This is a genomic window from Pseudomonas sp. GW823-FHT02C02, assembly GCF_058797635.1.
This window is the reverse complement of the sequence record NZ_JBXAJV010000016.1, coordinates 114,723-169,667: the sequence shown is the minus strand read 5'-3', so window position 1 is coordinate 169,667 and position 54,945 is coordinate 114,723. Positions and strand designations below refer to the sequence as shown.

Below are 54,945 nucleotides of genomic sequence, written 5' to 3'. Positions count from 1 at the left end.
ACTCCTTCACCTCAACCTTATCCAACGCCTGATTCACCGCCAATTCCCCCAACATCACCACCTGCGTAATCCCTAGCAGCGTCTTGCGGTGCGAGTTATCCAACAACGCCGCAAAATTGCTGAGCATAGTAGTCGCCGAGCCCAGTGATTCGCTGGCGTTGGCCAGCAGGGATTCGGTGTCGTATGCCGGGTTGGCGAGGAACATGGGTTCGGGTTCGTGGGTGCTGGCCATGATGTTGGCACCTGGATTGAGGTAGTGGTCGAGGGCGCGTTCGGCGGCTTCGTGGAGTTTTTTGGAATCGAGGGATTCGTAGGGGGATGCCGGATTGGTGTCCGGTGGGTTGGGAGTTGGTTTGATCATGAATAAAACTCCTGATACGAGTTTATTTAAAAGAGAGCCGTCACCCTCGCTACCAACGACAGGTGGCGGCCATACGCGGGTTGGTAGACCGGTCGTATCAGTTCCCGGCGCCCTCGAAAGGACCCCGCGCATGGCCACCATAAAAGGTGATGCTATGCGCCGTGATACGAAACCGGGCTACCAAACCCGATCACTGTTTTTCAGTGACCGGGAAACGATATAGCCCGCCCCACAGGCGCACAAGCCGGCGGATTCTGGCGTACGCGTAGGCAACGACGCAAGGCCTTGTAGCCGTTGGGACGTAACACTGAGTGTCTTTAAACGTGGGGGCTCAAACATGTTTAAAACAGTGAATATCGAAGTGGGAATCCATGGCTGAGATTGATGGCGTCTGGGATGACGCCATCGCGAGCAGGCTCGCTCCCACAGGGGGTTTGCGGTGAACTCGGGGTCTCGGGGTGGCTATGGATATGGCCGGTGCCTGGTTGGCACCGGGCTTGGGATTACCGCTGGCGCTGGTTGATGGGATTACTGGATCGGCCCGGCAGCATGCGGGTCAGGGTGTTGTCGCGGACCCAATAGTGGTGAAACAACCCCGCCGCCGCGTGCAAGCCGATCAGCCAGTAACCCGCGCTGCCGAGCAGTTCGTGCCAGTACTTGAATTGCTTGGCCAGGTCCGGGTCTACCGCGACCGGCGATGGCAGGTAGAACTCGAAATAAGGCATCGGTTTGCCACCGGCGGACAGCATCAGCCAGGCCAGCAGCGGCGTGGCGATCATTAATACGTACAAGGCCAGGTGCATCAGGTGCGAAACGCCGGTCTGCCATTTGGGCAGTGCCGGGGTGATCGGTGGCCGAGGTGTCAGGCGTCCGAGCAGTCGCACCCACACCAGGGCAAAAATGCTCAAGCCGAAGAGGCCGTGCAGCCCGAGAAACATGGCTCTCAACGGTTGGCCCTTGGGCAGCAGGCCTTTGATTTCGATGCAGGCGTACACGCCGACGAACAGTGCCAGCATCAGCCAGTGCAAGGTGATCGAGAGTTTTCCATACCGATGGGTCATTGATTCGCGGGTCATAACGGGCCTCATGAATGTCATTGCCGGCGGCCGAGTCATTCGTGCGGCCGGGGTGCGGTGTGTCAACGCACCGACGGGGCACACCCTGCCCGCGAAGTCTTAAGGCAATCTGAAGACAGCGGAAGATGATCTTTTTCTCACCTTCAGATTCCGTTAAGAAATGGCTTCGATACTTCTCCCACACTTACTCGGGAGGCGTCTTCCAATGCCTGACTTTGAATGGAATATTCCTCTACCCCTACGCTTCGGCCAGGCCGAAGCTCCGCCGATGAACCTGGCCAGGGCGTTACCGGACGACGTCGAGCGCCCGGTCTTTGAAGCCTTTATTCAGCAACGTTTTCGTAAGGCCCATGGCGCCGATATTCGTCATTTCATGCCGGAGCTGTTTGGCATGAGCGATGCCTCCGGCTCGCTGTGTGCGGTGGCCGGTGTGCGCATGGCCAATGCTGAATCGTTGTTTCTGGAACGTTATCTGGACGAGTCGATCGAGCCGCTGATCAGCGCTGCGGCGGACCGCCCGGTGGATCGTGCCGGTATCGTCGAGGTCGGCAATCTGGCCGCCAGTGACACCGGCAGTGCGCGGATGAGCATCATTGCCATCACTTACTTGCTGGCCATGGGCGGCCTGGAATGGGTGGCGTTCACCGGCAACATCGGCTTGGTCAACAGCTTTCATCGCCTGGGCTTGAAACCGGTGACGCTGTGCGCGGCCGACCCTGAGCGGCTGGGGGACGAACGCCAGCACTGGGGCAGTTATTACGAGAGCAAGCCTTGGGTGCACGTCGGCAACATCCGCGCCGGTTTTATTCATTTGCGCAACATCGGGATGTTCAATCGCCTGGGTTTGCCGACATCCCTTGAGGAATCCAGCCATGTCGCCTGAAACCGAGCGTTTCAAACAGACCTTGCGCAGCCATGCCGAGCGCAAGACCAGCGCCATCGCGTTGTGGGGTGATCATCAGAAGGTGGATTACGCCACGCTGTATGCCGAGGTGGTGTATCGCCAGCAACGGCTGCGCGATGAGCAGGTCAAGGTGATTGCGCTGGCGTTGGACAATGGCGTCGAAGCGATGCTCTGGGACTTGGCCGCGCTGTTCGAAGGCCTGACTTGCCTGACGTTGCCGCCTTTTTTCAGCCCCGCTCAGCGCGCCCATTGTCTGGAACAGAGCCAGGCCGAACGGGTGATTGCCGAACCCGCGCTGGACGACGAGTTGCAAGCGGCCGGCTACGAGAAGACCGGTGAGTTCTGGCGCCGCACGTTCAGCGGCCCGAACCGTATGCCGGAAGGGACCGCCAAACTGACCTTCACCTCGGGCACCACGGGCACGCCCAAAGGCGTGTGCCTCAGCGCCGAGAGCCTGTTGACGGTCGCTCGCGAACTGAATCAGGCGAGCAAACCCGCCGATCCGCAGCATCATCTGGCGTTGTTACCCCTGGCGATTTTGCTGGAAAACCTCGGTTGCTACGCCGCGCTGTATGCCGGGGCCACGTTGAGTTTGCCCAGTCAGAAAACCCTGGGGATTCAGGGCGCCAGCGGTGTTGATGTGCCGCGGCTGCTCGGTTGCCTGGCCACCCGGGCGCCCGAGAGCCTGATCCTGGTGCCGCAGTTGTTGCAGATGTTGGTCAGTGCCGCCGAGCAGAAAGCCTTCAGTCCCTATTCGTTGCGGTTTGCGGCGGTGGGGGGCGCGCGGGTGGCCGAGGAGTTGCTGCACCGCGCGCAACGCATCGGCATCCCTGTTTACGAAGGTTACGGCCTGTCGGAGTGCGCCTCGGTGGTGTGCCTCAATCGCCCCGAAGCGCGCCGTCTCGGCAGTGTCGGCCGGCCCCTGCCCCACGTCACGATTCGCCTGGCCGAGGACGGCGAGGTGCTGGTCAAGGGTTCGACCCTGCTCGGTTATCTGGGAGAGGCGCCGCACACCGATGAATGGTGGCCGACCGGCGATCTCGGCGAGTTTGACCCGGACGGTTTTCTCTACCTCAAGGGTCGCAAGAAGCATCAATTCGTCACCAGCTTTGGGCGCAACGTCAACCCGGAATGGGTCGAGGCTGAATTGACCCAGCGCCGCCATATCGCCCAGGCCTTCGTCTACGGCGAAGCCATGCCGCACAACCATGCGCTGCTCTGGCCCCATCGCCCGGACTGCACCGACGCCGAACTGGCTGCCGCCGTCGCCGAGGCCAACGAGGCCTTGCCCGGTTATGCGCAGGTCCATCAGTGGACCCGTCTCGATCAACCTTTCACCCCCGCCAATGGCCTGCTTACCGCCAATGGCCGCCCGCGCCGTGACGCCATCATCGAGCGTTACCGGGCGCAACTGACTGAATCTGTACTTTCCGAGGAATCCGCATCATGAGTTTTTTCGACACGCTGCAAGAAGCCACGCAACACGAACGTCATGAACTGTTCAACCTGCCGGTCATCCGCGATGCCCTTGAGGGCAAGGTCAGCCTGGAAAGCTACCGGGCCTTCCTGGCGCAAGCCTATTACCACGTGCGCCACACCGTGCCGTTGATGATGGCGTGCGGGGCGAAATTGCCGTCGCGCCTGGAATGGCTGCGCAAAGCGGTGTGCGAGTACATCGAGGATGAATACGGTCACGAACAGTGGGTGCTGGACGATATCGAAGCCTGCGGCGGCGACCGCATTGCCGTGCGCGACGGTCGTCCGAGCCTGCCGATTGAATTGATGGTGAGCTACCTCTACGACCTGATTGCCCGCGACAACCCGGTCGGCCTGTTCGGCATGGTCAACGTGCTGGAAGGCACCAGCATTGCCTTGGCTACCCACGCCGCCGGCAGCATCCGCGAGCGCCTGGCGTTGCCGGAAAGCGCCTTCAGTTACCTCAGTTCCCATGGCTCTTTGGACATCGAACACATGCAGACCTATCGTCGGTTGATGAATACCCTCGAAGATCCGGACGACCAGGCTGCGGTGATTCACGCCTCCAAAGTGGTGTACAAACTTTACACCGATATGTTCCGCGGCTTGCCGCGTGACGGGGAGGCCCTGCATGAAGTTGCATGATGCCCGCGTGGTGCTGACCGGCGCCAGCGGCGGTATCGGCCTGGCGATCGCCACCGCGTTGTGCGCCAGCGGCGCCCGGGTGCTGGCGGTGGCTCGGCACCAGGAACCGCTGCGGCCTTTGCTTGAACGCTATCCGCAAAACCTGTACTGGGTCGGCGCGGACCTGACCGTGCTGTCCGACCGACGCAAGGTGCTGACCGCAGCCGAATCGATTGGCGGGATCAACCTGCTGATCAACGCCGCCGGGATCAATCACTTCGCCATGCTTGAGCAGCTGGAGGACAGCGATATCCACGCCATGATGGCCCTTAACATCAGCGCGCCGATTTGCCTGACCAAAACCCTGCTGCCGCTGCTCAAACAAGCCGAGAGCGCGATGGTGGTGAACGTCGGCTCGACTTACGGCTCCATCGGTTACCCCGGTTACGCCAGTTATTGCGCCACCAAGTTTGCCTTGCGCGGGTTTTCCGAGGCCCTGCGCCGGGAGTTGGCGGACACCCGGGTCAGCGTGCTCTACGTCGCCCCGCGCGCTACCCGCACCAGCATGAACAGCCCGGCGGCGCAGGCGTTGAACGATGCGCTCAAGGCCAACGTCGACGATCCGCAAACCGTTGCCGCCGCGGTGATGCATGCGATTGCCGGTGACCGGCGCGACTTGTACCTCGGCTGGCCGGAGCGCTTTTTTGTGCGCCTCAACAGCCTGCTGCCCAATCTGGTGGACCGTGGCTTGCGCAAGCAATTGCCGCTGATCCGTCGCCTGAGTCAGAAGCCCGACAACGAGACCCTCAAACCATGAAGAAAATCATCGCTTGCCTGCTGCTGGGAGCCCTGAGCCAGAGCGTCTGGGCACTGGAACCCGCCGATCAGCAACGCCTCCAGGGCATCCAGCAAAGCTGGGCGCACATTCAATACGAAGTCCCGGAAGCGCAACGCACGGCTGCATTCGAGAAACTGGCAGGCCAGGCATCCGCGTTCACCCAGGAACGTCAATCGGTGGCGGAAGCCTGGATCTGGTCCGGCATCGTCAACAGCAGCTGGGCCGGTGCCCAAGGTGGCCTCGGTGCGCTGAGCAAGGTGAAGGCCGCGAAAGCCGATTTGGAGAAAGCCATGACGCTGGACCCCAAAGCTCTGCAAGGCTCGGCCTATACCAGCCTCGGCGCGTTGTATGATCGCGTCCCCGGCTGGCCCATCGGTTTCGGTGACTCGGACAAGGCCGAACAGTTACTCAAACAGGCCTTGCAACTGAACCCGGAGGGCATCGATAGTCTGTACTTCTGGGGCGATCACCTCTACCGTCAAAAGCGTTACAGCGAAGCCCGCAGCGCGTTGCAAAAAGCCCTGCAGGCCGCCCCGAGACCAGGCCGTGAACTCGCCGACGCCGGGCGACGCAAAGAGATCGAAACGTTGCTGGTGGACGTGAACAAGAAACTCAACTGACAGGAGTCCGTGTGCGCTTATTACTGATTGAGGACGACGTGGCCCTCGGCGAGGGCATCCATCAAGCCCTGGGCCGCGAAGGTTATACCGTCGATTGGCTAAAGGACGGCACCAGCGCCTTGCACGCGCTGCTCAGTGAAACCTTTGACCTGGCGGTGCTCGACCTCGGTCTGCCGCGCATGGACGGGCTGGAAGTGCTGCGCCGCTTGCGGGACAGCGGCTCCAACCTGCCGGTGCTGATCCTCACCGCCCGGGATGCGACCGAAGACCGCATTGCCGGGCTGGACGCCGGGGCCGACGATTACCTGGTCAAACCCTTTGATCTGGCGGAACTCAAGGCTCGCCTCCGGGCCTTGTTGCGGCGCAGTGCCGGCCGCGCCCAGGTGCTGATCGAACACGCCGGCATCAGCCTGAACCCCGGCACCCAGCAAGTCAGTTACCTGGGCGAGCCGGTGGCTCTGACGCCCAAGGAATATCAGCTGCTCCACGAATTGCTCTCACCGCCAGGCCGGGTCATGACCCGCGATCATCTGATGCAGTTGCTGTATGGCTGGAATGAAGAAGCCGAAAGCAACACCCTGGAAGTGCACATCCATCACCTGCGCAAAAAATTCTCCACCGACCTGATCCGCACCATTCGCGGTGTCGGTTACCTGGTGGAGGAGCGCCGATGACGTCGATCCGGCGCCGCACGCTCACGCTGATCATTGGCCTGATGCTGGTAGGGCTGGCGGTGATCAGCCTGTTGAACCTGCACGACAGCAATCACGAAATCGCCGAAGTCTACGATGCCCAACTCGCGCAAAACGCCCGGCTGTTGCAGGGGGTGATGCGCATGCCGATGGCGAGCAAGGAACACGCCGATCTGTATCAGGCCTTCAACAAGGCGCTGGGCGAGGCCGAGCCGAGGGTCGATGGCCATCCCTATGAAACCAAGATGGCTTTTCAGGTCTGGACCCTCAACGGCGAAGTGCTGGTGCACACGGCCAGTGCGCCCTCCTTCAGCGCGCCACCGTCGACACCCGGCTTCAGCGACGTCGTGGACCTCAACAACCGCCATTGGCGTGCGTTCCTGTTGGTAGACAAACAGAACGGTCTGAGAATCTGGGTGGGCGAACGGGACGACGTGCGTTCGGACCTGGTGGACCGGATCGTGCGCCATACCTTGGGGCCCAATGTGCTGGGCAGCCTGATTCTGGCGGCGATGATCTGGTTGGCCATCGGCTGGGGCCTCAAGCCGCTGGAAGACATGGCGGCGACCTTGCGCGCGCGGCACAGCGGTTCGCTGGAGCCTCTGCAACTGACGCCGTTGCCCAGTGAACTGGAGCCGATGCAAGCGGCGCTCAACCGCATGCTCGCGCAGATTCAGGAAGTGATGGGCCGCGAGCGGCGCTTCATCGCCGATGCCGCCCACGAAATGCGCACACCGCTGGCCGTGCTGCGTGTGCATGCGCAAAACCTGCTGGAAGCCGGCACGGAACAGGAGCGCCGTGAATCCCTGGAATTCCTGATCGCCGGCGTCGACCGCACCAGCCGCCTGGTCAATCAATTGCTGACCATGGCCCGCCTCGAACCCAAAGCCATCGCACCTGTACAGCAACGCATCGACCTGGCCGCCACCGTGCGCGACAGCCTCGTGCAGCTCACGCCGTGGTTGCTGAGCAAGAACCTTGAGCTGGCCTTCGACGTCACCGATCGCCCCTTTGAAGTGGTGGCCGACGCCGCCGCCATCGACATCGCCTTGAACAACCTGATCAGCAACGCGGCGAACTTTTCCCCGGAGCATGGGGTCATCACGGTGCAACTCAGTCAGGCGGACGGCTTCTATTCGCTGAGCGTCGAGGACCAGGGGCCCGGCATCGACGAGGCGGATCGCGGGCGGTTGTTCGAACGCTTCTACAGCCGTGGCAATGCCCATGGCGCGGGTTTGGGCCTGACCATCGTCAACACCATCGCCACCCGGCTGGGCGGCCGCATCACCCTGGCCAATCGCCCGGAAGGTGGCTTGCGCGCCACGCTGTCGATTCCCGACAGCCAACCCCGCGACCCACTACAGCGCACCACCCGCGAGTTGCCGCCGAATGTTTGAGTGATCCCGGCAGAATGCGGTGAGCCAGCTGGCACCATCGCGAGCTGGCTCACTCCCACAGGAGGCTATGCTGACCACAACACTCGCGAACGACGCAGAACCCATGTAGGAGTGAGCCTGCTCGCGATGGCGGTGGCGATGGCACATCCAGCCCCCTCTCACCGCCATTTCACATTGCAGCCTTTTACAGCAGCCTCACTTTTTAACACCCGCCAAATAATGCGCCACCAACGCATTCGCATGCCCATGCCCTATTCCATGCTCATCCTTCAACCAAGCCACCATTTCCATATGCTTCTTGCCGCTCACCGTCCCGAGCAGGTCCAGCCAATGGTTGATGGGCTGACCGTACTTTTTCTCGATGGACGGAAAATACGACGCCGGGCCTTTCACTTTTGTCTCTTCGGTCATGCTGCAAGCTCCCTGTTTCGCGACGGAGTGTCGGAGGACGCTCCTTGTCTTCATCCCGAATTGAAGACCAGGACAGCTGCGCAGTCCAGCGGGAGCAAGCTCCCTCGCCACAGGGGATGTGTTGGTCGCTTCGTTGCTTGGCTGATCAGAGTGTTGTGATGGGCTGCCTGGCTATCCCATCAACAACCCCTGCTCCGCCTCACACAACTCCACTACGTAATCCCACATCACCCGCAATCTCACCGACTTGTGCAATTCCCGCCGCGTGCTGATCCAGTAGCTGCGCTCAATGCTCTCGTCCGGAAACAGCGGCACCAGTTCCGGATCGGCGCTGGCCATGTAGCACGGCAGCACCGCAATCCCCAATCCTGAACGTGCCGCCTGTTGCTGGGCGATGACGCTGGTGCTGTGGAACACCACCTGCGGGTTGCGGCAAAAACTGTTGAGGAACATCAGTTCCTGGCTGAACAGCAAGTCGTCGACGTAGCCGATCCACGCGTGCCGGCCGAGGTCTTCGCGGCTGTGCAGCGGCGGTGCCTTGTCGAGGTAGGCCTGGCTGGCGTAGAGCGCCAGGCGATAGTCGGTGAGTTTGCGCGTGACCAGCATGTCGGCGGCCGGGCGTTCAAGGTGGATGCTGATTTCGGCTTCGCGGTTGAGGATGCTGACGAAGCGCGGCACGGCGACCAGCTCCACTTCCAGTCCGGGGTAGCGTTCGAACAGGCCGTTCATGCGGCTGGCGAGGAACATGATGCCCAGCCCTTCGGTCACGCCAACACGAATCTTGCCCAGTGGCGCCGTGGACTGGGTGATTTCCTCTTGCGCCAGCAACGCGACGTTTTCCATGGCTTCGGCGTGCTTGAGCAGCGCTTCGCCGGCCGGGGTCATTTCGTAGCCCTGGGCATGCTGGACAAACAGCGCGGTGCCAAGGCTCTTTTCGATGGCCTCGATGTGCCGGGCGACGGTGGCGTGGGTGGTGTTCAAACGGCGGGCGGCGGTGAGCAAACGCCCGCTGCGTTGCAATTCGAGAAAAAACCGCAGGTCATTCCAGTCGAACATGAGTCGTCCTTGGGGCTACGCTGTTTGAAGCGCTGTCTGAAAACGCACAGCGGCTGCGCAAAAACTAACATTCTTTTGACGAAAGCTAACAACTAGGATGACCGACAACAAGAACAACAATACGAGGTCAGGGATGCAGACTTCCCTTGATGAATTCGACTACATCGTGGTCGGTGCCGGGCCGGCCGGTTGTTTGCTGGCCAATCGGCTGTCAGCCGACCCGCAACACCGCGTATTGCTGCTCGAAGCCGGCGGCCGCGATAACTATGCTTGGATTCACATCCCCGTGGGTTACCTGTTCTGCATCGGCAACCCGCGCACCGACTGGTGCTTCAAGACCGAAGCGCAACCCGGCCTGCAAGGTCGCGCCCTGAGTTACCCGCGCGGCAAAGTGCTGGGCGGCTGTTCCTCGATCAACGGCATGATCTACATGCGCGGCCAGGCGGGCGACTATGACGGCTGGGCCGCTGACGGCAATCCGGGCTGGCGCTGGAACGACGTGCTGCCGCTGTTCAAGAAAAGCGAAAACCATTTTGCCGGCGACTCGCAATTTCACGGCGCCAGCGGCGACTGGCGGGTCGAGCGTCAGCGGCTGTCGTGGCCGATTCTGGATGCGTTCCGCAGCGCCGCCGAGCAAAGCGGCATTGCCAGCATCGATGACTTCAACCAGGGCGACAACGAAGGCTGCGGCTATTTTCAGGTCAACCAGAAGGCCGGGATTCGCTGGAACGCGGCCAAGGCGTTTCTCAAACCGATCCGCAATCGCGCCAATCTCACCGTGCTGACCGACGTCGAAGTGGACCGTGTGCTGCTGGAAAACGGCCGGGCGTCGGCGGTCAGTACGCGTTATCAAGGTCAGGCGAAAACCTTCAAGGCGCGCAAGGAAATCGTGCTGTGCGCAGGCTCCGTCGGTTCACCGAGCATTCTGCAACGCTCCGGCATCGGCCCTCGCCCGCTCCTGGAAAAACTGGGGATCGGTGTGGCCCATGAGCTGCCGGGCGTGGGCGGCAATCTGCAGGATCACCTGCAACTGCGGCTGATCTACAAACTGGAAAACGCCCGCACCCTGAACCAGATCGCTGGCAGCGTGTGGGGCAAGATGGGCATGGGCCTGCGTTATCTGTACGACCGCAGCGGCCCGCTGTCGATGGCGCCGAGTCAGCTGGGGGCGTTTGCCCGGTCGGGACCGGAACAGACCTCGGCCAATCTCGAATACCACGTGCAACCGCTGTCGCTGGAACGCTTCGGCGAACCGCTGCACGCCTTCCCTGCTTTCACGGCGTCGGTTTGCGACCTGAGGCCACAGAGTCGCGGACGGGTGGAGATTCGTTCCGCCGATCCGCAGGAAGCGCCGTTGATTCAGCCCAACTATTTAAGCCACCCAGAGGATTTGCGGGTCGCGGCCGATGCCATTCGCCTGACCCGGCGCATCGTCGCCGCCCCGGCCCTGCGAGCGTTCAAACCGGTCGAGTACTTGCCCGGCGATAGCTTGCAGACCGAAGAGGAACTGCACGAAGCCGCCGCACGAATTGGCACGACGATTTTCCATCCGGTGGGCACCTGTCGCATGGGCAACGATGTGCAGGCCGTGGTCGATGCCGAGTTGCGCGTTCACGGGATTCCCGGACTGCGCATCGCTGATGCCTCGATCATGCCGCGCATTACCTCGGGCAATACGTGCTCGCCTACGCTGATGATTGCCGAAAAGGCTGCGCTGATGATCCTCAACCCCAGCACAAGGAACCTCAACCCGCAGAAGGAACTGCTGAGCAACCCACTGTAGGAGCGAGGCTTGCCCGCGAAGAACGATGACGTGGTGTGTCAGGCCTGACGCCTTCGCGAGCAAGCTTCGCTCCTACAAAGATCGACGTACACCCGGCTTTATGGATAAACGCGGCGCCCGCCCACAAGGCTGGCGCCGACAGTGGAACAACAAAAACAATCACTGTGAGGGATACCGATATGTCAGAACATGTTCAGCCCCTGGATGCCACGCTCAGCGTCGACACCAGCCCCGACACCCGCAAAGTCATCTTCGCGTCGTCACTCGGGACGGTGTTCGAGTGGTACGACTTTTTCCTCTACGGCGCCCTCGCGGCGGTGATCAGCAAGCAGTTTTTCGCCGGGGTCAACGACACCACGGCGTTTATCTTTGCGCTAATGGCCTTCGCCGCCGGTTTCATCGTGCGGCCCTTCGGCGCGTTGGTGTTCGGACGGCTGGGGGACATGATCGGGCGTAAATACACGTTCCTCGCGACCATCGTCCTCATGGGCCTGGCGACCTTCTGTGTCGGGCTGTTGCCGACTTATGCGAGCATCGGCATCGCCGCGCCGATCATCCTCGTGGTGTTGCGCATGCTTCAGGGCCTGGCCCTGGGCGGTGAGTACGGCGGCGCTGCCACTTACGTCGCCGAACACGCGCCGATGGGCAAGCGCGGTTTCCACACCAGCTGGATTCAGTCCACCGCCACCCTCGGCCTGTTGCTGTCGCTGCTGGTGGTGCTTGGCTGCCGTTATTTCACCGGCGACCAGTTTGAAGTCTGGGGCTGGCGCATTCCGTTTCTGTTTTCCATCGTGCTGTTGGGCATCTCGACCTGGATTCGCTTGAGCCTGCACGAGTCGCCGGCCTTCGTGAAAATGAAAGAGGAAGGCAAACTCTGCAAGTCGCCGCTACGCGATTCCTTCGGTAAATGGGAAAACCTCAAAGTCGTACTGATCGCCCTGTTCAGCATCAACGCCGGGCAAGCGGTGACCTTCTACGCCGCACAGTTCTATGTGCTGTTTTTCCTCACGCAGTTCCTGAAGATGGACCCGGCGTTGGCCAACAGTCTGCTGATTGTCAGCGTGATCATCGGCGCGCCGTTCTTCATCTTTTTTGGCTGGCTGTCGGACAAGGTCGGGCGCAAACCGGTGCTGATGATCGGCCTGTTGCTGGCGACTGCGTTGTACTTCCCGATCTTCAAGTCCATCGCCCACTACGCCAACCCGGCCATCGACCAGGCCAGCCGTCAGGCACCGATTACCGTACTGGCCGACCCGGCCACCTGCACCTTCCAGTTCGACCCGGTGGGCAAGGCGAAATTTGACAGCCCGTGCGACAAGGTCAAAACCTTCCTGGTGAAGCAGGGCCTGCCCTACACGAGCGAAGCCGCACCGGCCGGCAGCGACGTGCAGGTCAGCGTCGGTGACGTGAAACTGGATGGCTTCGACGAAGCGGCCCTGCGCGGTGCGGTGACCTTGGCGGGGTATCCGTCACAAGCCGATACGCAACAGGTCAACAAGCCCATGATCGTGGGACTGATGGTGGTGCTGATCATCATTTCCGCCATGTGTTACGGCCCGTTGGCAGCGCTGATGGTCGAACTGTTCCCGACCCGTATCCGCTACACCTCGATGTCCCTGCCGTACCACATTGGTAACGGCTGGTTTGGCGGTTTCCTGCCGACCGTGTCGTTTGCCTTGGTGGTGTATACCGGGGACATCTTCTACGGGCTGTGGTACCCGGTGGTGATTACCGCGGTGAGCCTGGTGGTGGGGATGATCTGTCTGCGTGAGACCAAAAACGTGGATCTGGATACCAACTAAGGGCCATACACAACCAACAACGCCCCGCCATGCGGGGCGTTTTCATGTGTGGCGGCGATCACATCGCAAGGGTTCGTTTTGCCTGCTGCCTTGGTTCAACGTGCAGCGCCTTGATGTAATCCACCAGATACCGCGCATCCTGTGCGACCCCGGAAAAACGTCCTGACCCCCAGGTGTATAACCACGGCAGCCCAAGGAAGTACAAACCCGGCTGCGCGGTGATTCCGCGCTGGTGCCCAGGATGACCGCGACCGTTGAACACCGGGGCTTCGACCCAGGTGAAGTCCGGACTGAAGCCGATGCACCAGATGATGCTGGTGATGCCTTCGTCCACCAGGTCCAGTTCACCGCGTTCCTGCCCTGGCACCCAGACCGGTGCGTAAGGCGCACCCGGCGGAGCGTCAATCGCGTGCTGTTCTATGTACTTGTCGATCGACGTATTGATGCGGTTATAGACCGCATCGGCGCTGTCCAGGCTCTCGCCCAGGTTATTGGCGAATTGCAGGCGAGTGCCCTGCAAGCCCTCCAGTCGACCGAACAATTCCATGCCTTCGCGGGCGAAGCTGCGCAGGTCAATGTCGCGCCCGCCGTCGCGTCCGGTGACGTAATGGTTGGTGTTGTCGCGCACGCCTTCACGCAGCGGATGAGTGTCGACGCCAATCTCGTAGTAACCCATCTCCGCCAGCCAATCGACCACGTCCTTGCCACGGTAAAAACGCGCACAACGCGGCGCATCCCCCACCGCCAGATAGACCTTGCGACCCGCCAGGTGCAAGTCTTCGGCAATTTGCGCGCCCGACTGGCCAGAACCGACCACCAGCACATTGCCTGCTGGCAAGGCTTGCGGGTTGCGGTATTGCTCGGAGTGAAGCTGATGAATCCCGGCCGGCAGACGTTCGGCCAGGCGCGGGATGATCGGCGTGTGGTAACCGCCCGACGCGACAATCACCTGGTCGGCCGTGAACTCGCCTTGTGAGGTGTGAACCTCATACCCCCCAAGGCTGCGGGGAACCACGCGCTGCACCGTGACACCTTCGCGGGCCGGGGCGTTCACCGACTGGACGAAACCGGCCAGGTATTGATTGATCTCATCCTTCTTCATGAAGCCGTGAGGATCGCTGCCGTTGAAATCATCGATGTAGGTGTAACCCGGCAATGCGCATTGCCAGTTAGGCGTGACCAGACTGAACGCATCCCAGCGCTGGTTGTGCCAGGTGTGGGTCAGGCTGTGTTTTTCCAGCACCAGATGATCGATACCTGCCTGTTGCAGGAAGTAGCTGGCGGACAATCCGGCCTGACCGCCGCCGACGATGATCACGCTGTGGTGGGGAGGTTTGATTGAGGTGAGGTGGCTGGTCATGGCGCGCTCCGGTGCTCGGTAACGAAAATGGTTATGAGAGAAAATCGCTGAATCAGAATGAGCCCCAGCCCGCACCGATCACCTGCCCGGCGCCTTCGGTACGCATGCTGAGAACGTCCACCTGCCCCGCGAGATGAACGGGGTCGACGAGATAGCTGGCCTGGCCCTTGAGTGAACTCAGGGTGTCCATGGCCGAACTGCAATAGAAACCCTTGACCTGCTTGACGCGTTCCGAGGCATTGTCCAAGGCACTTTCGAGGCGTTGCAGGAAGTCCGTCAGCGGGTAACTCGCGCCCTCCTCCAGGTAGTGGAAAATCACGGTGGAAGGCGAGTAACCGGTCGCTTCCTTGCCATTGGGCCAGCGGATTTTGAAGTTGACGGCGGGCATGTCAGTGCTCCTGTTGCTTGAGGTTCAAAGGGCTCAGGTCGAGATGGGAATAGCTGAAGCCGGTAAAGGCCTGTTCGCGCAGGTTCCAGAATTCGCCGTGCCGGTCGCCGAGCTGGACGTTCAACACACCACTGGTGTTGACCCGACCGATGCGCTCGCAGCGCACACCTTCGAAGGCAAATGCGGTCTGTACCTGCGGCCAGTCGCGCTCATCCAGCGTCATCAAGAAGCCGTAACTGGGGAACACTTGTAGCCAGCGCATGAGGTCGGCATCCGGCGGACGTGGCAACGCGGTCAAATCGACTGTCGCGCCGCAGCCGGTGGTTTCCAGCAACATCAACAGGCTGCCCAGTATCCCGGCGTTGCTGATGTCTTTCGCCGCGTGCAGCAGTTGTGCGTCGGCCAGGCGCGGCAACACGTCGAGCTTGCTGCGCAGGCGCTCGGCAGGTACGCCTTCGAAGGCTTTCCAATACGTGCTGTCGGCATGCCAGGCGCCTTCCAGGTCTACCGCCATGGCGATGACCTGGCCGGGGGCGATATGCAGGGTCGACAGCAGTTTTTGCGCAACACCGGTGATCGCCACCGCCAATGCGGTCGGGTTGCCTGCCGTGAGGCTGGTGTGCCCACCCGCCAGCAGCAAGCCATAGGCCTCGCAAGCGGCACAAATCCCCGCGAGCATTTGCTGCGCAGCCGCGTTGTCGTGATGCCAATACGCGTTGACCACCGCCGTCGCGCGGCCGCCCATGGCGGTGATGTCGCTGACGTTGGCCATGACCGCCGACCACCCGGCAAACCACGGCGCCGACTCGACGAAGGCCGGCAACATGCCTTCGATGGCCAGCAACTGAAAATGATCGCCGCAGGCAATCGCTGCCGTGTCATCGCCGGGCAAGGCGTAAAGCTGTGCGCGGGTCAGCGATTGTCCGGCGTCACCGATCACCGCCGCAGGATGCTGGATCGCCTGTTTCGAGCGCATCGCCGGAGTGTTGCGCAAGGTATCGAGCAGCGCTGGCAGATCAGTCATGGCGAGCCACCTTCAGCGCACGCAACGAAACCTGGCGCGGCATCAGCGGGTAGCTCGGCAAATCCGCCTGCATCAAGCAATGGGGCTGGCCGAGCAGTTCCAGCTGTTGGAGGGTCTGCCAGCGCAGGCCATGGAAATAGATTTCGTTCTGCGCCTGCACGGTGGCCCGAAAGATTTCGCAGCCCAGCTCCTTGGCCCGCGACACCGCTTCGTTGACCAGCGCCTTGCCGATCATGCTGTGCCGCCGATACGCCGGGGCCACACACAAGCGTCCGCCAAACCACAAGCCGGGTTCCGGCTGATAGATACGCACCGCGCCCACCACCTGATCGGCGATCCCGCAATTGCCGGCCAGGGCGACGATGGCAATCGCCTGGAAGTCATGGCGATCCTTGTCCTGCGCCAGCAGTTGTTGCTCATCGGAGAACACCGAGCGTCGCAAGGCAAAATAGGCGTGTTTCTCCCAGGGTTCGCTGGCGGGTTTGACCAGCAACTCACCCGCACGGAACGGCTCGAAGGTGCTGTCGACCAAGGCATAGGCGAGATTGGGCATGGGTGTTCTCCGGTTTATTCGTAGCTTTTCAGGGCCGAGCACGCGCCGCATTTGGCGCAACCGGCGTTGATCTGATCGGAGTGCAAACCGTGACGGCGCAGGCTCGCGCCGATCTGCGGATACAGGCGGGCCATCATTGCGCTGTCGGGTTTGGGGTGATGGGCCAACGGCGTGCCGTCGATGGGCACGAACGGCACCACGAACGGGTAAACACCCATCGCGCACAAACGCTCGCTCATCTCACTGATGGCCGCTTCGCTGTCGCCCAGGCCGGCGAGGATGTAGGTGCTGACCTGGCCGCGACCGAACACTTCGACCGCCGCACTGAAGGCTTCGAAATAACGACTCAGGGGCACTTCGGCCTTGCCCGGCATGATCCGCTGGCGCACTGCATCGGTGACCGCTTCCAGGTGCATGCCGAGGGAAACCACGCCACTGTCGGCCAGGCGCTGGAACCAGCGGTCATCATCCGGCGGCTCGCATTGCGCCTGAATCGGCAGATCGACCGCGGCGGTGACCGCAGCGGCGGATTCACACAGAATCGCCGCGCCACGGTCCGGAGTTTGCGGGGTGCCGGTGGTCATCACCATGTGCTTGACGCCATCGAGTTCCACTGCCGCTTTTGCGACTTGCGCCAGTTGCTGCGGACGTTTTCGAGCGATGGTCTTGCCTGCCGCCAGCGACTGGCCGATGGCGCAGAACTGGCATGAACTGCCGCGATCATTGAAGCGAATGCAGTGCTGCAAAACGGTGGTCGCCAGTACGTCGCTGCTATGGAGCGTGGCGATTTTCCAATAGGGAATGCCGTCAGCGGTGCTCAAGCCATAGAACTTCGGCACCCCCGGCATCTGCACCTGACCGACCTGCAGGCCTTCGCGAAAGATCAGCGCCTGGCTGCCATCGGCGCTGGGTTGCGCTTGATAGGGGGAATCCTGCGAGGCCTGGTTGAGGATCGGCACCATCATGGTCCGGCTGCCGAAACTCAGGGCCTTGTGGTCCGAAGGCCCCGCACCTCCTTGTCGCGACAAGCCGTTTTGCGCCGCTGGCCAGCGCACGCCATGGCATTGCAGTTCAGCCAGCAATTCATTGGTTTGCATGATCGAACTCCTCGGTGGCCAGCGCCGCAAAATGCGCACCGCGTTCATGCACATGGGCCGTCGGTGTGCGGTCGATCAACAGGCTGAGCAGTTCCGGGCGGCTGTAATGCCCAACCGAATCCATCATCCGTTTGCGTTTGTCGATCAGCGCCAGGTCGAGGTCGGCGATCACCACGCCTTCGCCGGCGCGCAGCGGCTCGCCCAGTAATTTGCCTTCAGGCGACACGATGGCGGTGAAGCAGCCACCCGAGATCGGCCCGAGGCCGCAGCCGGTGTCCTGCATGATCTGGCCCTGCTGATCGGCATCCAGCCACGCGGTGGCGTTGACCACGAAACAGCCGGACTCCAACGCGTGATGGCGGATGGTGACTTCGATCTGCTCGGCAAAAATGTCGCCCACCAGGGAGCCGGGGAACATCGCGACGTGGATCTGTTCGCCGTCCGCCATCAAGGCGTAACGGGCCAGCGGGTTGTAATGCTCCCAGCACGCCAGCGAACCGATGCGCCCGACCGCGCTGTCGATGGCCCGCAGGCCGGAACCATCGCCTTGCCCCCAGACCATGCGCTCGTGGTAGGTCGGCGTGATTTTGCGCCGATGCTGAATCAGGCTGCCGTCGGCATCGAAGAGCAATTGCGCGTTGTAGATCGTGCCGCCCTCGCGCTCATTGACACCGATGGAGACGACCATCCCTGCTTGCTTGCAGGCTTCGCCAATCGCCAGGGTGGCGGCGGACGGCACCGTCACGGACTGATCGAGCAATTTGAGGTGTTGTGCACCCATGGCAAACGCGGGCTGCACAAATGAAAAATAGGGGTAGTAAGGCACCACCGTTTCCGGGAACACGGCGAACTGCACGCCTTGTCGACCGAGGGCGATAATCTGTTGGCAGACCTTGTCCACGGTGCCTTCGCGGCTGTAAAGCACCGGGCTGATCTGTACGGCGGCTGCGCGAATGATGGGCATGATAGGTCCTGAAGTAAGTTGTGCTCGGAAGATCGACGCGGTCCTGTGGGAGTTGGCTTGCCTGCGATTCAGGCGGCGCGGTGTATCAGACACGCCGCCATCGCGAGCAGGCTCACTCCCACAAAGGGTTTTGTGCGGTCAGGCCGTCCAGGTATCGATGATCATCGCGCCCTCACGGCGCATCAGCAGGCGCAGGTCCATCACGTCCAACGGGTTGATCGGGCGGATGCCTTCGATCAGCGCCTTTTCGGTCTGGCCATACAACGCTTGCAGGGCGAAGCGGCAGGCATAGACCTCACCGCCCTCCTCCATGAACTGGATCAGTTGCTTGTTCACCGCCAGGTGACCGGGAAACGCTTCGGCCCCCAGGGTCGGGAAACCGCGCTGCACACCCAGTTGCACGCCCGGTCCGTACAGCAGGATTTTGGTTTCGAACCCTTTGCGCAGCAGGCGTTTGGCCTGAAGCATATTGACCAGGCCGATGGAGCCCTCGAAGGCGATGGTGTGGAAGGTGATCAGGACTTTTTCGCCGGGTTCGGCCTTGATGTCCTCGAAGACTTTTTCTTCGTAATTGACCAGGAAGTCGCCGTCTTTGTAATGGGGGATGTCCACGGTTGGCATAGTGTCGCTCTCCAGTTTCTTGGTGCTTGAACGTCAGCCGGTGTTGGCTGCCGGGTTGCAGGAGATAGAGCGAACGCCGTGCCAGGAAATAAAATCAGTTTCTGCCAAGTTGTAAGTGGTTGATTAACTTGAATTTCACCATCTGATCCGGTTTTTTACGGCACATCTGAGGCTATCGGCGAATCACGCATTCCCGTAGAAATACGAATATTCGTAGCGACAAATCACGAGATTTCGTACTCATGAACGAAGCAGACTCTCTCAGCGGATGGGCCGACCTGGCGTATTCATCGCGACACATGGTGTTCGAGCATTGCGCCGAAGCCATTGCGCTGCTCAATCCGTTTGCCGATCGCCTGGGCGACCTGAACATCGCCGCCTGCAAATTGCTCGGCTACCCGCGCCAGGAATTGCTGGAGCTGCCCGTGAGCAAGCTATTCGGCCATCAACTGGCGGACCTGATCGTGTTCACCCAGGCCGTGATGGACAAGGGCCGCGGCTGGACCGAAGAGCTGAGCTGCAACTGCAAGAGCGGTGAACGCATCGAACTGGAAATCTCTGCCACCACCCTGCAGATCAAGGGCGAGCAACACCTGATCCTGGTGCTGCGCGAGCTGAGTCATGAGAAGTACCAGCGTGACCAGGCCCACACCGAGCGCACCATGCGCGGCGGGCTGATCGAGTGGCGCAACATCCTCAACCTGTTCCAGGAAAGCGAACGCGATAACCAACTGCTGCTGAGTTCGGTGGGTGACGGTATCTACAGCATCAACAGCGAAGGCCTCGCCACCTTCGTCAACCCGGCCGGCGCGCGGATGCTGGGTTGGGAACCGCAGGACATGATCGGCAAAAACATCCATCGCATTCACCACCACACCCATGCCGACGGCAGCCATTACCCGGTCGAAGAGTGCCCGATCTACAAAGCCGTGCGCGACGGCGTGGTTCATGAGGGGCGCCAGGAGGTTTTCTGGCGTCGGGACGGCAGTTCGTTTCCGGTGGAATTCACCAGCACGCCGGTGATTTCCGACGGCCGCATCGTCGGCGCCGTGGTGGTGTTTCGCGACATCACCGAACGGCGCAGCACCGAAAACCAGCTGCAAAGCGCCCTTGAAGAACTCAAAGTGCTCAAGGAGCGGCTTGAGGAACAAAACGCGTACTTGCAGGAAGAGATTCACATCGAACACAACTTCCGCGAGATCGTCGGCCAGAGCGAGCCGATCAAGAAAATCATCAAGCAGATCGACGTGGTCGCCCCCACCGATGCCAGCGTGCTCATCAACGGCGAGTCAGGCACCGGCAAAGAGCTGATTGCCCGCGCGATCCACCAGGCCAGCCGCCGCAACGCCCATCCGCTGATCCGGGTCAATTGTGCGGCGATCCCGGCGGAGTTGTTCGAAAGCGAGTTCTTCGGGCATATCCGTGGGGCCTTTACCGGCGCCGTGCGCGATCGCGTCGGGCGTTTTGAGCTGGCCGATGGCGGCACGCTGTTTCTCGACGAGATCGGCGAAATCCCGTTGGAGCTGCAAAGCAAACTGTTGCGGGTGTTGCAGGAAGGCCAGTTCGAACGGGTCGGCGAAGAACGCACCCGCAAGGTCGATGTGCGGATCATTGCCGCGACCAACCGCGATCTGCGCCAGGAAGTGACGGCGAAAAACTTCCGTGAAGACTTGTATTTCCGCCTCAACGTTTTCCCGATCCAGTCGCCGGCACTGCGTGAACGCCCGATGGATATCGCGCCGCTGGCAGCGCACTTTCTCAAGCAGACCGGCAAGCGCCTGAACATGCCCGGGCGGCGCCTGCGTAACGGCGACATCGAGCGCCTGCAACGTTACTCGTGGCCGGGGAATATTCGCGAGTTGCAAAACGTTATCGAGCGCGCGCTGATCACCTCGATCGGTGCGGACCTCAATCTGGATCTGCCGGACGAATCGGCAATCGATCAAGGCAGCACGCCCCTGAACATCACTCATCAGAGCATTTTGACCGACGCGCAGATTCGCGAACTGGAGCGCAGCAACATGCAGGCCGCGCTGACCGCGACCAAGGGCAAGCTCTTCGGCAAAGGCGGGGCGGCCGATCTGCTGGGCATCAAGCCCACCACACTGGCTTCGCGACTCAAGCGACTGGATATTTAGGCCAGGGAAGTCAGTATGTCCATGCCGTTGCATACGCTACCCTGATCCCAAGGCTCGACGAAGCCACAGCCCCGCCCCCTTTCAGACCGAGGCCCCATGATCATTTCATCCGCATCCGACTACCGCGAGGCAGCACGTCGCAAACTCCCGCGTTTTCTGTTCGATTACATCGATGGCGGGGCGTATGCCGAGCATACGCTGCGGGCCAACAGCGCCGACCTGGCGGGCATCAGCCTGCGTCAGCGGATTCTGAAAAACGTCGAAACCCTGAGCCTGGAAACCACCCTCTTCGATCAACCCCTATCAATGCCCGTCATATTGGCGCCGGTCGGCCTGACGGGCATGTTCGCCCGCCGGGGTGAGGTGCAGGCGGTCAGAGCGGCGGAGAAAAAAGGTATTCCGCTGTGCCTTTCAACCGTATCGGTGTGTTCGATTGAGGAAGTCGTGGCGCAGAGCCAGCAAGCCATCTGGTTTCAGCTGTACGTGCTCAAAGACCGGGGCTTCATGAAAAACGCCCTGGAGCGAGCGAAGGCCGCCGGGGTGAAAAACCTGGTGTTTACTGTCGACATGCCGACCCCGGGCGCCCGCTACCGGGATGCGCATTCGGGCATGTCCGGGCCTTTTGCGTCATCGCGACGCATGCTTCAGGCCATGACACGCCCAGACTGGGCGTTCAACGTCGGGGTCATGGGCCGCCCGCACGACCTGGGCAACATCTCGAAGTACCTGGGCAAAGCCGTCACGCTTGAAGACTACATGGGCTGGCTGGCCAATAACTTCGACCCGTCGATCAGCTGGAGTGATCTGGAGTGGATTCGTGATTTCTGGAAAGGCCCGATGATCATCAAAGGCATCCTCGACCCGCAGGACGCCAGGGACGCGGTGAGCTTTGGCGCAGACGGCATCGTGGTGTCGAACCATGGGGGACGGCAGCTCGACGGCGTCCTTTCTACCGCCCAGGCATTGCCGCCGATCATGCAAGCGGTGGGCAATGACCTGACGGTGCTGGTCGACTCGGGTATTCGCTCGGGGCTCGATGTGGTGCGGATGCTGGCCATGGGCGCCAAAGGTGTATTGCTGGGGCGATCCATGGCTTATGCGCTGGCGGCCGATGGTCAACGCGGGGTGGAGAACATGCTGGATATTTTCGCCAAGGAAATGCGCGTGGCCATGACCCTGACCGGGGTCACTTCGATTGGTCAGATTGATGAATCGACGTTGGTGGGGGCTGTTCGCTGAAATGAACACGCCCCATCAGTGTGGGCATTTGCTCACCTGATCACCTCTTCAGCCAATCAAAAACCTGTGGCGAGGGAGCTTGCTCCCGCTTGAGTGCGCAGCACTCACAAAAATCGGTAGCGTTGCCCCGTTTTTGGGGCCGCTACGCAGCCCAGCGGGAGCAAGCTCCCTCGCCGCAAAAGCAGGTAGGCCTGAAAAATCGCGCGTGAGTGAGCAGCATTGCCGTCAATGCCGAACCTCACTCAACGTCTTTGAGCACCTCAAACGTAACCTGATCGGGATAGAACGCCACATACCCGCGAATCTGTTCGACCGACACTTTGGGGTCTTCATAGCGCCACACCGCGTTGGCGCCCTCATGCCCCGGGATTTGCAGGCTGTAATACGTGGCGTCGCCCTTGTACGGGCAATAGGTCGTGTGGTCGGTGCGGGCGAAATACTTTTCGTCGATGTCCTCCCAGGGCACGTAGTACACCGGAGGATAATTGGCCTCCAGCAGCACCAGTGCGCGCGAGGAAGCGGCCACTTGAATACCGTGAAATTTCACTAACAGGCAGCCCGGCTGCTCGGCGATGGTGATGACAGGACTGGGACCGGTGCTTTTCATGGAATACGTGCCTCATGAAGGTGATGGACCTGTGGGAGCGTGCGGTACGGTGATCCGGCTTGCCCGCGATGGGTCGCGCAGCGGCCCCGAAACCTGAGACTGCGAATGTCAGGTATAACCCAAATTTCGTCAGCACGACGGCCTCGCAGCCGAACGGGCCGTTTTGACTGGCGCAAACAAACGCAACAGCTTTGCTGTACATCCATACAGATAATGATTGATCCCTTGCTCATCACCCGCCATTCTGTGCGCCTCTTGCACACTTGATGAACGATGGTGGTTATGCAGCTGTACCTCTGTGAAAAACCTTCCCAGGCCAAAGACATCGCGGCAGTGCTCGGCGCCAAGCGTCGGGGCGACGGTTGCTGGCTGGGAACGGACGTCACGGTGACCTGGTGCATCGGCCATCTGCTGGAAACCGCGCCGCCGGACGCCTACGACGCGCGCTACAAGCGTTGGGTGCTGGCGGATCTGCCGATCATTCCGGAAAAATGGAAGATGACGGTCAAACCGCGCACGGCCAGCCAGTACAAGGCCGTCAAACGCTTGCTGGGCGAGGCGGATGAACTGGTGATTGCCACTGACGCCGACCGTGAGGGCGAGATGATTGCCCGGGAACTGGTCGAGCATTGCCGCTATCGCGGGCCGATCCGGCGCCTGTGGCTGTCGGCGCTGGACGATGCGTCGATACGCAAGGCGCTGGCGGCGCTCAAACCGGGAGCCGAAACTTTCAGCCTTTATCATTCGGCGCTGGGACGTTCCCGGGCCGACTGGTTGATCGGGATGAACATGAGCCGCTTGTTCACGTTGCTGGGCCGTCAGTCCGGTTATCAGGGCGTGTTGCCGGTGGGCCGGGTGCAGACACCGACCTTGCGGCTGGTGGTGGATCGTGACCGCAGCATTGCCGATTTCGTACCGGTGGCCTATTGGGCCATCGACGTGCAGCTGTTGCATGACGGCACGGCGTTCACCGCCCAGTGGCGCGCGGCATCCGACGTCTGTGACGATCAGGATCGTTGCCTGAATCAGGCGCTGGCCCAGCAAGCGGCTGCGGCCATCAGCAGCGCGGCGAGTGCCCGGGTGATCAAGTTGCGCACCGAGCGAATGCGTGAAGTCGCGCCGTTGCCGTTCGACCTGGGCACGTTGCAGGAAGTCTGTTCGAAGAAGCTCGGGCTCGGCGCCCAGGAAACCCTCGACATCGCCCAGGCGCTCTACGAAACCCACAAAGTCATCACCTACCCGCGCAGCGATTGCGGTTTCCTGCCGCTGAGCCAGCACAGTGAAGCCCCGGGCATTCTCGCCGCGCTCCGGCAGGCCGATCCGTCCCTGAACGCCTTGAACGATCACCTGGAGCCACAGCGCCGTTCACGGGCCTGGAACGACGCCAAGGTCACGGCTCACCACGGCATCATCCCGACGGCGGCGGCCAAGCATCTCGATCGACTGGTGGGCAAGCAACGGGCGGTCTACACCCTGATCCGCGCACGCTATCTGGCGCAGTTCCTGCCCAACCATGAATACGACCGCACCCAGGCCGACTTCGACTGCGCCGGTGAAGCCTTGCGCGCCGTCGGCAAGCAGATCGTCGAGCCCGGCTGGAAACGCGCCCTGCCCGAGGCGCTCGCCCCGGCCAAGGGTCGCGAGGCACCTGCACCGCAAACACTCCCGGCATTGGCCGAAGGGCGTGACTGCGCGGTGGCCGACGTGAAGCTCAAGGACCTCTGGACGCAACCGCCCAAGCCATTCACCGAAGGCGACCTGATCAAAGCGATGAAGAACGTCGCCAAACTGGTGGAAGACCCGCTGCTCAAACAGAAGCTCAAGGACACCACCGGCATTGGCACCGAGGCGACACGCGCCTCGATCATCCAGGGCCTGCTCGACCGTGGTTACCTGATCAAGAACGGCAAGGCCCTGGCCGCGACCCCGGCGGCCTTCAGCCTGATCGATGCGGTGCCGCGCGCCATCGCCGACCCCGGCACCACGGCCATCTGGGAACAGGCGCTGGACATGGTGCAAAGCGGCGAGATGGGCCTGGAAGAATTCGTCACCAAACAGGCCGCGTGGATGAGCAAACAGGTCGCCCGTTGCGCCGGCCTGAGCCTGACCATCAGCGGGCCGGCGAGCCCGGCCGGTCGTGGCGCCACTCCGTGGAAAAACAAACGAAAGCCCGCCAAGCGCAAGCCGTCGACAGGCGCCAAACGCGCGGCGAAACCGGCCAGTAAAGCTTGAGGGCACTTCGAACGGACCGTAATGGTCTAGTGTTCTTCAAGCCCGGCGATGGCCCCATTTTCTGAAACGGCATCGCAGCCTCGTTTCAATCGACAGCTGCTACAGGAATCTTGTTTATGATTATCGTGCACCACCTCAACAACTCCCGCTCCCAGCGGATTCTCTGGTTGCTTGAAGAACTGGCCATTCCTTATGAGCTGAAACGCTATCAGCGCGACCCGAAAACCAATCTGGCACCGCCGGAACTGAAAGCGATCAACGCCCTGGGCAAATCGCCGGTCATCGAAGATGGCGCGCAGAAATTGATCGAGTCCTCTGCGATCATCGATTACCTGATACGTCGTCATGGCCAGGGGCGCCTGCAACCCGATCCGTCTACCCCCGCCTATGACGAATACGTCCAGTGGCTGCACTTCGCCGAAGGCTCGGCCATGCTGCCGCTGATGTTGAACCTGTACGTCGGGCGTCTGGGTGAAGCCGGTGCGCCACTGCATCCGCGTATCAACTCCGAAGTGGCCAACTACCTTGGCTACCTCGACACGGCCTTGAGCCAGTCCGATTATTTGCTGGGTGACGAATTCAGCGCCGCCGATATCCAGATGAGCTTTATCGGCGAGATTGCCCGCGCCCAGGGCAAGCTGGGCAACTACCCTCATGTAGCGGCCTGGGTTGATCGCTTCCAGGCACGTCCTGCTTACGCCGCGGCGTTGAAGACGGGTGGGACATACGACTTCGCTCCGCACTGAGTGATCCCGAAAGAGCCACGGACGGCCCTTCGATCTGGAGAAAACCCAGCATGCCCTCGATAGAACTGCATGCCGCACACCGCGACGAACTGGAAACGATTGAAAACCTGATGCAGTTCTACATGCATGACTTCAGCGAGTTTCTACCGCTGAAACTCGGCGAGCACGGTTTTTTCGACATCCGATCCAACCAAGATTACTGGCGCAAGCCTGGGACCCAGCCATTTCTGATCAAGGTGGACGGTGAACTCGCCGGTTTCGTGACCGTGGACGACGACACGCATATCGACGGCGCCGAGCACAACATCGGCTACTTGTTTGTCAGCCGACGCTTTCGTGGCCAAGGTGTCGCGAAGTTTGTCGTGTCCACCCTCTTGAGCCGGTTCCCCGGTCAATGGCAGATTTTCCACATCGACGCGAACCTGCCTGCACGGCACTTCTGGGCCAAGGTGATGCCCGAGATCGCAGGCGATGAATTCACCCTGCATCAACGGTCGGTAGACGGTTATCCCTGCACCTTCTATCGCTTCCAACATCTGCTGCCATCGTCCTGACCCGGGCGTTGCGTCGCTGCTTTTTAATTCCAAAGCGCTTTGTCCGACAATATGTAGTGACTAAAAATAATCACTACATAACGGTTGACGCCTCCGATTTGCCCTTGCATGATGCAGACATCTCCCCGATCGGGAGTACAGCAACATGTTTGAGCAAGCTCGTCTGACCGCCGAGCTGTTTTTCCCGGATACACGCTGCCCACAAGGCAGATTGAAGAAGCTGACCTGGCCCGAACGTCCAGTACAAGGACGAGAAGCGCTGGCGATCAATCCTCATGAAGCTTGTGGCCGACCCTAAAAAGTCGGCGGTGGCCTCCAGGTTTTCGCTGCTTCTCTTCGTTGTGACGCTATTGCGTAGCAGTTATTCAACACGACTACATGCAACAGACGCGAGACCCCGTCGAATTGACGGCTGACCGCTGACGTCCTGGTTTCGGTGCCAGGGATCAACTAACCGATGGGCTACCTGTATTAGCGAATCAACTTTGAAAGATCACCAAATGGTCAAGGGGCATATTATGAATCTGAACAATCAACCTACTATCGATGAACTGGCTCGTATCTTCGCTGCGCAAAAAGACAGCCACGACAGCCACATTCTGTGGATCAGCAAATCGGGCCAGGTTCATATCGATTGCCTGTCGCCACACGCCCATGAAGCGGAGTTCGACCAGAACAACCAGAACCTGCTGGCACGACTGAAGATGTACCGTCGCGGCCAAGGCTATGTCGGCAAGAAAGCCGCGGCCGACGAGGACTTCATCGGTAATGTTCTGCAAACGCTGAAACAGGCGTGGGCCTCGATGCAGAACCAGAACGAAGTTCGGGTGATTGACCGGTTCTACTGATATCCCCCCCGCTGCTCCTCAAAATAAGGCCCCGCTCGTATGATCGAGCGGGGCCTTTTTTTGTTTGTCTCGTGCGCAGTAAATACAGCTATCGTTAAGCGTATTCGCTGCTGTGCCCATGGAGACTTGCGATGAAAAATGCCCTGACAACCCTGCTGTTACTGACAATGGCAAATGTTGCCCACGCAGACAGCATCCCCAACCTTCCTTCATTTGATGTGATTTGCCCCGGCAATATTGCCGTCCATGCAGATCAGGAAGGTCCGGTAACAATCAATGACAAAGATGCCGTTACCAAAGCCATCAACGAGCGCAGTTTTGAAGCCAAGGGTTCGGGCGTCACGATCTTGATCATTCTCGCCGATGACGACTCGGTGACCGTGAGCTCCACGGGCAAAGCCCCCAATGGCATCTGCCAATCACTGGACGACTGACTCCGTCGCCACCGCGCCCAACACCAGATTCATGAACGCCACCGACGCCGCGCTGTGATAGTTGTTCTTGCGTCGAAGCAGCGCCGCCCCGCGTGTAGGCGCGTCCCCCAGCAACGGAATTTTGCGCAGTGCCCGGTCCTGGGTGGCAATCGGTTCGGGAAGAATGGTGGCGATAGCCGTGTGCCGAATCACCTCCAGCAAGGTGCTCACCGAATTCACCTCAATCACCACCTTCGGCGTGATCTGCTCCTGCGCAAAATAGTCATCGATGCGGGTGCGGGTGACGAAGTCCGGGGCCAGCAGCGCAAAATCCAACTGCGCCACCTCTTCAGCGGACAACGCGGCTCGCCGTTCATATTGCGGGTGATCCCGTCCCACCATCACCCCCAGGGTTTCGGTAAACGCCGGGATCGATTCGATGTCGGCGTTTCTCACCTGAGTAAACGCGATGGCGATGTCCAGCGAGTCATCCACCAGCCCCGCCTCGATGTCGTCCATCGACAACTCGAAAATCTGCAGATGGATGTTCGGATACCGCGCCACGTAATCGCGCACCAACGGCCCCACCAGATACGCCATGAACGTTGGCGTCATCGCCAGGCGCAAGGTGCCGCGCGATAAATCCTTCACGTCATGCAGCGCCCGTTTGCCGGCTTCCAGTTCCACTAATACCCGACGTGCACACTCGATGTAGGCCTGGCCCGCATCGGTCGGCTTGACCGTGCGCGACGTTCGGTCGAACAGGCTCACGCCCAGGGTTTCTTCAAGCTGGCGGATTTGCTGGGACAGGGTCGGTTGTGAAACGTGCAGCGCCTCGGCGGCGCGGGTGAAGCCGCCGTGGTCGGCAACCGCCAGCAGGTAACGCAGATGTCGCAGCAGCATGGGGCTCACCATCTATAGGCAGTACTTATGCAACGCATTGTATATCGGTCTTGGACGCTATGGATCAATCGGCAGAAGATTGCTTCACACCCAAGCAACACAACCCCGATAGGAGAAACACCATGCAACAGTCCCACGCTTACAACGACACCAGTCTCGAGCTGACCGCCAAAATCCTCGACGCCAAAGCGCGCAAAAACCTGTCCTTCGCAGACATGGCCGAGGGCACCGGCCTGAGCCTGGCCTACGTCACCGCCGCCCTGCTCGGCCAACACCCGCTGCCAGAAAAAGCCGCCAAAGTGGTTGGCGAAAAACTGGACCTGGACGCCGACGCCGTGGCCCGCCTGCAAATCATCCCGCTGCGCGGCAGCCTCTCAGGCGTTCCAACCGACCCGACCATCTACCGTTTCCACGAGATGATCCAGATCTACGGCACCACGTTGAAAGCCCTGGTTCACGAACAATTCGGCGACGGCATCATCAGCGCGATCAACTTCAAGCTGGACATGAAGAAAGTCGAAGACCCGGAAGGCGGCCACCGCGCAGTCATCACCCTCGACGGCAAGTTCCTGCCCCTGCGTCCTTTCTAAGTTGAACCGGTCCGCACTCCGGTGCGGGCCAGACCCAACACCCCACACACTTTGTCAGCCACCACACTCGTCTGGAGGATGCCCCATGAAAAAAATGATGCTGGCTTTTTCGTTGATCGCGGGCGTATCGGCCCAGGTTCAAGCCCAGGACGCAGCCGTTGCCTATCAATACGGCATGAGCCTGGACATCGCCCACGTCGTGGCAATCACCCCGACCGCCGATGTCTGCGGCGTGGTCCCGGTGGAAATGACGTACCAGGATTCCAAAGGCACCACTCACATTCTGCAATTCAGCGAATTCGGAACCGGTTGCTCGAGCTGAGTAGCCCCTGTTCATCACTTATGAGGACGTCACCATGAAAGCGCTCATCGAAGGTTTTTTGAAGTTCCAGAACGAAGCGTTCCCGCAACGCACCGACCTGTTCAAACACCTGGCCACCACCCAGCATCCCGGCACGTTATTCATCACCTGTTCCGACAGCCGCGTGGTCCCCGAACTGCTGACCCAGCAAGAACCCGGAGAACTGTTTGTGATCCGCAACGCCGGCAACATCGTGCCCTCCTACAGCCCACACCCGGGTGGTGTCTCGGCCACGGTCGAATATGCAGTCGCAGTGCTCGGCGTGACTGACATTGTGATCTGTGGCCACTCGGATTGCGGCGCCATGACCGCCATCGCCAAGTGCACATGCATGGATCACCTGCCCGCCGTCAGTGGCTGGTTGCAACACGCTGCATCCGCCAAGGTCATCAACGAATCCCGCCCTCACGCCGATGACGCGGCGAAGGTGAGTTCGATGGTCCGGGAGAACGTCATCGCGCAACTGGCCAACATCCAGACGCATCCGAGCGTGCGCCTGGCCCAGGAAAAAGGTCAGTTGAACCTGCATGGCTGGGTCTACGACATCGAGACCGGTTCGATCGATGCCCTGGAGGCCGGCAGTCGCCGCTTTGTGTCACTGGCCGAACACCCGACCACGTGCGCCGTGTATGGCAAAGCCGTCGAAGCTGCTTGATGGGATGGGTGGCAGAACCTGGAAGGTCGAGCGCGACGAATGCGCTCGACTAAAGCGGTTCCCTGGATGTACGAGGCAAATGAAGGGCGTGCCGGATCAAGGCACTTGCGGCGTTTCATACCACTGGCGAGACGGTGTTGGAAAACGCATTTTCTGCCGGATATCCGCCGCATTTGCAGCACTGGTCAGTTGTTCCAGCAGCACGAAGGCGACTTCCGTTGCCGTGCCGGGGCCGCTTGACGTGATGATGCGGCCATCCACCACCACAGGCCAGTCGACGAAACGGGCGCCGGTTTCAACCAGCTGGTTTTTGCGCTTGCCACCGACCTGGTGATAGGTCGTGGCATCTTTGTCTTTCAGCACCCCGGCAACGCCCAGGCACACCGACGACACGCAGACACTGGCGACGGTTTTACCGGCCGCGACAAAGTGCCGGATGACCGCCAGAAACGGCTCACTCAAGGCCTCTTCGTAGAAGCCCGAGGGTTCGAAACCACCGGGCAATGCCAACGCGTCGAAGCTGTCGAGATCCACCTCGCTCAATAAATGAGCCGGATTGAACGATAACCCGAAGGTCGTCACGATATTCCGTCGGAGGCCGGCGTTGATCAATTCCACGGGTTGGTCGCCAAGCAGATTGGCCCAACCGAGCACATCGGTGAACGCCGCCATTTCCAGTGGCTCGACACCGTTGGCCAACAACATGAGGACACGTTTCATCGGGTATACCTCTCTGGGGAACGGCCAATCATCCGCCTTTGCTTCCAGCGAGAGAACACCCAAAAAACGCAATCCATTGTTGTTCGAGCTGAAATGCCCACACCAAGGCGCTCCCGGTTCACGGGAGCGCTGCACTCACAAGGTCGCCCTGATCAGTGATCGTCTTTTGCTGACGATGATGGCCGACGCTCGGCGGTTTCTTCGGCGTTGGGGGGAACCGGATTACTGCCTGGCGTGAACACGTGGGTCCGCAAATCCCTGGCATCGATTTCGACGACGCCCGGCACCGAACGGGCCAGAGCAACAGCCTGCTCACACTGTTTATGGGTGTTGACCCGACCGCTCAACGCCACCGTACCCGCAAGGGTTTTGACATGGATCTGCAGGCCGAGGCTGGGTTCGGCCAACGCCAGGGCCGACTTCACCCGGCCGGTGATCCATGTGTCGTGCACGACCGTTTCCAGATCGTGGGAGTAATGCCGAAAAGAATGAAGTTTCATGACGCAGCCCTCACTCAAGACACAGACGCAAACACACCTTAATTATAGTGCGATCGTTGCCTGTGCCAGGAATGTCAGCGTTTGACCGACAGATCGGTCTGGGTCATGCGACTGCGAATAGTGAACACCCCGTCTCCCGAAAGAATCGCACTGCGGGCAAACAGGCGACCGCTCTCCCAGTTCGAAAGCCCCAGTTCCGGCTTGTTCAGCGCATATTGGCCGTCGACCCAGCGGGTAATTCCGTTGCCCACAAACGGCGCGTTGACCGCGTTGTAGAAACGCTCATGTGCGGCCCCGTCTTCGCTGATCAGCGACACGGTGAACTGCGGGCTGTAGCGATTGAACAAGGCGATGGCGCTGTCCAGGTCATCGACGATCTTCAGGCCGACTTCCGGCGTCTCTTCCCATTCCCACTCGCGGCCCAACTGCTCCTCGGGCAACGGTTCGGCCAGTGCCTCGGTCTGGTAGCCTTCGGCGCGATACACCTCAACGCTGCCGGTTTGCCATTCAGTCGGCAACCACGACTCGCTGCCTTCAACGATGTGCAGCTTGCAACCCTGGCCCCGGGCGGTGCCCGCCTGCTGGAGGGCGTCGAGAAACAACGGCACCAGCTCAGCGGCGCGGTCGCGCTGGATCAGGCAGACGTTCAAGGTGTTGCAGACTTTGCGGTCCAGTGAATTGCGTACCACGGCGGCAAAGCGCTGGGCATCAGCGTCTTTGTCAGCGATCAGCCAGGCGCCACCAGTGCCGTGCAGACTGACAGCGGTGCCGGCCTGTTGGGCGATGCTGCCCAGTTGGCTGACCGCCCGCCCCGAACCCCGGGCCACGGCCAGCGACAAACGACGGTCGGCGAACATCGCCCAACCGGCGGCGTGATTGACGCTTTCCACCAAGGACACCGCGCCGTTCGGCAAACCGGCGTCGCTGAGTGCCGGGTTCAATGCGTGAGTGACGATGGCCTGAGCGGTGCCCAACGCATCGCTGCCAATGCGCAGCACGGCGGTGTTGCCGGTGCGCAACACACCGGCGGCGTCGGCGAACACATTCGGCCGGCCTTCGAACACAAACGCGACGATGCCCAGCGGCGACACCACTTGCTCGACCTTCCAGCCGTCGTGCTCGACGCAACTGATGACCTTGCCGCGAGTCGCCGACGCATCGCGCCAGGCCCGCAGGCCGGCGATCATGTCGCGGCGCATGCGTTCATCGGCGAGCAGTCGCGTGGTGGAACGCCCGCGGGCCTTGGCGCGTTCGATGTCGGCCAGGTTGGCGGCCTCGATCAAGGCCCAGCACTCGGGGGTTTCCAGGCGTTGGGCAAACAGATCGAAGAACGCACTGATCGCCTGATCCGGGACGCTGGACAGCGCACCGAACGCCGCTTCGGCGCGCTCGATGGCGACGGCGGCCGCTTGCTGGTCAACCACCGGGATCAGCAACAACTCGCCACTGACCTGCTCGACCAGCAAATGGTCCCCGGGCTGAAAGCGCGCGGCCAGTTCGGGGCTGACGACAGTGACACGATTACCGGCAAAAGGGATCGGCGTGCCAGCGACTAGACGTTCGAGCGCAAGAGACATGAAGCGGTTTCACCATGCAGTGGGCGGCTGGAAAATGTATAGGAAAATCCAGGGAGCGTCATTAACCGCTCAGGCCCGAATGCCTCAGAACACCGACCAGCCAATTCGCTGGCTCAACAATTCCAGCGCCGCCATGCCGGCCAGCGAGTTGCCGGCGGCATTCAGTTCCGGTGACCAGACGCACACCGTGAACTGCCCCGGCACCACCGCGACGATTCCCCCGCCCACACCGCTTTTGCCCGGCAAGCCGACGCGGTAGGCGAAGTTGCCGGCTTCGTCGTACAGCCCGCTGGTGGCCATGATCGAGTTGACCTGCTGGGTCTGGCGCGCGGTAAGGATCTGTTCGCCGCTGTGTTTGCAGAACCCGTCGTTGGCCAGGAAGCAGAACGCCCGGGCCAGGTCCACGCAATTCATGCGCACCGCGCAATGGCTGAAATAGCTACGCAACACGGCCTCGACGTCGTTGTGAAAATTGCCGAACGACTGCATCAGGTAGGCCATGGCCGCGTTGCGCGCGCGGTGCTGGTATTCGGATTCGGCGACCTTGCCGTCCACCATCACCTGCGGATTGCCGGACAAGCGACGGACGAAGTCGCGCATCGACAACGCTGGCGCGGCAAAACGTGACTGGTTGATGTCGCAGATCACCAGTGCACCGGCATTGATAAAGGGATTGCGTGGGCGGCCGCGCTCGAATTCCAGCTGCACCAGCGAGTTGAACGGCTGCCCGGAAGGCTCGTGACCGAGGCGTTCCCAGATCGCCTCGCCGGAGTGATCGATGGCCTGCACCAGGCTGAACACCTTGGAAATACTCTGCACCGAAAACGGTGTATCGGCATCGCCCGCGCAATACAGCTCGCCATCGTTGCCATACACGGCAATGCCCAACTGATTGGCCGGCACCGTGCCGAGGGCGGGAATGTAGTCAGCCACCTTGCCCTGACCGATCAGCGGCCGGACGGCGTCAAGGATCTCGTTCAACAGCGCTTGCATGCCGGGTTCCGAAGTCACGCCCCGTGGGATTGCGGGGACACGGAGGCTAGACGCTGTTGGTGAGCGCCGGATCACAGATGACCCGACCACAATCTCAACATCCCCCATCCCCCCTGTAGGAGCGCGCTTGCTCGCGATAGCTGCCTGTCAGTCGACATTGATGGTGTCTGACACACCGCTATCGTGAGCAGGCTCGCTCCCACAGGGGGTTTGCACAGGCTCAAGGTGTCGGGGCCGTGTATCGGAGTGTGTACAGACGCCCTTGTGACACACCCCATCCATAAAACCCCGCACCAAAGACACATCGCAGATACACCCGCTTGATGAACTGTGCGTGTCGATTGGCCAAGCCGATCAAAGCGCTCAACTCACTCAACGCTACGGAGTATCACCATGTTCAAGCTCTCGACTTCTTCCCTGACCCTCGGCCTGATCATCGCCGGTGGCCTGGCCCTGTCCAATGCGGCTTCGGCTTCCGAATCCGAAGCGTTCAGCATGAAACAACTGGCCCACGGCTACAGCCAAGCCCAGGCCGATACCGCGGAAAAACCGGCTGAAGGCAAGTGCGGCGAGGGTAAGTGCGGCGCCAGCGAGTAACCCGATTACGCGGGGCAACCGCTGCCCCGCCTTCCTGACTGAACGGAGATCACGCTCATGACCACCTCACTTTCATCGGCCGTGAAAGGCCTGCACCTAAACCTTGATCGTGCCGGCAGCTGGCTCGCGCCTTTGACGCTGCGGCTGTTCATTGCCTGGGAATTCTTCGAGTCGGGCCTGGAAAAATGGAACGGCGAGAACTGGTTCGCCGACATCCAGGACGCCTTCCCGTTTCCGTTCAACCACGTGCCGGCCACGCTGAACTGGGAACTGTCGATGTGGGCGGAGCTGATTTGCGCCCTGGCCATCCTGGTCGGCTTCGGGACGCGGGTGTCGGCCATCATTCTGATCGTTGTCACGATTGTCGCGACCGCTGCCGTTCACTGGCCGGCCGATTGGTCTACATTGAGTGAGCTTGCCCAGGGTTACGCCATCAGCAACAAGGGTCACGGCAACTTCAAGCTGCCGCTGATCTACCTCGCCGCCATGATGCCGTTGTTGCTCTCGGGTGCCGGCAAGCTCAGCCTGGATGCACTGTTGGCTCGATTCTTCTGGCGTCGCCATAACCGTTGACCGACCAGAGTCTCGGGCGCGTCCTCCACTCCCTTGAAAACGGAGCAATCGCCATGAGCCTCACTCTCTACGGTTTTGACGGCAGTACCTATGTGCGCACAGTGAAAATGCTGCTTGCGGAAAAAGACGCGGACTTCGACCAGGTGCAGGTCAATGTGATCAAAGGCGAGCCGCATCTGCCGGAACATTTGGTGCGGCACCCTTTCGGCAAAGTGCCCGTCATCGACCATGACGGCTTCCGGGTCATCGAAACCGGCGCGATCATCGCCTACCTGGACGAAGTCCTGCCCGGGCCGTCCATCACACCGGATAACGCCCACGACCGCGCTCGCACTCACATGGCCCAAGGCATCTACGATGCCTATGGCTATGGCAACCTGGTGCAAGTGTTCGGCTACCATCTTTTTCCTGACTTCATTGGCGGTCAGAATGAAGAGGCGCGCCGCAAAGGGATCGAACATTCGAAACGGGTGTTGCGCGAGCTGATGAAAATAAAAGGCACCGATCCGTATATCGCCGGTCTTGAACCCAGTATCGGTGACTTTTACCTGGCACCGGGCTGCGCCTACATCGCGATGACGCCGGATGCGCCACAGGTGTTTTCGGTGGACGGTTTCGACGGATGGTGGAAACGTATGCAGTCTCTGCCAAGCTACAAGGCCACGCAGCCGAAATAAGCCTCAATCCCACTCACTTGCGTAGACAGGAGCCACCATGAGCGTAACCACCCAATGGATCGAGATCGACAGCGACGAAGGCACCTTCGGCGCTTACCTGGCGATTCCGCATACTCGCAAAGGTCCGGGGATCGTGCTGATCCAGGAGATCTTCGGCGTGAATGAACACATCCGCTCGGTCGCGGAGCAATACGCCGCCGATGGTTACCTGGTGATTGCGCCGGACCTGTTCTGGCGCAACGGCCACCGTATCGAACTGGGTTACGACGAAGCGGGCTGGAAACGCGCCGTCGAGCTGATGAACGCCACCGACATCGATAAGGCGCAGGACGACATCAAACTGGCCATCGAAGCGCTCGATGCGCAACCGGGCCTGGACGGCGGCATCGCTTCCATCGGTTATTGCTTCGGCGGCTTGCTGTCCTACCTCACCGCCACTAACGGCCTGGTGGATGTGGCCATCGCCTACTACGGTGGCGGCATCCAGAACCATCTGGACCGCGCCGATGAAATCGAGGTGCCGTTGCTGATGCACTTCGGTGAACAGGACAGCCACATTCCCCTGGAAGCGGTGGAGAAAATCGCCGAGCGTTTCGACAACAACGACAACGTGGAAATCGTCGTGTACCCGGAGGCCGAGCATGGCTTCAACTGCTCGCATCGCGACAGTTACAACCAGCGTGCGGCGGCTGAGGCCCATGGCAATACGTTGATCTTTTTGGGGCAGGAGTTGTAAAGACAAAATGTGAAAAAAAGGGACTTCCATTGCTTCGTGGAAGTCCCTTTTTTGTCTGCCACTGTGATGGCCTCTTCGCGGGCAAGCCTTGCTCCTACAGTTCATGCGCCCATTTTGATATGGCGCATGATCTGTACGCGAAGGGGGCGGAGCGGTCTCAAGCCAATCAGCGGTTGATCTCTTCCACAGCATCGATCACTGGCACCTGCGGATGAGCACCGCGCTCATGCATATGGGTCGTCGACGTGCGGTCGATCAGCAGGCTGAGTAACTCCGGGCGGCTATAGTGGCCGCGCGAATCCATCATGCGTTTGCGCTTGTCGATAAGGCCCATGTCGAGGTCGACGATCACGTCTCCCTCGCCTTCCTGCAGCGAGCCCAACACCACACCATCCGGGCTGATGATTGCCGTGAAGCAACCACCGGAAATCGGACCGATAGGGCAACCGGTGTCGGCCATGATTTGTGCCTGTTGCTCAGGGTTGAGCCAGGCTGTGGAGTTCACCACAAAGCACGCCGATTCGAGGGCATGCTGGCGAATGTTGACTTCCATTTGCGAGGCAAACAGCGGACCGGCAAACGACCCCGGGTACATCGAGGCATGAATCTGTTCGCCATCGGCCATCAAGGCGTAACGGGCCAGCGGGTTGTAATGTTCCCAGCACGCCAGTTGGCCGATGCGCCCTACCACGCTGTCGACAGCGCGCAGCCCGGAGCCATCGCCCATGCCCCAGATCATCCGCTCGTGATAAGTCGGGGAAATCTTGCGCCGGTGCTGGATCAGCGTGCCATCGGCATCGAACAGCAACTGCGCGTTGTACAGCGTGCCGCCGTCACGTTCGTTGACGCCGATGGACACGACCATGCCGGCCTGTTTGGCAGCGGCGCCGATGGCATCGGTGGCGTCCGAAGGGACCGTAACGGCCTGATCCAGCAGCTTGAGGTGCTCGGCGCCCATTTCGAACGGCGCCTGCACGAAAGAAAAGTACGGATAGTACGGCACGATGGTTTCCGGGAACACGGCGAACTGAACGCCTTGGTCACCGAGTTCAAGAATCTTCTGCACGACTTTATTGACGGTGCCTTCACGGCTGTAGAGCACTGGGCTGATTTGTACGGCGGCAGCTTTGACGAGGGTCATGGTGGTGATCTCACTGAGGGAAACGGCTTCAACGAGATCTAGATTACGGCAGTCATATTTTGTCTTAAATGTCGAATACACCACCTTTCAGGACATGATCCGATTGGCGCGCTGGATCACTTGCGGCGGCTGCCCGAACGCCCGGATAAACGCCCGACGCATACGCTCGCGATCACCAAAACCGGTGTCGCTGGCCACCACATCGATGGAGTGCCGACCGGTTTCCATCATCAGCCGGGCGGCTTCCACCCGCAGGTTTTCGATGGCTTTGGCCGGGGATTGACCGGTTTCGGCATGGAAAACCCGGCTGAACTGCCGTGGGCTGAGATTGGCTGCGCTGGCCAGCTCTTCGACCGACAGCGTTGATTTGAGGTTGTGTTTGGCATAGGTCAACGCGGCCTGGATGCGATCGGTCTTGGGCTCGAGTTCGAGCATCACCGAAAACTGCGACTGCCCTCCCGCACGACGGTGATAAACCACCAATTGCCGGGCCACCACACGTGCGACCTGGGCGCCCAGATCCTTTTCCACCAGCGCCAGTGCGAGGTCCACGCAAGCGCTCATGCCCGCTGCGGTCCAGATATTGCCGTCATTGATGAAGATGCAGTCTTCTTCGACCTTCACTTTCGGGTACGCCCGCTGCAAGGCCGACGCATGACACCAGTGAGTCGTGGCCCGCCGACCATCCAGTAAACCCGCCTCCGCCAGCACAATCGCGCCGGTGCAGATCGAGCCCAGGCGTCGGGTGGTCAGGCTGGCGTTGCGCAAAAACTTAACCATGCCCGGTGATGTCGGCCGGATCAGGTTGTCCCCCATCACCAGCAGCGTATCGAAGGAACGCTCGTCAAACGCGCGGGTTTCCACGCCAAAACCGGCCGACGTCATTACAGAGCCGCCCTGCTCCGACAGCAGCGCAATGCTGTACACCGGCTCGTCGGCCGCCATATTGGCCAACTCGAAGGTAGCGCACATGGCCAGGCCCAGCACCTGGAAACCGGGGTAAACGATGAGTCCGATGTTGTGCATGGCGGCTGTCCGATTACGTGGCATGACGTGTTTCAAGCCATCGTAGTAGAACCCTGCCTCCTTCGAAATGGAACCAGTCGTTGGTCAAATAAGGATATGGCCTGGACCTACTTCGCCGAACCATCATGCGGTTTATAAAACCGGAACATCCCGATTTCAGCGGTTTTGATGTACTCCTTGGCCCAGTCCGGTTTCACCGTGCGGTCATGAAAATACATCGCGCCACCGGTGCGATCCGGGAGCTGCTTGTTCAGCGCCTTGCGCGCGATTTCCTTGGCCAGGGCATATTGCGTCTCTTCCTGGACGGTGTCCGGGCGCCCGTCGCACCACCACGAAAACTGGCAGCTCTTGGTCTCTGAACCTTGCTTGACCACCGCACACACGGTGTCGGGGAAACCAGCGTGGCCGAGGCGGTTCATGACCACGTTGGCGACGGCGGCCATGTCGTCGGTGTCCTTGCCTTTGGCCTCCCAGTAGATGGAGCGGGCCATGCAGGTTATTGCATCGTCCAGCGGAGACTTGCCGGCAGGATCGACGGCCTGGACTTCGGATTGGGTGATCGCCTCGGATTTAGGCACCGGTACATCGGCGCTCTTGTCCGCGGCTTTTTGCTCAAGCACCTGAGCCTTGTCTTCAGCCACTTCTTTTTTTTGCTGCTGGTCGTCGGCAATAACCTGGCCTGCGACAAGGGTAACCACGAGAAACGCAACGGACCATTTGAAGGACATGATGGAGACACTCTGTTTGGCGTCGAGGGAAGCGCCCGTTTGGCGACTTGGCTTCAGTGTAGTAGCCAAATCATGTCAACCGCCGGACAACAAAGCGCAAAAAGGCATTGCGCGGCATGGGGTGGAATCGCGCATCATGGGCGCAGTCAATTCAAGGGAGATTTCCATGCGCGTCCTGTCATCCGCTCTGCGTTTTGCCGTGTTGCCACTGGGGTTGGTGTTCGCCGCCACTGCTGTGGCCAGCGAAGAAACGCAATTGGTCGAGTCGATCAACGTTTACCGCAGCCAGGTACAGCGTTGCGCCGGTCAGGCGTCATCGGTGTTGCCGCCGCTGACGAGCGATTCGCGCCTGAACCTGTCACCCAGCGGAGCTGTCGACTTGCAGCAGGCCATGGCTCAAGCGTCGTACCCGATGACCAACGTGCAAGCGATTATGTTGTCCGGACCGCGTGATGCACAGTCCGCCATGACGGCGATCAAGGAGAGCTTCTGCCAGGTCGTGCTGAACCCGCAATTCATCGACGTGGGTGTCAGCCACCAGGGTCGCGACTGGCGCATTGTGCTCGCGCGACCGCAATTGACCGCGCGCATGGGTGACGCCGCGGCTGAGGGCCAGAAGTTGCTGGGCTTGCTCAATACCGCCCGCGCCCAGCCGCGCCAGTGCGGCGGCCAACCGTTTGCCGCGACCACGCCGCTGGCCTGGAATGCGACGTTGGCGGCCGCGGCCGAAGCGCATACCCGGGCCATGGCGAATAACAATTTCTTCGACCACAAGGACCAGGACGGTCGCACACCGGGGGATCGCGCTGAACTGGCGGGATACACCTATCAGGAAATCGGCGAGAACATCGCTGCCGGGCAAGACACCCCGCGCAAGGTCGTCGATGGCTGGCTGGCCAGCCCCGGGCATTGCGCCAACCTGATGAACCCACAGTTCCGCGAACTGGGCGCGGCCTATGCGGTTGATCCAAAGAGTGACGCCGGGATTTACTGGACAGCCATGTTTGGTACGCAATAAAGGCGATGGTCAGAGCGGTGGTTCACCGCTCTCACAACGTGTGCTGGCGGTTACCGATGTCTTTGGCTTTTTCAACTGCCCAGGCCAAAGCATCCTCCATGTCCAACAGATGCGGACGCGGGTCATTGTCCTCTTTTATGACCGAGCCATCCGGCCGGTAAACACCGATGAACATCTTCAGGGAGCCGTCCCTCAATATCTCGGCTTTCACGTCGATCCTGCATCCGTTGGATAGCGTTTCCTTGTGTTCCTCATGGCGTTCAGTCATCGCTGTCTCCCTCTCGTGGTGAATGGATCGGGCCAGAGCATTGGACGCGCAAGCCCTGGCTTCGGGGCTCGCGCCGTCATTCTTTCTGAGCGTAGTAGAAGATCGGCCGGGTCAGGACTGGACACTGATACAAGGTATTAACGCCGACAAACCTCACAGGACAGCGGCGTAATGCCACCTATACTCCATGCCACCAACCCCGTCCGGGGCCTGCACTACCAACAATAAAAAGCAGAGGTGGAACATGGTCTGGCAGCAAATCTACGATCCCTTTGGTAACCCGGTGCTTTCAACCATCATGGCGGCGGTGCCGGTGGTGGTGATGCTGGCATCCCTGGCGTTTTTCCATATCAAGGCACATCTGGCAGCCTTGCTGGCCCTTGGCTCGGCGCTGTTGATTGCCATTTTTGCCTTCGGCATGCCCGCGGACATGGCCGGCTCGGCGGCACTCTACGGCGCCGCCAACGGCCTGCTGCCGATTGGCTGGATTGTCCTCAACATCATCTTCCTGCACCGGCTGACCACCGAAAACGGCTCGTTCAAAGTGCTTCAGGATTCCCTTGCGCGCATCACCGACGATCGACGCCTGCAACTGCTGCTGATCGCCTTCTGCTTCGGCGCCTTCTTTGAAGGGGCTGCCGGGTTCGGCACGCCGGTGGCGGTGACCGGGGCGATTCTGATCGGCTTGGGCTTCTCGCCGCTGGCCGCCTCAGGCCTGGCGCTGATCGCCAACACCGCGCCCGTGGCGTTTGGTGCACTGGGCACGCCCATCATCACCTTGGCCAAGGTCACCGGCCTGGATGAAATGGAGCTGTCGATGATGGTCGGCCGGCAGTTGCCGTTCTTCTCGGTGCTCGTGCCGTTCTGGTTGATCTGGGCCTTTGCCGGCTGGCGCAAAATGCTGGAAATCTGGCCGGCCATTCTGGTAGCCGGGGTCAGTTTCGCCGTGCCGCAGTTTCTGGTGTCCAACTACCACGGGCCGATGCTGGTGGACGTGATCGCCGCGCTGATATCCATGGCCTGCCTGACCGGTTTCCTCAAGGTCTGGAAACCGGCCACGATCCACACCTCGGCGGCCCTGTCCGGGCGCGTCGACAACTCGAAGATCGACGAGGAACATCAGCAAAAACCCGAGGCCAGCGGGACCTTCGCCAGCGATGCCAAACCGGCGGTGATGCGCGCCTGGATGCCGTGGATCATCCTCACCGTGTTTGTGTTCGCCTGGGGCACCCAGGGCTTCAAGAACATGTTCGATACCCGTCCGGCAATCGATCCGGCCACCAATTCGGCCAAGCTCGACCCTCAGGGCAAACCGATGCGCGAAGCCAACCCGATCTTCGCCCCGATCGTGACCTTCACCACCATTCACCAGCAAATCGAAAAGGTGCCGCCCGTGGTGCCCGCGGCAAAAACCGAGGAAGCGGTCTACAAATTCACCTGGTTCACCAGCACCGGCAGCGGCATCCTCCTGGCGGCCATCGTCGGCGGCCTGCTGATGGGTTATTCCATCCCGCAACTGGCCCGCCAATACCTGCGAACGCTGTGGGTGGTGCGTTACTCACTCATCACCATCGTGGCCATGCTTGCGCTCGGTTTCCTCACGCGCTACTCGGGCCTCGACGCCACCATGGGCCTGGCCTTCGCCGCGACCGGCATCTTCTACCCCATGTTCGGCACCCTCCTGGGCTGGCTCGGCGTGGCGTTGACCGGCTCCGACACCGCCTCCAACGTGCTGTTCGGCGGCTTGCAACGAGTGACCGCCGAGCAACTGGGCATCAGCCCGGTGCTGATGGCCGCAGCCAACAGTTCCGGTGGGGTCATGGGCAAAATGGTCGACGCCCAGTCGATCGTGGTCGCGTCCACGGCGACTCGCTGGTACGGGCATGAAGGGGAGATTCTGCGATATGTGTTCTTCCACTCGATTGTGCTGGCGATCTTGGTCGGTGGGTTGGTGACGTTGCAGGCTTATGTGGCGCCGTTCAGCAGTATGGTGGTGGGCGGACACTAGACGTCAAAAGGTCCCAGACCCGGGCGAGTCGCCCGGGTCAGGGCTTGAAAACGCGCGGATCAAGTCAGACGGCCGCCCGACATCAACCCCTCGGTCAGCAACGACACCAACGGCTGCACCAGATGCTGAGTCCGAACATCATCACCAATCACCGCCACCTCGGTGCTGGGTAAAGTCGGCAACTTCTGCGACGGTTCCAGTATGCGCATCCCTTCCTGCAAAAATGACGTTCCCAACGCCGTAATCCCCAACCCCCCCGCAACCGCCGCCTGCACCCCCATCAAATTGCTGGCCAGGCACGCGGATGCCCATTCCCGCCCGACCGTGGCCAGGGCTTCGATCATAATGGCGCGGTACGCACAGGGCGGTCGCATCATCACCAACCGCACCGGTTTCGACGATTCGATTTGGTAATCTTTCGCGGCAATCCACACCAGCGGCTCACGCCAGATGACTCGGCCTCGCGTGGTGCCGGAGCTGAATTTTCGCTTGGAAATAACCACGTCCAGTAGCCCGGCTTCGTAGTCGGTGAGCAGGTCGTCGCTCAAGCCTGTGGTGAGTTCGAGTTGAATGTCTGGATACAACTGGGTGAAGCGCGACAGCAGCTTGGGCAGCTGGGTCGGCACGAGGTTTTCCGAGATCCCCAAGCGCAGCAGGGTGACGGTCGCCGGCGCCTTGATGTCCCGCATGAAGGTGTCGAAATGCACCATCATTCGGCGTGCGCCTGCCAGCAGTCGCTCGCCGTCCGGGGTCAGGGTCAGGGCGCGGCTGGTGCGTTCGAAGACACGAAAACCAAGCACCTCCTCCAGCCGGATGATCTTCTGGCTCACTGCCGATTGCGACCGCGCGATCACCTCGGCAGCAGCAGTGAAACTGCCGGTCTCCGCCACGGCGATAAACGCCCGAAGCAGGTCGATCTCAAGGTCGCTGGCTTGCATGATGGATTCGCCTTTCTACTGGATGCCATTAAATTTATGCGCTTGTGTTCTAGATAGCAATTGCCGAACATCGTACTCAAACCAATACGAGGCGTTCGAAAATGGCAGTCAATAAAGCAGTAGATATTGTTGAAAGTTTCTGGCGCGAAGTCTGGCAAGCCAAGGACCCGCAAGCCGCAGCGCGCTTTGTAGCCGAAGACTTTGTGATCACGTCTGGCGGTATGGATATCGTCGGCCGCGAAGCCTTTATTCAATGGATCGGTGTCTTTCTGTCGAAGATCGAAGACTTCGAATTCAGCAGTATCGAGACGTTTCAGAACGCCGAAGGCACTCGCGTTGCTTCCCGCTGGAAACTGGCCGGAAAGAACCAGGGCTTTATTGGTGGCCGCACGTGTAACAGCCCCTTTGAAATGCTCGGCACTGCGGTCTGGGAAGTTCGACCGGACGGGCTGCTGGCGCATAACTGGGTTGAGCGTAATTCGCTGGAAGTTCATCGCGATTTGATCGGGCTCTGAACTTCAACGTTTCAAGTTGCCAACTGCAGAGTTTCAGCTCCCTTTGTTTGCGTCCACGCAACGCGCTCGGAGGGAGCACCCTGGTTGAATTGAAAATGACATCGACGACGTTATTCATCTTGCTTCTACAGATCCTCACGCCCCCACACGGTGCGCGACCACCTGAAGTGGTGATGGACATCCGAAGTCATCTTTATTGGGCGGCGCTGCAACTTACGACATAAAACCACATGCGTATTTATTCACATGTGAGGTGAGCCTATGGGGAATTTCGCATAGAGCGCTGTATCTCCAGAATGACCCGAGCCTGCCAGACGGCAGACGTTGCTCACACTCATCATCACGACAGGAAGCACATCATGAACATTCGAACATTACTGGCTACAACTACGCTAACCATTGCCGCGTTCACCGGTTACGCCCAGGCGGACACGCCCGACGTACCCGCCAAGCCTTATCACTACGGCATGCCGATACACGTGGCCAAGGTCATTTCCCTTGAGGAGCCTCGCTCCGCCAATTGCGAAGTGGTCAACGCCAAACTCACGTATCTGGACGACTCCGGGAATGTCGAGGCTTTCACCTACTTCAAAATGGCCCAAGCCTGCGAAGAGCAGAACTGAATGAGGGGCTGTAAAACAAAAGCCGCATTGAACGGCAAAGCAAATGACCCGCTGGTGCATCGCATCAGCGGGTCTTTTTTACATTGGCGTTAAGACATACTAAAAACCGCAAAATCAGCACACCGTGAAAGATACACTTTAACAATGGTCCCATGGCAAATCACAGTCCGCCAACAGCATTGCAGGCGTACTTGGGATTGAGCCAATATCTTTCTCCTTGTCATGTGACACTCCGAGCATCTCCGAATATTCCGAAATATTATAATTACCGCCATCATTTTTCGGCGCCATATCAGTCGAGGATGAGAGCCCCTCCATGCTGAGTTGCGTCGTCAAAGCGAAGGCAGCTACAAGTGAAAAGCCAGCAAACGAGGATTTTGTAGATAACATATTAATTGCTCCACTAGCACATTTAGGAAGCTCGATGGTGTGCCCGCGAGAAGGGATATACACCTGTAGGATCTGACAGTTTTTAATAATTGTTCGAGATACCTTTTATTAAAAATTAGCCACTGGCTTGTCAGAACGCCGCATCGCCACGTGGGCTGCACAGCAGCCCCAAAAAAGGCACCACTGCACAGCCCACTAACCCAAGCAGACGGCACCTACTTGGGCAGATCAATCTTATCCAACACCCGGTTCGCGGTGATCTCCGCCACCATGATGCTATTGGAAATACCCAGCAGCGCGTAGCGAGACTCACCCTCCAGATGATCCACCAACTGGTGCACCATCACATCGACCGAGGCCAATGTCTCGACCAGATAAACCGCCAGTGTTTCGGCCGTGGCCTCCGGGTCTACGGAAAACAGCGTGCTACGTGTTCGCGGGGTGGCTTTGATGTCGGCATTCGACGGGAAGTGGAAGTCGAGAGCCCGCTCGGCGGCCTCGTTGAGCTTCTTTGAATCAGGTTCGTATGGGGAAACCGGATCGGTGTCCGGCGGGTTTGGTGTGACTTTGAACATGGTGAAACTCCTAGAGAAATGGAGCTGCCACCCTTCGCTGCGAAACGATAAAAAGGTGGCAACTGTACGCGGGTTCGCAGACCAGGACTCTAGGAACCCGGCAGACCGTAAGGCCTCCCACGCACAGCCGCCATGACATGAATGACAGACCTGAAGAAGCGTCTGCTCATGAGCGGTAGACGTTGTGCGTCTAGAGATTACCCGGGCTGCGAAACCCGATCACTGATGTGCAGTGACAGGACTCAAGTTACCGAGCGGCCCCAAGGCGCACAAGCCGGCGGATTCTGGCGCAGCCGTAGGCAACGGCGCAAGGTTTTGTAGCTTTCAGGACGTAACCTTGAGGGCGTTTAAACAAAGGCTCTGCGGCGATGTTTATTGACGTGATGCCAGCTTCCCACATCAGGTGAATCCTCAGTCAAGCCAGAACCTGTGGCGAGGGGATTTTTATCCCCGTTCGGCTGCGAAGCAGTCGCCAATCCAGACAACTCAGTCTGTTTGACCGGACACTGGGGCCGCTTCGCAGCCCAACGGGGATAAAAATCCCCTCACCACAGGTTTCTTGCTCGCCTGAAGATCGTCTTAATGAGCGGCATTGCCCCATCAGACAGCCTTATCTGCCAAGTCCTCGCGGATCTTGACCACCGATGGTTGCCCCACACCGAACACCAACCCCGAAGCAAACACCACCCCAAGAATCACGCCGCCCGCCCCCAGCAACTGCCACACATTGGGCAGCACACCGAGTATCGAGGACACCAGCATGGTGAACACAGGCGCCAGGTTGAAGAAGATCGACGTGCGCGCCGCACCGATCGCATGAATGCCTTTGAACCACAGCAAGTAGGCAATCAACGAACCACAGACCGCCAAGTAGAAAACCGCTCCATGCACAGACAACGAAGCCGTACTGATCGAGGCCATCGGGCTTTCATAGATGAAGCCCAACACGATCAGGCCAATGACACCGAACAGCATCGAAAACGTGGTGGTTTCCAGCGGTGTCGAGTCTTTGACGAAGCGTCGGGTGCCGACCATGTTGGCTGCCCAGGCGATGCTGCCGGCCAGAATGATCGCGTCGCCGGTCGCCACTTTCAGCCCGAGCAGCACCTGGATATCCCCGCGCGTGATCACCAGTCCCACGCCCAGCAATCCCAGCACCAGCCCGATGGCGCGGCCGCGATCAATGCGTTCGCCTTCCAGCAGCACCGCGAAGATCATGGTCCACAGCGGCGTGGTCGCCAGGATCAGCGCGCCGTTGATGGGCGTGGTGGTTTGCAGGCCGAAGAAGGTCGCGAGGTTGAACGCGGTAAAGCCCAGCAGGCCCAGACCGATAAACGCGGCAAGATTGTTTTTCAGCGTGGTGAGGCGCAACTTGCCCGCCAGGCCGAAAATCAGCAACAGCAACAGGGTAGAAATGGCAAAGCGCTCAATGGACGCGCTGATCGGTGCCATGCTCTTGATGATATAGGCACCGGCATTGAAGTTGGTGCCCCAGAAAAACGTGGCGCCGACGATGCCGGCATACGCGAGAGGCGTTGATTTGGACATGGCTGTTTCCTCGTCAAGTCGTGCGATGAACACGCCGCACACGGCGCGCTTCAGACCTGCTTGTCAGGTGTTGAAGAATTCTTGCAGGCTTGGCGGTGGGGCAAAATTCCCCATTTATTCACCCTTCATGTGAGAAAACGCCCATGTTCGATTGGGAGGATCTTCGCTACTTCATCGTCTTCGCCCACGAGCAGTCGTTGTCGGCGGCGGCGCGCAAGCTCAAGGTCGACCACGCCACCGTGGCGCGACGCATCAGCGCGCTGGAGAGTTCGCTGAACCTCAAGCTGGTGGACCGGCGCCCTCGTTCCTATGTCATCACCGAGGACGGCGAGCGAATTGCCCAGCTCGGGCGGCGCATGGAAAGCGAGTCCTTCGCGGTGCAACGCTCGGCGCTCGCCGGGCAGGAAAGCTTTACCGGCGAAGTCACCGTCAGTGCCCCGCCCGCCCTGGCCTGCGCGTTGATAGCGCCGCGAATCAAGGCGTTGCGCACCCTGCATCCGCAACTGTCTGTGCAGTTGATCGGCAGTCTCGACAGCGCTTCGTTGTCGCGGCGCGAAGCCGATATTGCCGTGCGCCTGAGCCGCCCCAAGGAGCCGGACCTGGTGGCGCGCAAGGTGGCGACGGTGCAGTTCAACCTGTACGGCTCGGCAGATTACTTGTCCAAGACCGCCCCGGAAGATCTGGCGTTCATCGCTTACGACCAGACCATGGAGCAAACCCCGCAACAGATCTGGCTCAAGCAACAAGCGGGGGATCGGCCGATCCTGCTACGCAGCAATGATCTCAACATCCAGGCAACCATTGCCCAGGCAGGCGCCGGCGTTGCGGCACTGCCGTACTTCCTTGGCGAGCACTATGGATTGCAAGCGATGGAGACCGTGGGCGCGGGGCTGGCGCGTGAAGTGTGGCTGGTGGTCCACAGCGACATCCGGCACACCCCGTCGGTGCAGGCGGTGATGAGTTTTCTGGTGTCCTGTTTCGAAAACTGAGTCAGTGCGCCAAACGCTGCTTTACTGATTCAGATCCTGAACCAACGGGAAGTGCCCCCATGGAACGTCTCACCGCCAAAGACTTCGCCCCGGAACTGCTGGAGCTCTACGACTACTACGCCCACGGCAAGATCAACCGGCGCGAGTTTCTTGATCGAGCAGCGCTGTTCACCCTGGGCGGTTTGACAGCCAGCGCCCTCCTCGCCTCCCTGAGCCCGAACTACGCGCTCGCCGAGCAGGTTGAATTCACCGACCCGGACATCCTCCCCGAGTACATTTCCTATCCATCACCCAAGGGCCACGGCAATGTCCGCGGCTATCTGGTGCGCCCGGCCAAAGCCACCGGCAAGGTGCCAGCGGTGTTGGTCGTGCATGAAAACCGTGGGCTCAACCCTTACATCGAGGACGTCGCCCGGCGCGTTGCCAAAGCGGGGTTTATTGCCCTCGCACCCGATGGCCTGAGTTCGGTGGGCGGCTATCCGGGCAACGATGAAAAAGGCAAAGAGTTACAAGCGACTGTCGATCCGGAAAAGCTGATGAATGACTTTTTCGCCGCCATTGACTGGTTGATGAAAAATGACAAGACCACGGGGAAGGTCGGCATCACCGGGTTCTGCTATGGCGGCGGCGTCTCCAATGCGGCGGCGGTGGCCTACCCGGAACTGGCGGCGGCCGTGCCCTTTTATGGCCGTCAGCCAAAGGCTGAGGATGTGCCGAAAATCAAGGCGCCGCTGCTGTTGCATTACGGCGAACTGGACAAGGGCATCAATGAAGGATGGCCGGCGTATGAGAAAGCGTTGAAAGCATCGGGCAAAACTTACGAGGCATTCATCTACGCAGGCTGCAATCACGGTTTTCATAACGATTCCACGCCTCGCTACGATGAAGCCGCCGCGAAGCTCGCTTGGGACAGGACCGTGGCCTGGTTCAACAAATACCTGGTTTAGGCTGCTGTTTGCAGGTGTGGGCTACACCGTTATCAATTGCTTCGATCTTTTAAATCATGAAGCCGAATTTCTTATTTTTCAGCGGCGAGTTCAGGATGGCGCCACTTCTGATTATTCGGGCGAAAGCTTCATGAACATCAATTTTGCGTTTGCGTGCTTGATCGTGGTGTCGTTTGCGATTGCCCTGGGGCATGGCTGATCGCTCAGGCGTGCGCTTGCACCACTTCGATTCCCAGCTTGCGATAGTCGTCGATGTCGCCTGACGCCACGTGACGCTCGGTAATCAGGGTGTGCAAACGTGAGCACGGCACGACGATGTACGGTTCCACCGCACCCAATTTGTCCGCCGTGGTGACGGCGATCACTTGAGAGGCACTGTCAAACAGCGCCTGCTTCACTGGCACCTCATCAAAATGCAGCGAGCTGATGCCGACCTCCGGATGAATCGCACAAACCCCGGTAAACAGCACGTCAGCCTTGATGCCTTGCAACAAGCGCACGGTCTCGTGACCGCTGACCGACATCGTCGCCAGGTTAAGTTGCCCACCCGCCAGAATCACCTTGATGCCTGGGTATTCCGCGAGGGTAATCGCGGTTAACGGCGATGTGGTGATGGCCGTGATGGAAATAGTCGAAGGCAAGGACCGGGCGATCTGCAGCGTGGTACTCCCCGAATCGAACATCACGATCTGACCATCCCGGACGTGTCGCGCGGCAAGTTGCGCGAGGTGCACTTTCACCTCGTCGGTTTCACCTACCCGAGTGAGGAAATCCTTGCCCGTATCCTTGGGCCGAGGCAGCGCGCCACCGTGCACGCGTTGCACCAGGCCGGCGCTGTGCAGCTCCGACAGGTCGCGGCGAATGGTGTCTTCCGAAACGGCGAAATGTTGGCTCAATTCCGAGGCCATGACCTTGCCGTCGCGCTCGAGGATCAGGAGGATTTTTTGCCGGCGCACGGAAGGAAGCTCGGTGGCCGAATGCTGATCTTGCATGTTTATGCCTGAGTTTGCGTGTTTGTGCGAGATTAGCCAAACCGTTGCGTAAACACAATCGCGGTTTTGTTTTCTGGCAAACTCCCCGGCGTCTCCCCCAGAGCAGTCAGCCCATGCCCTTCGCCCTTGTCTCAAACGGTTCACTCCTCACGCCTGAGCAGCCCGACGTAACCGTGCCCTGGTGGAGTTTCACCAAGACAGTTCTCGCCGCCGCAGCGTTGTCGCTGGTGCGTGATGGATTGATCGGTCTGGATGAGGGAGTGCCTGAAGGCCCGTTCACGTTGCGTCAACTGCTGCGGCATGAAGCCGGATTGGCGGATTACAGTGAACTCGCCGATTACCACACCGCCGTCGCGCGCCATGAGACACCGTGGTCAGCCGCCGAAATGCTGCAGCGTCTTGATGCGACCAGGTTACGTTATGCACCCGGAGACGGCTGGCGATACTCGAACGTCGGCTACTTGTTCATCGCCAGGCTCATTGTGCGCGTCACCGGGCTGAGACTTGAAGAAGCGCTGACGCAACGCGTGTTTGCCCCGCTCGGTTTATCGCGCATCCGCCTCGCCACGACCCGCGCCGATCTGGCGTACGTCAACATGGGAGCGGCTTCGACTTACGACCCTGGCTGGGTTTATCACGGTTTGCTGGTCGGCCCGCTTGTTGAAGCGGCCCTGTGTCTGGATCGTCTATTGGACGGGCATCTGTTGCCGCAATCACTGCTGCGGGAGATGCAAACGGTACGCACGCTGGGCGGACCGATCGCTGGGCGTCCCTGGGTTGCTCCGGGATACGGCCTCGGTCTGATGCAGGGCATGGTGGAAAGTGGCCTGACCTTGAGTGGTCACACGGGAGTCGGACCGGGCAGCATCATTGCGGTTTACCGCTGCATTGATGGAAACAGCACGGCGAGTTGCGCGGTTTTTGATGAAAGCGGCAACGAAGGGGCTGTGGAGGCAGAGGTCGTGCGCCACCTGATATGCGCGGCACTTGAATAAACCTGAAAATCACCTGACCGCCCATCCTCAAAAAAGGAGCGTTGAGACCTCGATGCGTCGAACTCACCAATATCCTGTGGCGAGGGAGCTTGCTCCCGCTGGGGTGCGAAGCGGCCCCAAAATCCGCAACCCGGATCATTCAGATAAACCGCGAGCACTGGATTTACGACGGCTGCGCAGCCGAACGGGAGCAAGCTCCCTCGCCACAGGTACAGAAGCGGTCACACCTCAATGTGTGGAATTCACAAGTAAGTTATTGATCACGTTGAATATGCATCAGTAACTGGCGACTTGCGCCCCATTACCAGACGTCACCAACGCCTTCAACGACGCATCAAACTGCTTCAACGCATTTATCTGCACCGCATTTTGCTGGTCGATTTGCGCAGCAATTTCCGGGGCAGCTTTGCCATGCACCCACACCGAAGGCATCTGCTGCTCACGTGAGCCTTCAGCCTTGCCGATGTATTGCAGGTTCGAGTCGTAGAACTTGGCGAGGAATCGCGCTTCAACCTGGTTGTTGCGCTTGGACACCAGACGGTTGTAGGTGTCGAGCATCACCACCACATCGGGATGGGCTTGTACCAGGGCGTCGAGATTGTCGTAGACGGTCACCGAAGCAAATTGTTTTTGCAGCGACCCCATCAGCCAGTTGATCGCCCGCTTAGGATCGGAGCTGTTGACGAAGGCGCTGCTGATGCGCGAATCCAGCGCCGGGTTCTTCGCACCATTCAGCGCGACCGAATGGTACTGCTCAAGGTATTCGATCGTGTTGAGGGTGTTTTCGCTGTAGAGCACGCCCACCGACTGAGTGGGTTGCAAGCTCGCGGGGCTATCGCCCATCGGCAGGAAATGGCAGGACGGATCGGCCGCGTAGGCCGGCACGGTGGCGGCAATACTGCCGGTCAATACGGCGACAAGGGCCAGCAAGGTAGAGATTCTCATCGCGCAGGTTCCTTCAGAGGCGACTTTGGTATGACGCTATCCTCCTCTCATGACAAAAAAACAGAACTTGCATTCCTTGATGGTGATTATTGATTAAACGAATGGTTGCGTACCGAGGCGTCAGGCGTGACTCCCTAGGGTGAGAAGTGACGTCGAGTGGATATCTGCGTGAAGCCGATTATGCTTCAAGAACCTTGCAGCGATGCGAGGCGGTCAACCTGTGTGCATGCTTCGTGCAATCCGTAATCCGACGACATCAGCCCAAGGGCCTGGGTGCGGCAAAGAGGTAACAAGGTACTCCGGCCTATAACAAGAACGACGGAGAAGACTCATGGCCGCAATCGACAACATCTCCACGGGCAGCGCGCCCCAACGCGGTATAACCAAGGAGGAGCGCAAGGTCATTTTTGCCTCGTCCCTGGGCACCGTGTTCGAGTGGTACGACTTCTACCTTTACGGCTCCCTGGCCGCGATTATCGCCAAGCATTTCTTTGCCGGGGTCAATGAGACAACGTCCTTCATCTTCGCGCTGCTCGCGTTCGCTGCGGGTTTCGCGGTGCGTCCCTTCGGTGCCATCGTGTTCGGGCGCCTGGGTGACATGATCGGACGCAAGCACACGTTCCTCATCACCATTGTGATCATGGGTGTCTCCACCGCCGTCGTCGGTTTTCTACCCGGCTACGCGACCATTGGCGTGGCGGCGCCGATCATCCTGATCACCTTGCGCCTGTTGCAAGGCCTGGCGCTGGGCGGTGAGTACGGTGGCGCGGCGACCTACGTCGCGGAGCATGCGCCGAAAGGCAAACGCGGTTATTTCACCTCATGGATTCAAACCACCGCGACCCTGGGCCTGTTCCTTTCGCTGCTGGTGATCCTTGCTTGCCGGACGATCCTGGGCAACGAAGCTTTCGAGGCCTGGGGCTGGCGGATTCCGTTCCTGCTGTCGATCCTGCTGCTGATTGTGTCGGTGTACATCCGCTTGCAGCTCAGCGAATCACCGGTATTCGTGAAAATGAAGGCTGAGGGCAAGTCTTCCAAGGCGCCGCTGACCGAATCCTTCGCCCGCTGGGATAACCTGAAAATCGTGATCATGGCCCTGCTCGGCGGTACGGCCGGCCAAGCCGTCGTCTGGTACACCGGGCAGTTTTACGCGCTGTTCTTCCTGCTGCAGACACTGAAGATCGACGCGCAGACGGCTAACCTGCTGATTGCTGGCTCGCTGCTGATCGGCACGCCGTTCTTCGTCATCTTCGGCAGCCTGTCCGACCGTATCGGCCGCAAAGGCATCATCATGGCCGGCTGCATCCTCGCAGCATTGACCTACTTCCCGATCTTCCATGCGTTGACTCAGTACGGAAATCCCGACGTGTTCGTCGCGCAGGAGAAGAACCCGGTCACGGTGATCGCCGATCCCGACCAGTGCTCATTCCAGTTCGACCCGGTGGGCAAGGCCAAATTCACCAGTTCCTGCGACCTCGCCAAGACCGTGCTGGCGAAACGGGCCATTCCCTACAAGAACGAAAAGGCTGAACCGGGCACGGTCGCGCAGGTGCGCATCGGCGATAAAGTGCTTCAGAGTTTCGAGGGCACCGGCATGCCGGCCGCCGACTTCAAGGCCAAGAACGACGCGTTCACCGCCACTCTCGGCACCGCCCTCAAAGAAGCCGGTTACCCCGAGAAAGCCGACCCGGCCAAGACCAACTACCCGATGGTGCTGTTGCTTCTGACCATCCTCGTGATCTACGTGACCATGGTCTACGGTCCGATTGCCGCCTGGCTGGTGGAACTGTTCCCGGCGCGCATCCGCTACACCTCGATGTCGCTGCCCTACCACATCGGCAACGGCTGGTTCGGCGGCTTCCTGCCGACGGTGGCATTCGCCATGGTCGCGGCCACGGGTGATATCTACTACGGCCTCTGGTACCCGATTGTCATCGCCGTGATGACCGCCGTCCTGGGCATATTCTTCATGCCGGAAACCAAGGATCGGGAGATTCATCACACATAAAAACGGACACCTGCCCTCTCGTGAGCGAGAGGGCAGCCCTTTTAACTGCGCGCTGATGGATTAAATGCCGTCGCGGCTCAAAAACGAATTGAACCCCACGCCTCATCGTGTTTTCGAAACTCCATAAGCGCCGATCTTTGATCACGAGCAGCGCCATTGGAGAGGAATTCCCGATGAACCGTAGACTGCTGTTTCTGCTCGCCAGCCTGAGCCCCACGCTGGTATTCGCTGAAGGCTGTGACGTCCTGACCCGATCCCAAAGCCCTTCCGTTCCGGTGGTCGAGTCCCATAGTTGCTATGAGTACGAAGGCATGCCGGTAAATGCCATCGATTGGTCATGCAGCAACGAGAGCAAGGACATGCTCACCAGCACCAAGAAAAAAGTCGACCAGTGCGACGATCATTATCAGGCCTCCTGCATCGCGACCCTGACCCAGGAATCCCTGGCCAACCCTCACTCCACCAGCAAGGACAAGAACAGCAAGTCGCTGAACATCCCCGACAACGCCCAGGTCACCACGTATTACTACGGTGCGGAACACTTGGCCCAATCGAAGACTGATTGCGAATCGGGCGGTGGACACT

60 protein-coding genes (2 of these 60 running past the window's edge) are annotated in these 54,945 nt (G+C 60.1%); 33 read left to right on the top strand and 27 right to left on the bottom strand.

What is annotated here, in order from left to right; all coding sequences use genetic code 11:
- Both AC1ROI_RS25595 and AC1ROI_RS25590 read right to left on the bottom strand, forming a co-directional pair.
- Window positions 1-361: the 5' portion of a DUF6124 family protein gene (locus tag AC1ROI_RS25595; RefSeq protein WP_010459606.1), read on the bottom strand. It extends 2 nt beyond the left edge of the window; only the first 361 of its 363 coding nucleotides appear in the window; its start codon is at window positions 359-361; only part of the stop codon is in view: it crosses the left edge, with 1 base visible at window position 1.
- A gap of 503 nt (window positions 362-864) precedes the next feature.
- A complete protein-coding gene (locus AC1ROI_RS25590) occupies window positions 865-1,437 on the bottom strand; it encodes a cytochrome b (RefSeq protein ID WP_102595685.1) in 573 nt (190 codons plus the stop codon).
- A gap of 205 nt (window positions 1,438-1,642) precedes the next feature.
- Between AC1ROI_RS25590 and AC1ROI_RS25585 the strand changes: the two genes are divergently transcribed.
- From AC1ROI_RS25585 to AC1ROI_RS25555, 7 genes are read left to right on the top strand one after another with little or no spacing between them, the layout of a single operon-like run.
- On the top strand, window positions 1,643-2,320 hold the full coding sequence (locus tag AC1ROI_RS25585; protein ID WP_042932122.1) for a thermostable hemolysin: 678 nt from the start codon (window positions 1,643-1,645) through the stop codon (window positions 2,318-2,320).
- Entirely contained in the window at window positions 2,310-3,791 is a 1,482-nt protein-coding gene (locus AC1ROI_RS25580; RefSeq protein ID WP_102595684.1) for an AMP-binding protein, read from the top strand. Before AC1ROI_RS25585 ends, AC1ROI_RS25580 begins: the two co-directional genes overlap by 11 nt.
- Entirely contained in the window at window positions 3,788-4,462 is a 675-nt protein-coding gene (locus AC1ROI_RS25575; protein WP_102595683.1) for an iron-containing redox enzyme family protein, read from the top strand. The genes AC1ROI_RS25580 and AC1ROI_RS25575 overlap by 4 nt, the downstream gene beginning before the upstream one ends.
- Complete coding sequence (locus AC1ROI_RS25570) at window positions 4,449-5,258, top strand: SDR family oxidoreductase (protein WP_102595682.1); 810 nt, start codon at window positions 4,449-4,451, stop codon at window positions 5,256-5,258. The genes AC1ROI_RS25575 and AC1ROI_RS25570 overlap by 14 nt, the downstream gene beginning before the upstream one ends.
- Window positions 5,255-5,899, top strand: coding sequence for a tetratricopeptide repeat protein (locus tag AC1ROI_RS25565; RefSeq protein WP_077750500.1), 645 nt, complete (start codon window positions 5,255-5,257; stop codon window positions 5,897-5,899). The genes AC1ROI_RS25570 and AC1ROI_RS25565 overlap by 4 nt, the downstream gene beginning before the upstream one ends.
- A gap of 11 nt (window positions 5,900-5,910) precedes the next feature.
- Window positions 5,911-6,573, top strand: a complete 663-nt coding sequence (locus AC1ROI_RS25560; protein ID WP_010459585.1) for a response regulator — start codon at window positions 5,911-5,913, stop codon at window positions 6,571-6,573.
- On the top strand, window positions 6,570-7,988 hold the full coding sequence (locus tag AC1ROI_RS25555) for an ATP-binding protein (protein WP_010459583.1): 1,419 nt from the start codon (window positions 6,570-6,572) through the stop codon (window positions 7,986-7,988). Before AC1ROI_RS25560 ends, AC1ROI_RS25555 begins: the two co-directional genes overlap by 4 nt.
- Before the next feature lie 195 nt (window positions 7,989-8,183).
- On the opposite strand, the gene AC1ROI_RS25550 is transcribed toward AC1ROI_RS25555, so the two are convergent.
- Both AC1ROI_RS25550 and AC1ROI_RS25545 read right to left on the bottom strand, forming a co-directional pair.
- Window positions 8,184-8,399, bottom strand: coding sequence for a DUF4287 domain-containing protein (locus AC1ROI_RS25550; RefSeq protein ID WP_102595681.1), 216 nt, complete (start codon window positions 8,397-8,399; stop codon window positions 8,184-8,186).
- A 171-nt stretch (window positions 8,400-8,570) separates the two neighbouring features.
- The gene (locus AC1ROI_RS25545) at window positions 8,571-9,455 is read right to left on the bottom strand and encodes a LysR family transcriptional regulator (RefSeq protein ID WP_010459579.1); all 885 of its coding nucleotides are present in this window, start codon (window positions 9,453-9,455) and stop codon (window positions 8,571-8,573) included.
- A 133-nt stretch (window positions 9,456-9,588) separates the two neighbouring features.
- Here AC1ROI_RS25545 and AC1ROI_RS25540 point away from each other — a divergent pair, with 133 nt between their 5' ends.
- Entirely contained in the window at window positions 9,589-11,238 is a 1,650-nt protein-coding gene (locus AC1ROI_RS25540; protein WP_083376965.1) for a GMC family oxidoreductase, read from the top strand.
- 179 nt (window positions 11,239-11,417) lie between these two features.
- On the top strand, window positions 11,418-13,040 hold the full coding sequence (locus AC1ROI_RS25535) for an MFS transporter (protein ID WP_077750152.1): 1,623 nt from the start codon (window positions 11,418-11,420) through the stop codon (window positions 13,038-13,040).
- Between the two features lie 58 nt (window positions 13,041-13,098).
- Here AC1ROI_RS25535 and AC1ROI_RS25530 read toward each other — a convergent pair whose 3' ends face one another.
- The 7 genes from AC1ROI_RS25530 to AC1ROI_RS25500 form a co-directional block, all read right to left on the bottom strand.
- Complete coding sequence (locus AC1ROI_RS25530; RefSeq protein ID WP_102595329.1) at window positions 13,099-14,400, bottom strand: MSMEG_0569 family flavin-dependent oxidoreductase; 1,302 nt, start codon at window positions 14,398-14,400, stop codon at window positions 13,099-13,101.
- Between the two features lie 52 nt (window positions 14,401-14,452).
- Window positions 14,453-14,788: an MSMEG_0570 family nitrogen starvation response protein gene (locus AC1ROI_RS25525; protein ID WP_102595330.1), complete on the bottom strand. Its 336-nt coding sequence runs from the start codon at window positions 14,786-14,788 to the stop codon at window positions 14,453-14,455.
- A 1-nt stretch (window position 14,789) separates the two neighbouring features.
- The gene (locus tag AC1ROI_RS25520; protein ID WP_102595331.1) at window positions 14,790-15,812 is read right to left on the bottom strand and encodes a sll0787 family AIR synthase-like protein; all 1,023 of its coding nucleotides are present in this window, start codon (window positions 15,810-15,812) and stop codon (window positions 14,790-14,792) included.
- The gene (locus AC1ROI_RS25515) at window positions 15,805-16,365 is read right to left on the bottom strand and encodes an MSMEG_0567/Sll0786 family nitrogen starvation N-acetyltransferase (RefSeq protein WP_102595332.1); all 561 of its coding nucleotides are present in this window, start codon (window positions 16,363-16,365) and stop codon (window positions 15,805-15,807) included. Before AC1ROI_RS25515 ends, AC1ROI_RS25520 begins: the two co-directional genes overlap by 8 nt.
- Window positions 16,366-16,379: 14 nt before the next feature.
- On the bottom strand, window positions 16,380-17,462 hold the full coding sequence (locus tag AC1ROI_RS25510; protein ID WP_102595333.1) for an MSMEG_0568 family radical SAM protein: 1,083 nt from the start codon (window positions 17,460-17,462) through the stop codon (window positions 16,380-16,382).
- Window positions 17,449-18,426, bottom strand: coding sequence for a Nit6803 family nitrilase (locus AC1ROI_RS25505; protein WP_102595334.1), 978 nt, complete (start codon window positions 18,424-18,426; stop codon window positions 17,449-17,451). Before AC1ROI_RS25505 ends, AC1ROI_RS25510 begins: the two co-directional genes overlap by 14 nt.
- Before the next feature lie 138 nt (window positions 18,427-18,564).
- Entirely contained in the window at window positions 18,565-19,047 is a 483-nt protein-coding gene (locus AC1ROI_RS25500) for an MSMEG_0572/Sll0783 family nitrogen starvation response protein (RefSeq protein ID WP_007969977.1), read from the bottom strand.
- A 242-nt stretch (window positions 19,048-19,289) separates the two neighbouring features.
- Here AC1ROI_RS25500 and AC1ROI_RS25495 point away from each other — a divergent pair, with 242 nt between their 5' ends.
- A complete protein-coding gene (locus AC1ROI_RS25495; protein WP_102595335.1) occupies window positions 19,290-21,185 on the top strand; it encodes a sigma 54-interacting transcriptional regulator in 1,896 nt (631 codons plus the stop codon).
- 96 nt (window positions 21,186-21,281) lie between these two features.
- A complete protein-coding gene (gene lldD / locus AC1ROI_RS25490; RefSeq protein ID WP_077750151.1) occupies window positions 21,282-22,424 on the top strand; it encodes an FMN-dependent L-lactate dehydrogenase LldD in 1,143 nt (380 codons plus the stop codon).
- Between the two features lie 238 nt (window positions 22,425-22,662).
- On the opposite strand, the gene AC1ROI_RS25485 is transcribed toward lldD, so the two are convergent.
- Entirely contained in the window at window positions 22,663-23,031 is a 369-nt protein-coding gene (locus tag AC1ROI_RS25485; RefSeq protein WP_102595336.1) for a DUF427 domain-containing protein, read from the bottom strand.
- A 282-nt stretch (window positions 23,032-23,313) separates the two neighbouring features.
- Between AC1ROI_RS25485 and AC1ROI_RS25480 the strand changes: the two genes are divergently transcribed.
- The 6 genes from AC1ROI_RS25480 (at window position 23,314) to AC1ROI_RS25455 (ending at window position 27,845) form a co-directional block, all read left to right on the top strand.
- On the top strand, window positions 23,314-25,263 hold the full coding sequence (locus AC1ROI_RS25480) for a DNA topoisomerase III (protein ID WP_083376966.1): 1,950 nt from the start codon (window positions 23,314-23,316) through the stop codon (window positions 25,261-25,263).
- A gap of 116 nt (window positions 25,264-25,379) precedes the next feature.
- Window positions 25,380-26,009: a glutathione S-transferase family protein gene (locus tag AC1ROI_RS25475; RefSeq protein ID WP_010459566.1), complete on the top strand. Its 630-nt coding sequence runs from the start codon at window positions 25,380-25,382 to the stop codon at window positions 26,007-26,009.
- 50 nt (window positions 26,010-26,059) lie between these two features.
- Window positions 26,060-26,563, top strand: coding sequence for a GNAT family N-acetyltransferase (locus tag AC1ROI_RS25470; RefSeq protein ID WP_010459564.1), 504 nt, complete (start codon window positions 26,060-26,062; stop codon window positions 26,561-26,563).
- Between the two features lie 145 nt (window positions 26,564-26,708).
- Complete coding sequence (locus AC1ROI_RS25465; protein ID WP_007946257.1) at window positions 26,709-26,861, top strand: hypothetical protein; 153 nt, start codon at window positions 26,709-26,711, stop codon at window positions 26,859-26,861.
- Between the two features lie 220 nt (window positions 26,862-27,081).
- Window positions 27,082-27,411, top strand: coding sequence for a hypothetical protein (locus tag AC1ROI_RS25460; RefSeq protein ID WP_102595343.1), 330 nt, complete (start codon window positions 27,082-27,084; stop codon window positions 27,409-27,411).
- Between the two features lie 131 nt (window positions 27,412-27,542).
- Complete coding sequence (locus AC1ROI_RS25455) at window positions 27,543-27,845, top strand: hypothetical protein (protein ID WP_077750146.1); 303 nt, start codon at window positions 27,543-27,545, stop codon at window positions 27,843-27,845.
- Here AC1ROI_RS25455 and cynR read toward each other — a convergent pair.
- The gene (cynR, locus tag AC1ROI_RS25450; protein ID WP_102595337.1) at window positions 27,831-28,727 is read right to left on the bottom strand and encodes a transcriptional regulator CynR; all 897 of its coding nucleotides are present in this window, start codon (window positions 28,725-28,727) and stop codon (window positions 27,831-27,833) included. The genes AC1ROI_RS25455 and cynR overlap by 15 nt on opposite strands.
- Before the next feature lie 122 nt (window positions 28,728-28,849).
- On the opposite strand from cynR, the gene cynS reads away from it, so the two are divergent.
- The 3 genes from cynS (at window position 28,850) to AC1ROI_RS25435 (ending at window position 30,333) form a co-directional block, all read left to right on the top strand.
- Complete coding sequence (gene cynS, locus AC1ROI_RS25445) at window positions 28,850-29,317, top strand: cyanase (protein WP_010459558.1); 468 nt, start codon at window positions 28,850-28,852, stop codon at window positions 29,315-29,317.
- Window positions 29,318-29,402: 85 nt separating this feature from the next.
- Window positions 29,403-29,639 (top strand): DUF2790 domain-containing protein, encoded by a 237-nt coding sequence (locus tag AC1ROI_RS25440; RefSeq protein WP_102595338.1) that lies wholly within the window; start codon window positions 29,403-29,405, stop codon window positions 29,637-29,639.
- 34 nt (window positions 29,640-29,673) lie between these two features.
- Window positions 29,674-30,333, top strand: coding sequence for a carbonic anhydrase (locus AC1ROI_RS25435; protein ID WP_010459557.1), 660 nt, complete (start codon window positions 29,674-29,676; stop codon window positions 30,331-30,333).
- Between the two features lie 96 nt (window positions 30,334-30,429).
- Here AC1ROI_RS25435 and AC1ROI_RS25430 read toward each other — a convergent pair whose 3' ends face one another.
- The 4 genes from AC1ROI_RS25430 to glsB all read right to left on the bottom strand — a co-directional run bounded on the left by AC1ROI_RS25430 (window position 30,430) and on the right by glsB (window position 34,123).
- Complete coding sequence (locus AC1ROI_RS25430; protein ID WP_010459555.1) at window positions 30,430-31,053, bottom strand: DJ-1/PfpI family protein; 624 nt, start codon at window positions 31,051-31,053, stop codon at window positions 30,430-30,432.
- A 152-nt stretch (window positions 31,054-31,205) separates the two neighbouring features.
- Window positions 31,206-31,553, bottom strand: a complete 348-nt coding sequence (locus tag AC1ROI_RS25425) for a BON domain-containing protein (RefSeq protein ID WP_077750141.1) — start codon at window positions 31,551-31,553, stop codon at window positions 31,206-31,208.
- 74 nt (window positions 31,554-31,627) lie between these two features.
- Window positions 31,628-33,130, bottom strand: coding sequence for an aldehyde dehydrogenase family protein (locus AC1ROI_RS25420; protein ID WP_102595339.1), 1,503 nt, complete (start codon window positions 33,128-33,130; stop codon window positions 31,628-31,630).
- 84 nt (window positions 33,131-33,214) lie between these two features.
- Window positions 33,215-34,123, bottom strand: coding sequence for a glutaminase B (gene glsB / locus AC1ROI_RS25415; RefSeq protein ID WP_010459549.1), 909 nt, complete (start codon window positions 34,121-34,123; stop codon window positions 33,215-33,217).
- A gap of 393 nt (window positions 34,124-34,516) precedes the next feature.
- Between glsB and AC1ROI_RS25410 the strand changes: the two genes are divergently transcribed.
- The 4 genes from AC1ROI_RS25410 to AC1ROI_RS25395 are packed head-to-tail and all read left to right on the top strand — an operon-like array spanning window position 34,517 to window position 36,706.
- Window positions 34,517-34,720 (top strand): HvfA family oxazolone/thioamide-modified RiPP metallophore, encoded by a 204-nt coding sequence (locus AC1ROI_RS25410; protein WP_010459547.1) that lies wholly within the window; start codon window positions 34,517-34,519, stop codon window positions 34,718-34,720.
- Window positions 34,721-34,777: 57 nt separating this feature from the next.
- Window positions 34,778-35,293, top strand: coding sequence for an HvfX family Cu-binding RiPP maturation protein (locus AC1ROI_RS25405; RefSeq protein ID WP_102595340.1), 516 nt, complete (start codon window positions 34,778-34,780; stop codon window positions 35,291-35,293).
- A 53-nt stretch (window positions 35,294-35,346) separates the two neighbouring features.
- A complete protein-coding gene (locus AC1ROI_RS25400; protein ID WP_010459543.1) occupies window positions 35,347-35,970 on the top strand; it encodes a glutathione S-transferase family protein in 624 nt (207 codons plus the stop codon).
- 37 nt (window positions 35,971-36,007) lie between these two features.
- On the top strand, window positions 36,008-36,706 hold the full coding sequence (locus AC1ROI_RS25395; protein ID WP_010459541.1) for a dienelactone hydrolase family protein: 699 nt from the start codon (window positions 36,008-36,010) through the stop codon (window positions 36,704-36,706).
- 166 nt (window positions 36,707-36,872) lie between these two features.
- On the opposite strand, the gene AC1ROI_RS25390 is transcribed toward AC1ROI_RS25395, so the two are convergent.
- The 3 genes from AC1ROI_RS25390 to AC1ROI_RS25380 all read right to left on the bottom strand — a co-directional run bounded on the left by AC1ROI_RS25390 (window position 36,873) and on the right by AC1ROI_RS25380 (window position 39,601).
- Window positions 36,873-37,847 (bottom strand): nitrilase-related carbon-nitrogen hydrolase, encoded by a 975-nt coding sequence (locus AC1ROI_RS25390; protein WP_102595341.1) that lies wholly within the window; start codon window positions 37,845-37,847, stop codon window positions 36,873-36,875.
- An 87-nt stretch (window positions 37,848-37,934) separates the two neighbouring features.
- A complete protein-coding gene (locus AC1ROI_RS25385) occupies window positions 37,935-38,873 on the bottom strand; it encodes a GlxA family transcriptional regulator (protein ID WP_102595344.1) in 939 nt (312 codons plus the stop codon).
- Window positions 38,874-38,980: 107 nt separating this feature from the next.
- Window positions 38,981-39,601 carry a cell wall hydrolase gene (locus AC1ROI_RS25380; RefSeq protein WP_077750136.1) on the bottom strand — a complete coding sequence of 207 codons (621 nt, stop codon included), beginning with the start codon at window positions 39,599-39,601 and terminating at the stop codon, window positions 38,981-38,983.
- A 166-nt stretch (window positions 39,602-39,767) separates the two neighbouring features.
- Between AC1ROI_RS25380 and AC1ROI_RS25375 the strand changes: the two genes are divergently transcribed.
- On the top strand, window positions 39,768-40,619 hold the full coding sequence (locus AC1ROI_RS25375) for a CAP domain-containing protein (protein WP_010459535.1): 852 nt from the start codon (window positions 39,768-39,770) through the stop codon (window positions 40,617-40,619).
- 31 nt (window positions 40,620-40,650) lie between these two features.
- Here the strand turns inward: AC1ROI_RS25375 and AC1ROI_RS25370 are convergent, their stop codons facing one another.
- Window positions 40,651-40,887, bottom strand: a complete 237-nt coding sequence (locus AC1ROI_RS25370) for a hypothetical protein (protein ID WP_010459533.1) — start codon at window positions 40,885-40,887, stop codon at window positions 40,651-40,653.
- Between the two features lie 244 nt (window positions 40,888-41,131).
- Between AC1ROI_RS25370 and AC1ROI_RS25365 the strand changes: the two genes are divergently transcribed.
- Complete coding sequence (locus AC1ROI_RS25365) at window positions 41,132-42,895, top strand: L-lactate permease (protein ID WP_102595342.1); 1,764 nt, start codon at window positions 41,132-41,134, stop codon at window positions 42,893-42,895.
- A 59-nt stretch (window positions 42,896-42,954) separates the two neighbouring features.
- On the opposite strand, the gene AC1ROI_RS25360 is transcribed toward AC1ROI_RS25365, so the two are convergent.
- Window positions 42,955-43,833: a LysR substrate-binding domain-containing protein gene (locus tag AC1ROI_RS25360; RefSeq protein WP_010459531.1), complete on the bottom strand. Its 879-nt coding sequence runs from the start codon at window positions 43,831-43,833 to the stop codon at window positions 42,955-42,957.
- Between the two features lie 101 nt (window positions 43,834-43,934).
- Between AC1ROI_RS25360 and AC1ROI_RS25355 the strand changes: the two genes are divergently transcribed.
- Together AC1ROI_RS25355 and AC1ROI_RS25350 are read left to right on the top strand one after the other, a co-directional pair.
- A complete protein-coding gene (locus AC1ROI_RS25355) occupies window positions 43,935-44,348 on the top strand; it encodes an ester cyclase (RefSeq protein WP_102595576.1) in 414 nt (137 codons plus the stop codon).
- Between the two features lie 359 nt (window positions 44,349-44,707).
- Window positions 44,708-44,971, top strand: coding sequence for a DUF2790 domain-containing protein (locus tag AC1ROI_RS25350; RefSeq protein WP_102595577.1), 264 nt, complete (start codon window positions 44,708-44,710; stop codon window positions 44,969-44,971).
- 138 nt (window positions 44,972-45,109) lie between these two features.
- On the opposite strand, the gene AC1ROI_RS25345 is transcribed toward AC1ROI_RS25350, so the two are convergent.
- The 3 genes from AC1ROI_RS25345 to AC1ROI_RS25335 all read right to left on the bottom strand — a co-directional run bounded on the left by AC1ROI_RS25345 (window position 45,110) and on the right by AC1ROI_RS25335 (window position 47,484).
- On the bottom strand, window positions 45,110-45,361 hold the full coding sequence (locus AC1ROI_RS25345; RefSeq protein WP_146013441.1) for a hypothetical protein: 252 nt from the start codon (window positions 45,359-45,361) through the stop codon (window positions 45,110-45,112).
- Window positions 45,362-45,576: 215 nt separating this feature from the next.
- Window positions 45,577-45,936, bottom strand: a complete 360-nt coding sequence (locus AC1ROI_RS25340) for a DUF6124 family protein (protein WP_102595578.1) — start codon at window positions 45,934-45,936, stop codon at window positions 45,577-45,579.
- 600 nt (window positions 45,937-46,536) lie between these two features.
- The gene (locus AC1ROI_RS25335; protein WP_102595579.1) at window positions 46,537-47,484 is read right to left on the bottom strand and encodes a DMT family transporter; all 948 of its coding nucleotides are present in this window, start codon (window positions 47,482-47,484) and stop codon (window positions 46,537-46,539) included.
- A 143-nt stretch (window positions 47,485-47,627) separates the two neighbouring features.
- On the opposite strand from AC1ROI_RS25335, the gene AC1ROI_RS25330 reads away from it, so the two are divergent.
- On the top strand, window positions 47,628-48,473 hold the full coding sequence (locus AC1ROI_RS25330) for a LysR family transcriptional regulator (protein WP_102595580.1): 846 nt from the start codon (window positions 47,628-47,630) through the stop codon (window positions 48,471-48,473).
- Window positions 48,474-48,532: 59 nt separating this feature from the next.
- Window positions 48,533-49,420 (top strand): YghX family hydrolase, encoded by an 888-nt coding sequence (gene yghX / locus AC1ROI_RS25325; RefSeq protein ID WP_010459524.1) that lies wholly within the window; start codon window positions 48,533-48,535, stop codon window positions 49,418-49,420.
- Window positions 49,421-49,623: 203 nt separating this feature from the next.
- Here yghX and AC1ROI_RS25320 read toward each other — a convergent pair whose 3' ends face one another.
- On the bottom strand, window positions 49,624-50,412 hold the full coding sequence (locus AC1ROI_RS25320) for a DeoR/GlpR family DNA-binding transcription regulator (RefSeq protein ID WP_010459523.1): 789 nt from the start codon (window positions 50,410-50,412) through the stop codon (window positions 49,624-49,626).
- Window positions 50,413-50,525: 113 nt separating this feature from the next.
- On the opposite strand from AC1ROI_RS25320, the gene AC1ROI_RS25315 reads away from it, so the two are divergent.
- Window positions 50,526-51,407: a serine hydrolase domain-containing protein gene (locus AC1ROI_RS25315; RefSeq protein WP_102595581.1), complete on the top strand. Its 882-nt coding sequence runs from the start codon at window positions 50,526-50,528 to the stop codon at window positions 51,405-51,407.
- Between the two features lie 276 nt (window positions 51,408-51,683).
- On the opposite strand, the gene AC1ROI_RS25310 is transcribed toward AC1ROI_RS25315, so the two are convergent.
- Window positions 51,684-52,352 (bottom strand): ATPase, encoded by a 669-nt coding sequence (locus AC1ROI_RS25310; protein ID WP_102595582.1) that lies wholly within the window; start codon window positions 52,350-52,352, stop codon window positions 51,684-51,686.
- A 331-nt stretch (window positions 52,353-52,683) separates the two neighbouring features.
- Between AC1ROI_RS25310 and AC1ROI_RS25305 the strand changes: the two genes are divergently transcribed.
- On the top strand, window positions 52,684-54,360 hold the full coding sequence (locus AC1ROI_RS25305) for an MFS transporter (protein ID WP_102595583.1): 1,677 nt from the start codon (window positions 52,684-52,686) through the stop codon (window positions 54,358-54,360).
- A 173-nt stretch (window positions 54,361-54,533) separates the two neighbouring features.
- Window positions 54,534-54,945 carry the 5' portion of a hypothetical protein gene (locus tag AC1ROI_RS25300; protein ID WP_077750125.1) on the top strand. 14 nt of this gene lie beyond the right edge of the window, so 412 of the gene's 426 nt are visible here — the first part of the coding sequence; the start codon lies at window positions 54,534-54,536; the stop codon falls past the right edge of the window.

Coding starts and splice junctions, on each gene's coding strand:
- AC1ROI_RS25355 (WP_102595576.1), top strand. CDS start 43,935: ATGGCAGTCAATAAAGCAGTAGATATTGTTGAAAGTTTCTGGCGCGAA.
- AC1ROI_RS25400 (WP_010459543.1), top strand. CDS start 35,347: ATGAGCCTCACTCTCTACGGTTTTGACGGCAGTACCTATGTGCGCACA.
- AC1ROI_RS25575 (WP_102595683.1), top strand. CDS start 3,788: ATGAGTTTTTTCGACACGCTGCAAGAAGCCACGCAACACGAACGTCAT.
- AC1ROI_RS25430 (WP_010459555.1), bottom strand. CDS start 31,053: ATGAAACGTGTCCTCATGTTGTTGGCCAACGGTGTCGAGCCACTGGAA.
- AC1ROI_RS25365 (WP_102595342.1), top strand. CDS start 41,132: ATGGTCTGGCAGCAAATCTACGATCCCTTTGGTAACCCGGTGCTTTCA.
- AC1ROI_RS25590 (WP_102595685.1), bottom strand. CDS start 1,437: ATGACCCGCGAATCAATGACCCATCGGTATGGAAAACTCTCGATCACC.
- AC1ROI_RS25350 (WP_102595577.1), top strand. CDS start 44,708: ATGAACATTCGAACATTACTGGCTACAACTACGCTAACCATTGCCGCG.
- AC1ROI_RS25545 (WP_010459579.1), bottom strand. CDS start 9,455: ATGTTCGACTGGAATGACCTGCGGTTTTTTCTCGAATTGCAACGCAGC.
- AC1ROI_RS25435 (WP_010459557.1), top strand. CDS start 29,674: ATGAAAGCGCTCATCGAAGGTTTTTTGAAGTTCCAGAACGAAGCGTTC.
- AC1ROI_RS25530 (WP_102595329.1), bottom strand. CDS start 14,400: ATGACCAGCCACCTCACCTCAATCAAACCTCCCCACCACAGCGTGATC.
- AC1ROI_RS25580 (WP_102595684.1), top strand. CDS start 2,310: ATGTCGCCTGAAACCGAGCGTTTCAAACAGACCTTGCGCAGCCATGCC.
- AC1ROI_RS25375 (WP_010459535.1), top strand. CDS start 39,768: ATGCGCGTCCTGTCATCCGCTCTGCGTTTTGCCGTGTTGCCACTGGGG.
- AC1ROI_RS25515 (WP_102595332.1), bottom strand. CDS start 16,365: ATGCCCAATCTCGCCTATGCCTTGGTCGACAGCACCTTCGAGCCGTTC.
- AC1ROI_RS25370 (WP_010459533.1), bottom strand. CDS start 40,887: ATGACTGAACGCCATGAGGAACACAAGGAAACGCTATCCAACGGATGC.
- AC1ROI_RS25500 (WP_007969977.1), bottom strand. CDS start 19,047: ATGCCAACCGTGGACATCCCCCATTACAAAGACGGCGACTTCCTGGTC.
- AC1ROI_RS25310 (WP_102595582.1), bottom strand. CDS start 52,352: ATGAGAATCTCTACCTTGCTGGCCCTTGTCGCCGTATTGACCGGCAGT.
- AC1ROI_RS25395 (WP_010459541.1), top strand. CDS start 36,008: ATGAGCGTAACCACCCAATGGATCGAGATCGACAGCGACGAAGGCACC.
- AC1ROI_RS25360 (WP_010459531.1), bottom strand. CDS start 43,833: ATGCAAGCCAGCGACCTTGAGATCGACCTGCTTCGGGCGTTTATCGCC.
- AC1ROI_RS25315 (WP_102595581.1), top strand. CDS start 50,526: ATGCCCTTCGCCCTTGTCTCAAACGGTTCACTCCTCACGCCTGAGCAG.
- AC1ROI_RS25320 (WP_010459523.1), bottom strand. CDS start 50,412: ATGCAAGATCAGCATTCGGCCACCGAGCTTCCTTCCGTGCGCCGGCAA.
- AC1ROI_RS25385 (WP_102595344.1), bottom strand. CDS start 38,873: ATGCACAACATCGGACTCATCGTTTACCCCGGTTTCCAGGTGCTGGGC.
- AC1ROI_RS25570 (WP_102595682.1), top strand. CDS start 4,449: ATGAAGTTGCATGATGCCCGCGTGGTGCTGACCGGCGCCAGCGGCGGT.
- AC1ROI_RS25480 (WP_083376966.1), top strand. CDS start 23,314: ATGCAGCTGTACCTCTGTGAAAAACCTTCCCAGGCCAAAGACATCGCG.
- AC1ROI_RS25470 (WP_010459564.1), top strand. CDS start 26,060: ATGCCCTCGATAGAACTGCATGCCGCACACCGCGACGAACTGGAAACG.
- AC1ROI_RS25305 (WP_102595583.1), top strand. CDS start 52,684: ATGGCCGCAATCGACAACATCTCCACGGGCAGCGCGCCCCAACGCGGT.
- AC1ROI_RS25410 (WP_010459547.1), top strand. CDS start 34,517: ATGTTCAAGCTCTCGACTTCTTCCCTGACCCTCGGCCTGATCATCGCC.
- AC1ROI_RS25485 (WP_102595336.1), bottom strand. CDS start 23,031: ATGAAAAGCACCGGTCCCAGTCCTGTCATCACCATCGCCGAGCAGCCG.
- cynR (WP_102595337.1), bottom strand. CDS start 28,727: ATGCTGCTGCGACATCTGCGTTACCTGCTGGCGGTTGCCGACCACGGC.
- AC1ROI_RS25525 (WP_102595330.1), bottom strand. CDS start 14,788: ATGCCCGCCGTCAACTTCAAAATCCGCTGGCCCAATGGCAAGGAAGCG.
- AC1ROI_RS25520 (WP_102595331.1), bottom strand. CDS start 15,812: ATGACTGATCTGCCAGCGCTGCTCGATACCTTGCGCAACACTCCGGCG.
- cynS (WP_010459558.1), top strand. CDS start 28,850: ATGCAACAGTCCCACGCTTACAACGACACCAGTCTCGAGCTGACCGCC.
- AC1ROI_RS25505 (WP_102595334.1), bottom strand. CDS start 18,426: ATGCCCATCATTCGCGCAGCCGCCGTACAGATCAGCCCGGTGCTTTAC.
- AC1ROI_RS25495 (WP_102595335.1), top strand. CDS start 19,290: ATGAACGAAGCAGACTCTCTCAGCGGATGGGCCGACCTGGCGTATTCA.
- AC1ROI_RS25420 (WP_102595339.1), bottom strand. CDS start 33,130: ATGTCTCTTGCGCTCGAACGTCTAGTCGCTGGCACGCCGATCCCTTTT.
- AC1ROI_RS25550 (WP_102595681.1), bottom strand. CDS start 8,399: ATGACCGAAGAGACAAAAGTGAAAGGCCCGGCGTCGTATTTTCCGTCC.
- AC1ROI_RS25510 (WP_102595333.1), bottom strand. CDS start 17,462: ATGCAAACCAATGAATTGCTGGCTGAACTGCAATGCCATGGCGTGCGC.
- AC1ROI_RS25380 (WP_077750136.1), bottom strand. CDS start 39,601: ATGTCCTTCAAATGGTCCGTTGCGTTTCTCGTGGTTACCCTTGTCGCA.
- AC1ROI_RS25465 (WP_007946257.1), top strand. CDS start 26,709: ATGTTTGAGCAAGCTCGTCTGACCGCCGAGCTGTTTTTCCCGGATACA.
- AC1ROI_RS25340 (WP_102595578.1), bottom strand. CDS start 45,936: ATGTTCAAAGTCACACCAAACCCGCCGGACACCGATCCGGTTTCCCCA.
- AC1ROI_RS25405 (WP_102595340.1), top strand. CDS start 34,778: ATGACCACCTCACTTTCATCGGCCGTGAAAGGCCTGCACCTAAACCTT.
- AC1ROI_RS25475 (WP_010459566.1), top strand. CDS start 25,380: ATGATTATCGTGCACCACCTCAACAACTCCCGCTCCCAGCGGATTCTC.
- AC1ROI_RS25390 (WP_102595341.1), bottom strand. CDS start 37,847: ATGACCCTCGTCAAAGCTGCCGCCGTACAAATCAGCCCAGTGCTCTAC.
- AC1ROI_RS25555 (WP_010459583.1), top strand. CDS start 6,570: ATGACGTCGATCCGGCGCCGCACGCTCACGCTGATCATTGGCCTGATG.
- AC1ROI_RS25440 (WP_102595338.1), top strand. CDS start 29,403: ATGAAAAAAATGATGCTGGCTTTTTCGTTGATCGCGGGCGTATCGGCC.
- AC1ROI_RS25335 (WP_102595579.1), bottom strand. CDS start 47,484: ATGTCCAAATCAACGCCTCTCGCGTATGCCGGCATCGTCGGCGCCACG.
- AC1ROI_RS25460 (WP_102595343.1), top strand. CDS start 27,082: ATGAATCTGAACAATCAACCTACTATCGATGAACTGGCTCGTATCTTC.
- lldD (WP_077750151.1), top strand. CDS start 21,282: ATGATCATTTCATCCGCATCCGACTACCGCGAGGCAGCACGTCGCAAA.
- AC1ROI_RS25425 (WP_077750141.1), bottom strand. CDS start 31,553: ATGAAACTTCATTCTTTTCGGCATTACTCCCACGATCTGGAAACGGTC.
- AC1ROI_RS25540 (WP_083376965.1), top strand. CDS start 9,589: ATGCAGACTTCCCTTGATGAATTCGACTACATCGTGGTCGGTGCCGGG.
- AC1ROI_RS25585 (WP_042932122.1), top strand. CDS start 1,643: ATGCCTGACTTTGAATGGAATATTCCTCTACCCCTACGCTTCGGCCAG.
- AC1ROI_RS25345 (WP_146013441.1), bottom strand. CDS start 45,361: ATGTTATCTACAAAATCCTCGTTTGCTGGCTTTTCACTTGTAGCTGCC.
- AC1ROI_RS25455 (WP_077750146.1), top strand. CDS start 27,543: ATGAAAAATGCCCTGACAACCCTGCTGTTACTGACAATGGCAAATGTT.
- glsB (WP_010459549.1), bottom strand. CDS start 34,123: ATGCAAGCGCTGTTGAACGAGATCCTTGACGCCGTCCGGCCGCTGATC.
- AC1ROI_RS25330 (WP_102595580.1), top strand. CDS start 47,628: ATGTTCGATTGGGAGGATCTTCGCTACTTCATCGTCTTCGCCCACGAG.
- yghX (WP_010459524.1), top strand. CDS start 48,533: ATGGAACGTCTCACCGCCAAAGACTTCGCCCCGGAACTGCTGGAGCTC.
- AC1ROI_RS25565 (WP_077750500.1), top strand. CDS start 5,255: ATGAAGAAAATCATCGCTTGCCTGCTGCTGGGAGCCCTGAGCCAGAGC.
- AC1ROI_RS25535 (WP_077750152.1), top strand. CDS start 11,418: ATGTCAGAACATGTTCAGCCCCTGGATGCCACGCTCAGCGTCGACACC.